Annotated in this window: 53 protein-coding genes, 3 tRNA genes and 1 other RNA gene (1 of these 57 only partly in view); 20 read left to right on the top strand and 37 right to left on the bottom strand. The window is 72.6% G+C overall.

Translation table 11 applies throughout. The annotated features are described in order from the left end of the window. Both K0V08_RS03950 and K0V08_RS03945 read right to left on the bottom strand, forming a co-directional pair. Window positions 1–762, bottom strand: partial view of a bifunctional [glutamine synthetase] adenylyltransferase/[glutamine synthetase]-adenylyl-L-tyrosine phosphorylase gene (locus K0V08_RS03950; RefSeq protein WP_079533150.1) — the start only. Its footprint begins 2,259 nt before the window's first position; 762 of the gene's 3,021 nt are visible here — the first part of the coding sequence; its start codon is at window positions 760–762; the stop codon falls past the left edge of the window. Window positions 763–820: 58 nt separating this feature from the next. Next, window positions 821–2,158, bottom strand: a complete 1,338-nt coding sequence (locus tag K0V08_RS03945) for a glutamine synthetase family protein (protein WP_012038322.1) — start codon at window positions 2,156–2,158, stop codon at window positions 821–823. Window positions 2,159–2,243: 85 nt separating this feature from the next. On the opposite strand from K0V08_RS03945, the gene panB reads away from it, so the two are divergent. After that, entirely contained in the window at window positions 2,244–3,113 is an 870-nt protein-coding gene (gene panB, locus K0V08_RS03940) for a 3-methyl-2-oxobutanoate hydroxymethyltransferase (protein ID WP_012038321.1), read from the top strand. Between the two features lie 9 nt (window positions 3,114–3,122). Here the strand turns inward: panB and K0V08_RS03935 are convergent, their stop codons facing one another. Then, window positions 3,123–3,305: a hypothetical protein gene (locus K0V08_RS03935; protein ID WP_012038320.1), complete on the bottom strand. Its 183-nt coding sequence runs from the start codon at window positions 3,303–3,305 to the stop codon at window positions 3,123–3,125. A gap of 74 nt (window positions 3,306–3,379) precedes the next feature. Between K0V08_RS03935 and ppgK the strand changes: the two genes are divergently transcribed. Continuing rightward, a complete protein-coding gene (gene ppgK / locus K0V08_RS03930; protein ID WP_012038319.1) occupies window positions 3,380–4,201 on the top strand; it encodes a polyphosphate--glucose phosphotransferase in 822 nt (273 codons plus the stop codon). Window positions 4,202–4,269: 68 nt separating this feature from the next. Here ppgK and rnpB read toward each other — a convergent pair. The 7 genes from rnpB to K0V08_RS03895 form a co-directional block, all read right to left on the bottom strand. After that, window positions 4,270–4,651, bottom strand: an RNA gene (rnpB, locus tag K0V08_RS03925) — RNase P RNA component class A. Window positions 4,652–4,695: 44 nt separating this feature from the next. Continuing rightward, on the bottom strand, window positions 4,696–5,430 hold the full coding sequence (locus tag K0V08_RS03920; protein WP_079533147.1) for a zinc ribbon domain-containing protein: 735 nt from the start codon (window positions 5,428–5,430) through the stop codon (window positions 4,696–4,698). A gap of 91 nt (window positions 5,431–5,521) precedes the next feature. After that, entirely contained in the window at window positions 5,522–6,349 is an 828-nt protein-coding gene (locus tag K0V08_RS03915) for a Nif3-like dinuclear metal center hexameric protein (RefSeq protein ID WP_079533145.1), read from the bottom strand. Between the two features lie 52 nt (window positions 6,350–6,401). Further along, entirely contained in the window at window positions 6,402–6,593 is a 192-nt protein-coding gene (locus K0V08_RS03910; protein ID WP_079533142.1) for a hypothetical protein, read from the bottom strand. Window positions 6,594–6,678: 85 nt separating this feature from the next. Then, window positions 6,679–7,290 carry a CbiQ family ECF transporter T component gene (locus tag K0V08_RS03905; RefSeq protein WP_012038315.1) on the bottom strand — a complete coding sequence of 204 codons (612 nt, stop codon included), beginning with the start codon at window positions 7,288–7,290 and terminating at the stop codon, window positions 6,679–6,681. Beyond that, the gene (locus tag K0V08_RS03900) at window positions 7,287–7,991 is read right to left on the bottom strand and encodes an energy-coupling factor ABC transporter ATP-binding protein (protein ID WP_079533139.1); all 705 of its coding nucleotides are present in this window, start codon (window positions 7,989–7,991) and stop codon (window positions 7,287–7,289) included. The genes K0V08_RS03905 and K0V08_RS03900 overlap by 4 nt, the downstream gene beginning before the upstream one ends. After that, window positions 7,988–8,629, bottom strand: coding sequence for a biotin transporter BioY (locus tag K0V08_RS03895; RefSeq protein WP_079533137.1), 642 nt, complete (start codon window positions 8,627–8,629; stop codon window positions 7,988–7,990). The genes K0V08_RS03900 and K0V08_RS03895 overlap by 4 nt, the downstream gene beginning before the upstream one ends. A 76-nt stretch (window positions 8,630–8,705) precedes the next feature. On the opposite strand from K0V08_RS03895, the gene K0V08_RS03890 reads away from it, so the two are divergent. Next, on the top strand, window positions 8,706–9,299 hold the full coding sequence (locus K0V08_RS03890) for a TetR/AcrR family transcriptional regulator C-terminal domain-containing protein (protein WP_050976304.1): 594 nt from the start codon (window positions 8,706–8,708) through the stop codon (window positions 9,297–9,299). A gap of 41 nt (window positions 9,300–9,340) precedes the next feature. On the opposite strand, the gene K0V08_RS03885 is transcribed toward K0V08_RS03890, so the two are convergent. Beyond that, window positions 9,341–9,413 (bottom strand) — tRNA-Val (locus K0V08_RS03885). Window positions 9,414–9,505: 92 nt separating this feature from the next. Here K0V08_RS03885 and K0V08_RS03880 point away from each other — a divergent pair. Continuing rightward, window positions 9,506–10,195 (top strand): DUF1345 domain-containing protein, encoded by a 690-nt coding sequence (locus tag K0V08_RS03880; protein WP_012038311.1) that lies wholly within the window; start codon window positions 9,506–9,508, stop codon window positions 10,193–10,195. 28 nt (window positions 10,196–10,223) lie between these two features. On the opposite strand, the gene K0V08_RS03875 is transcribed toward K0V08_RS03880, so the two are convergent. After that, on the bottom strand, window positions 10,224–10,697 hold the full coding sequence (locus K0V08_RS03875; protein ID WP_012038310.1) for a peroxiredoxin: 474 nt from the start codon (window positions 10,695–10,697) through the stop codon (window positions 10,224–10,226). Window positions 10,698–10,937: 240 nt separating this feature from the next. Between K0V08_RS03875 and aceE the strand changes: the two genes are divergently transcribed. From aceE to K0V08_RS03845, 6 genes are all read left to right on the top strand, one after another. Beyond that, the gene (gene aceE / locus K0V08_RS03870; protein WP_012038309.1) at window positions 10,938–13,664 is read left to right on the top strand and encodes a pyruvate dehydrogenase (acetyl-transferring), homodimeric type; all 2,727 of its coding nucleotides are present in this window, start codon (window positions 10,938–10,940) and stop codon (window positions 13,662–13,664) included. Between the two features lie 16 nt (window positions 13,665–13,680). Then, window positions 13,681–14,955 (top strand): PucR family transcriptional regulator, encoded by a 1,275-nt coding sequence (locus K0V08_RS03865; RefSeq protein ID WP_079533134.1) that lies wholly within the window; start codon window positions 13,681–13,683, stop codon window positions 14,953–14,955. 94 nt (window positions 14,956–15,049) lie between these two features. Further along, window positions 15,050–15,970: an ACP S-malonyltransferase gene (locus K0V08_RS03860; RefSeq protein ID WP_079533132.1), complete on the top strand. Its 921-nt coding sequence runs from the start codon at window positions 15,050–15,052 to the stop codon at window positions 15,968–15,970. 30 nt (window positions 15,971–16,000) lie between these two features. After that, complete coding sequence (locus tag K0V08_RS03855) at window positions 16,001–17,014, top strand: beta-ketoacyl-ACP synthase III (RefSeq protein ID WP_079533129.1); 1,014 nt, start codon at window positions 16,001–16,003, stop codon at window positions 17,012–17,014. A 53-nt stretch (window positions 17,015–17,067) separates the two neighbouring features. Further along, window positions 17,068–17,316, top strand: coding sequence for an acyl carrier protein (locus K0V08_RS03850; RefSeq protein WP_012038305.1), 249 nt, complete (start codon window positions 17,068–17,070; stop codon window positions 17,314–17,316). 79 nt (window positions 17,317–17,395) lie between these two features. Next, the gene (locus K0V08_RS03845) at window positions 17,396–18,637 is read left to right on the top strand and encodes a beta-ketoacyl-[acyl-carrier-protein] synthase family protein (protein ID WP_012038304.1); all 1,242 of its coding nucleotides are present in this window, start codon (window positions 17,396–17,398) and stop codon (window positions 18,635–18,637) included. 93 nt (window positions 18,638–18,730) lie between these two features. Here the strand turns inward: K0V08_RS03845 and K0V08_RS03840 are convergent, their stop codons facing one another. Next, window positions 18,731–19,249 (bottom strand): DUF3145 domain-containing protein, encoded by a 519-nt coding sequence (locus K0V08_RS03840; RefSeq protein ID WP_012038303.1) that lies wholly within the window; start codon window positions 19,247–19,249, stop codon window positions 18,731–18,733. A gap of 263 nt (window positions 19,250–19,512) precedes the next feature. Here K0V08_RS03840 and K0V08_RS03835 point away from each other — a divergent pair, with 263 nt between their 5' ends. After that, window positions 19,513–20,115 (top strand): PadR family transcriptional regulator, encoded by a 603-nt coding sequence (locus K0V08_RS03835; RefSeq protein WP_012038302.1) that lies wholly within the window; start codon window positions 19,513–19,515, stop codon window positions 20,113–20,115. 1 nt (window position 20,116) lies between these two features. Here the strand turns inward: K0V08_RS03835 and K0V08_RS03830 are convergent, their stop codons facing one another. Next, entirely contained in the window at window positions 20,117–20,968 is an 852-nt protein-coding gene (locus K0V08_RS03830) for a DUF1684 domain-containing protein (RefSeq protein ID WP_079533126.1), read from the bottom strand. Between the two features lie 96 nt (window positions 20,969–21,064). On the opposite strand from K0V08_RS03830, the gene K0V08_RS03825 reads away from it, so the two are divergent. Further along, window positions 21,065–21,250 (top strand): hypothetical protein, encoded by a 186-nt coding sequence (locus K0V08_RS03825; RefSeq protein ID WP_043560791.1) that lies wholly within the window; start codon window positions 21,065–21,067, stop codon window positions 21,248–21,250. Between the two features lie 65 nt (window positions 21,251–21,315). Here K0V08_RS03825 and K0V08_RS03820 read toward each other — a convergent pair whose 3' ends face one another. Further along, the gene (locus K0V08_RS03820; protein ID WP_079533123.1) at window positions 21,316–22,986 is read right to left on the bottom strand and encodes a bifunctional 3'-5' exonuclease/DNA polymerase; all 1,671 of its coding nucleotides are present in this window, start codon (window positions 22,984–22,986) and stop codon (window positions 21,316–21,318) included. 258 nt (window positions 22,987–23,244) lie between these two features. On the opposite strand from K0V08_RS03820, the gene K0V08_RS03815 reads away from it, so the two are divergent. The 3 genes from K0V08_RS03815 (at window position 23,245) to K0V08_RS03805 (ending at window position 25,564) form a co-directional block, all read left to right on the top strand. Then, window positions 23,245–23,448, top strand: coding sequence for a cold-shock protein (locus tag K0V08_RS03815; RefSeq protein ID WP_012038298.1), 204 nt, complete (start codon window positions 23,245–23,247; stop codon window positions 23,446–23,448). Between the two features lie 117 nt (window positions 23,449–23,565). After that, on the top strand, window positions 23,566–23,853 hold the full coding sequence (locus tag K0V08_RS03810; protein ID WP_079533120.1) for a hypothetical protein: 288 nt from the start codon (window positions 23,566–23,568) through the stop codon (window positions 23,851–23,853). Window positions 23,854–23,998: 145 nt separating this feature from the next. After that, complete coding sequence (locus K0V08_RS03805; protein ID WP_079533117.1) at window positions 23,999–25,564, top strand: sugar transferase; 1,566 nt, start codon at window positions 23,999–24,001, stop codon at window positions 25,562–25,564. 15 nt (window positions 25,565–25,579) lie between these two features. On the opposite strand, the gene K0V08_RS03800 is transcribed toward K0V08_RS03805, so the two are convergent. The 8 genes from K0V08_RS03800 to K0V08_RS03765 form a co-directional block, all read right to left on the bottom strand. Beyond that, on the bottom strand, window positions 25,580–27,004 hold the full coding sequence (locus K0V08_RS03800) for an oligosaccharide flippase family protein (RefSeq protein WP_012038295.1): 1,425 nt from the start codon (window positions 27,002–27,004) through the stop codon (window positions 25,580–25,582). A 34-nt stretch (window positions 27,005–27,038) separates the two neighbouring features. Further along, window positions 27,039–27,542, bottom strand: a complete 504-nt coding sequence (locus tag K0V08_RS03795) for a serine O-acetyltransferase (protein WP_012038294.1) — start codon at window positions 27,540–27,542, stop codon at window positions 27,039–27,041. Further along, window positions 27,539–28,255 (bottom strand): glycosyltransferase, encoded by a 717-nt coding sequence (locus tag K0V08_RS03790; RefSeq protein WP_231689053.1) that lies wholly within the window; start codon window positions 28,253–28,255, stop codon window positions 27,539–27,541. The genes K0V08_RS03795 and K0V08_RS03790 overlap by 4 nt, the downstream gene beginning before the upstream one ends. Further along, window positions 28,188–29,471: a putative colanic acid polymerase WcaD gene (locus tag K0V08_RS03785; RefSeq protein ID WP_079533115.1), complete on the bottom strand. Its 1,284-nt coding sequence runs from the start codon at window positions 29,469–29,471 to the stop codon at window positions 28,188–28,190. The genes K0V08_RS03790 and K0V08_RS03785 overlap by 68 nt, the downstream gene beginning before the upstream one ends. After that, window positions 29,468–30,700, bottom strand: a complete 1,233-nt coding sequence (locus tag K0V08_RS03780) for a glycosyltransferase (RefSeq protein ID WP_012038291.1) — start codon at window positions 30,698–30,700, stop codon at window positions 29,468–29,470. Before K0V08_RS03780 ends, K0V08_RS03785 begins: the two co-directional genes overlap by 4 nt. Next, on the bottom strand, window positions 30,697–31,632 hold the full coding sequence (locus K0V08_RS03775) for a polysaccharide pyruvyl transferase family protein (protein WP_079533113.1): 936 nt from the start codon (window positions 31,630–31,632) through the stop codon (window positions 30,697–30,699). Before K0V08_RS03775 ends, K0V08_RS03780 begins: the two co-directional genes overlap by 4 nt. A gap of 104 nt (window positions 31,633–31,736) precedes the next feature. Beyond that, window positions 31,737–32,321: an LbetaH domain-containing protein gene (locus K0V08_RS03770; protein ID WP_079533110.1), complete on the bottom strand. Its 585-nt coding sequence runs from the start codon at window positions 32,319–32,321 to the stop codon at window positions 31,737–31,739. Then, window positions 32,318–33,604 (bottom strand): glycosyltransferase family 4 protein, encoded by a 1,287-nt coding sequence (locus K0V08_RS03765; RefSeq protein ID WP_012038288.1) that lies wholly within the window; start codon window positions 33,602–33,604, stop codon window positions 32,318–32,320. The genes K0V08_RS03770 and K0V08_RS03765 overlap by 4 nt, the downstream gene beginning before the upstream one ends. A gap of 170 nt (window positions 33,605–33,774) precedes the next feature. Here K0V08_RS03765 and gmd point away from each other — a divergent pair, with 170 nt between their 5' ends. Both gmd and K0V08_RS03755 read left to right on the top strand, forming a co-directional pair. Next, window positions 33,775–34,827, top strand: a complete 1,053-nt coding sequence (gmd, locus tag K0V08_RS03760; protein ID WP_012038287.1) for a GDP-mannose 4,6-dehydratase — start codon at window positions 33,775–33,777, stop codon at window positions 34,825–34,827. Further along, window positions 34,824–35,828 carry a GDP-L-fucose synthase family protein gene (locus tag K0V08_RS03755; protein ID WP_079533106.1) on the top strand — a complete coding sequence of 335 codons (1,005 nt, stop codon included), beginning with the start codon at window positions 34,824–34,826 and terminating at the stop codon, window positions 35,826–35,828. The genes gmd and K0V08_RS03755 overlap by 4 nt, the downstream gene beginning before the upstream one ends. A 99-nt stretch (window positions 35,829–35,927) precedes the next feature. On the opposite strand, the gene K0V08_RS03750 is transcribed toward K0V08_RS03755, so the two are convergent. From K0V08_RS03750 to K0V08_RS03735, 4 genes are all read right to left on the bottom strand, one after another. Then, on the bottom strand, window positions 35,928–38,120 hold the full coding sequence (locus tag K0V08_RS03750; RefSeq protein WP_079533104.1) for an acyltransferase family protein: 2,193 nt from the start codon (window positions 38,118–38,120) through the stop codon (window positions 35,928–35,930). A 249-nt stretch (window positions 38,121–38,369) separates the two neighbouring features. Further along, window positions 38,370–38,443: transfer RNA gene (locus K0V08_RS03745), tRNA-Ile, on the bottom strand. 11 nt (window positions 38,444–38,454) lie between these two features. Continuing rightward, window positions 38,455–39,714, bottom strand: coding sequence for a glycosyltransferase (locus tag K0V08_RS03740; RefSeq protein WP_079533101.1), 1,260 nt, complete (start codon window positions 39,712–39,714; stop codon window positions 38,455–38,457). 180 nt (window positions 39,715–39,894) lie between these two features. Beyond that, on the bottom strand, window positions 39,895–40,806 hold the full coding sequence (locus K0V08_RS03735; protein WP_012038283.1) for a DMT family transporter: 912 nt from the start codon (window positions 40,804–40,806) through the stop codon (window positions 39,895–39,897). Window positions 40,807–40,845: 39 nt separating this feature from the next. Here K0V08_RS03735 and def point away from each other — a divergent pair, with 39 nt between their 5' ends. The 3 genes from def to K0V08_RS03720 all read left to right on the top strand — a co-directional run bounded on the left by def (window position 40,846) and on the right by K0V08_RS03720 (window position 42,011). Further along, window positions 40,846–41,412: a peptide deformylase gene (gene def, locus K0V08_RS03730; RefSeq protein ID WP_012038282.1), complete on the top strand. Its 567-nt coding sequence runs from the start codon at window positions 40,846–40,848 to the stop codon at window positions 41,410–41,412. Window positions 41,413–41,489: 77 nt separating this feature from the next. Further along, window positions 41,490–41,562: transfer RNA gene (locus tag K0V08_RS03725), tRNA-Asn, on the top strand. An 80-nt stretch (window positions 41,563–41,642) separates the two neighbouring features. Next, a complete protein-coding gene (locus K0V08_RS03720; protein ID WP_012038281.1) occupies window positions 41,643–42,011 on the top strand; it encodes a hypothetical protein in 369 nt (122 codons plus the stop codon). 19 nt (window positions 42,012–42,030) lie between these two features. Here K0V08_RS03720 and K0V08_RS03715 read toward each other — a convergent pair whose 3' ends face one another. The 10 genes from K0V08_RS03715 to dusB all read right to left on the bottom strand — a co-directional run bounded on the left by K0V08_RS03715 (window position 42,031) and on the right by dusB (window position 55,511). Continuing rightward, complete coding sequence (locus K0V08_RS03715; protein WP_050976303.1) at window positions 42,031–43,059, bottom strand: lactonase family protein; 1,029 nt, start codon at window positions 43,057–43,059, stop codon at window positions 42,031–42,033. A 66-nt stretch (window positions 43,060–43,125) separates the two neighbouring features. Further along, complete coding sequence (locus K0V08_RS03710; RefSeq protein WP_012038279.1) at window positions 43,126–44,031, bottom strand: D-isomer specific 2-hydroxyacid dehydrogenase family protein; 906 nt, start codon at window positions 44,029–44,031, stop codon at window positions 43,126–43,128. 110 nt (window positions 44,032–44,141) lie between these two features. Then, on the bottom strand, window positions 44,142–45,089 hold the full coding sequence (locus tag K0V08_RS03705) for an ABC transporter ATP-binding protein (protein WP_079533099.1): 948 nt from the start codon (window positions 45,087–45,089) through the stop codon (window positions 44,142–44,144). Between the two features lie 113 nt (window positions 45,090–45,202). Beyond that, window positions 45,203–46,915 carry a dipeptide ABC transporter ATP-binding protein gene (locus K0V08_RS03700; RefSeq protein ID WP_079533096.1) on the bottom strand — a complete coding sequence of 571 codons (1,713 nt, stop codon included), beginning with the start codon at window positions 46,913–46,915 and terminating at the stop codon, window positions 45,203–45,205. Then, window positions 46,912–47,934 carry an ABC transporter permease gene (locus K0V08_RS03695; protein ID WP_079533093.1) on the bottom strand — a complete coding sequence of 341 codons (1,023 nt, stop codon included), beginning with the start codon at window positions 47,932–47,934 and terminating at the stop codon, window positions 46,912–46,914. The genes K0V08_RS03700 and K0V08_RS03695 overlap by 4 nt, the downstream gene beginning before the upstream one ends. A gap of 1 nt (window position 47,935) precedes the next feature. Next, entirely contained in the window at window positions 47,936–49,030 is a 1,095-nt protein-coding gene (locus K0V08_RS03690; RefSeq protein ID WP_012038275.1) for an ABC transporter permease, read from the bottom strand. 144 nt (window positions 49,031–49,174) lie between these two features. Further along, window positions 49,175–50,830 (bottom strand): ABC transporter substrate-binding protein, encoded by a 1,656-nt coding sequence (locus tag K0V08_RS03685; protein ID WP_012038274.1) that lies wholly within the window; start codon window positions 50,828–50,830, stop codon window positions 49,175–49,177. 200 nt (window positions 50,831–51,030) lie between these two features. Next, window positions 51,031–52,920 (bottom strand): DNA primase, encoded by a 1,890-nt coding sequence (gene dnaG, locus K0V08_RS03680; RefSeq protein ID WP_079533090.1) that lies wholly within the window; start codon window positions 52,918–52,920, stop codon window positions 51,031–51,033. A gap of 94 nt (window positions 52,921–53,014) precedes the next feature. Continuing rightward, window positions 53,015–54,274 carry a deoxyguanosinetriphosphate triphosphohydrolase gene (locus K0V08_RS03675; protein WP_086503478.1) on the bottom strand — a complete coding sequence of 420 codons (1,260 nt, stop codon included), beginning with the start codon at window positions 54,272–54,274 and terminating at the stop codon, window positions 53,015–53,017. A gap of 4 nt (window positions 54,275–54,278) precedes the next feature. Next, on the bottom strand, window positions 54,279–55,511 hold the full coding sequence (gene dusB / locus K0V08_RS03670; protein ID WP_079533084.1) for a tRNA dihydrouridine synthase DusB: 1,233 nt from the start codon (window positions 55,509–55,511) through the stop codon (window positions 54,279–54,281). Between the last annotated feature and the right edge of the window lie 41 nt (window positions 55,512–55,552).

The raw sequence follows: 55,552 nt of genomic DNA, 5'->3' as shown, positions 1-55,552 counted from the left end.
GGCCGGCTCGATGACCGGTTGTCCGTCCGCGTCGGTCGCGGCCTCGGCGACGAAGATCACGTCGACGTCGCTGACGTAGTTGAGCTCGCGGGCACCTGCCTTGCCCATGCCGATGATCGCGAGGCGCGTCGCGGCGATCTCCTCGGGTCGCGCGCGGCCGAAGCTGCCGGGCGCGGACAGCTCCGCCCGGGCGACGGCGAGCGACGCCTCGAGGGCCGCGCCGGCGAGGTCGGCCAGGGCGGCGGTCACGGGTCGCACGGCCGCGAGCGGATCCGGGTGCACGAGGTCCCACGCGGCGACGCGTGCCACGAGCGCGCGATAGCGGATCCGCAGGGCCGTCCGAGCGGGCGTGCCGGTGATCCCCGCCACGCCGTCGATCGCCTGCACCGCCTCCAGCATCCGGGTGCGGACGTCGGCCGGCGCGGGCATCCCCTCGAGCGGACGGGCGAAGGCCTCGAGCTCGTCCGTGTGGCGAGTGAGGAACTCGGCGAGGCCGCGCGACGAACCGAGCACCCGCGCCAGCCGGTGACGGGCGTCGGGGTCGGCGAGGACTGCGCGGGTGCGCTCGGGGTCCTCGCGCAGCAGTCGGACGAGGGCGTCGAGCGCCCCGTCCGGGTCCGCGCTGGAGTGCAGCGCCTCCACGAGGTCGGCCTCGGCCCAGCCGGACAGCTCCACGGCCTCCTCGAGGGCCTCGCCTACCTCGCTGAGACGCGCGAAGCCCGCGCGCGCGAGGGCGCCGAGCAGCGTCTGCCCACGTCTCATCTCTCGCTCCGGCCTCGTCGTCGGATGTCGGTCGTGATTCTCCCGCCGGGCTCCCGGATCAGAGCATCTCGAGGTTGGAGCGCAGCTCGTACGGCGTCACCTGGGCCCGGTAGTCGCGCCATTCCTGCCGCTTGTTGAGCAGCACGTAGTTGAACACCTGCTCCCCCAGCGTCTCGGCGACGAGCTCGGAGCGCTCCATGAGCTGGATCGCGTGGTCCAGGCTCGACGGCAGCGGCGCGTACCCGAGGGCACGGCGCTCGGCGTCGCTCAGGGTCCACACGTTGTCCTCGGCCTCAGCCGGCAGCTCGTAGCCCTCCTCGATGCCCTTGAGGCCCGCGGCCAGCATGAGCGAGAACGAGAGGTACGGGTTCGCCGCGGAGTCGATGGCGCGGTACTCGACGCGCGAGCTGTTCCCCTTGTTGGGCTTGTACAGCGGCACCCGCACGAGCGCGGAGCGGTTGTTGTGCCCCCACGTCACGAAGCTCGGCGCCTCGCCGCCGCCCCAGAGCCGCTTGTACGAGTTCACGAACTGGTTCGTGACGGCCGTGATCTCGGGCGCGTGCTTGAGGAGACCCGCGATGAACTGCCGGCCGATGGTGGAGAGCTGGTACTCGGCGCCGGACGCGTAGAACGCGTTGACGTCGCCCTCGAAGAGCGACATGTGCGTGTGCATCCCGCTGCCGGGGTGCGCGGCGAGGGGCTTCGGCATGAACGTCGCGTAGACGCCCTGCTCGATGGCCACCTCCTTGATGACCGTGCGGAACGTCATGATGTTGTCCGCCGTGGTGAGCGCGTCCGCGTAGCGGAGGTCGATCTCGTTCTGGCCTGGGCCCGCCTCGTGGTGGCTGAACTCGACCGAGATGCCGAGGTCCTCGAGCATGCGCACCGAGCGGCGGCGGAAGTCGTGCGCCGTGCCGCCGGGGACGTTGTCGAAGTAGCCGGCCGCGTCCACCGGCTCGGGGCCGTCGACGCCGAACTCGCTCGACTTGAGGAGGTAGAACTCGATCTCGGGGTGCGTGTAGAAGGTGAAGCCGCGGTCCGCCGCCTTCTCGAGCGTGCGCTTGAGGACGTTGCGGGGATCCGCGATGGCGGGCTGCCCGTCGGGCGTCGAGATGTCGCAGAACATGCGCGCGGTGGGGTCGATCTCCCCGCGCCAGGGGAGGATCTGGAAGGTCGTCGGATCCGGGTGGGCCAGCATGTCGGCCTCGTACGAGCGGGTGAGGCCCTCGATGGCCGAGCCGTCGAACCCCAGGCCCTCCGCGAACGCTCCCTCGACCTCCGCCGGGGCGATCGCCACCGACTTCAGGGTGCCGGTCACGTCGGTGAACCACAGGCGCACGAACTTGATCCCGCGCTCCTCGATCGTCCGCAGGACGAAGTCACGCTGCTTGTCCATCCACCACCCTCTCGTCGGAGTCCAACCTACCGGCTGACCAGGGGTCGGGCCGAGCGCGCGCGGGGCCGGCCGTAGACTCCGAGGCATGCAGAGCCCCGACGCTGCCGTCTCCCCGCCCGATCCCGCCCGCATCCCGAGCGAGCCCGACGCGGGTCCCCGGCGGGTGCGCATCCGGCACTTCGCCCGGGCGAAGGAGCAGGGCCTCAAGATCACCGGGCTCACCAGCTACGACATGCTCACGGCGGGTGTGTTCGACGAGGCCGGCATCGACTTCCTGCTCGTCGGCGATTCCGCAGGCAACACCGTGCTCGGGTACGACACGACCGTCCCCGTCACGGTGGACGAGCTCATCCCGTTGGCGCGCGCGGTCGCCGCCTCGGCCGCTCGCGCGCTCGTGGTCGCCGACCTGCCGTTCGGCTCCTACGAGTCCGGCCCCGACCAGGCGCTCGCCACGTCGGTGCGGTTCATGAAGGAGGCGCGCGCCCATGCCGTGAAGCTCGAGGGCGGTGTGCGCAGCGCGGAGCAGATCCGGCGGGTCGTGAGCTCCGGAATCCCCGTGATGGGCCACATCGGGTTCACGCCGCAGAGCGAGCACGGCCTCGGCGGCCACATCATCCAGGGTCGCGGGGATGCCGCGGAGGCGCTCCTCGCCGACGCACGCGCCGTCCAGGACGCCGGCGCGTTCGCCGTGGTGCTCGAGATGGTGCCCCAGGGGATCGCGCGGCGCGTCAGCGAGGAGCTGCGCATCCCCACCATCGGCATCGGCGCCGGGAACGGCACGGACGGGCAGATCCTGGTCTGGACCGACTTCGCGGGCCTCACGAGCGGCCGCGTGCCGCGCTTCGTGCGGCGATACGCGGACATGCGCGCTGTGCTCCTGGACGCGGCGACGCGCTATCGCGACGACGTCGTCAGCGGGACGTTCCCCGCCGAGGCGGAGAGCTACTCCGACTGAACCGCGGGATCAGTCGTCGTCGCGGTCCTCCGCCGCCCACTGCTCGGCGCGCTCGCGCAGCCGCTGCGGTGCCCTGGCCGCCTCCTCCGCCGAGGCGAACGGGCCGATCCGATGCGCTGCCGGGGACAGCATCCCCTTCTCCACCTCGCCCGTGCGGTCGTCGTACCAGTACTGCTCGTCGCTGTCGCTCATGCTGCCGATGCTAGGCCCGTCCGCACCGCGCGCGACGGCCGGACGGGGTCGGGCGAGCCGGTAGGGTCGCTTCCATGAGCGAGGACGCGACGACCGCAATCGGCATCGACATCGGCGGGACCGGCATCAAGGGCGCCATCGTGGACGTCGCGACCGGCGAGCTGAAGAGCGAGCGCGTGAAGCTGCCGACGCCGCAGGGCGGCGAGCCCGAGGACATCGTGGCCACCGTGAAGCAGATCATCGACGCGCTCGGCGAGGTCCCCGCGGGCACGCCGCTCGGCGTGTGCTTCCCCGCCGCGATCGTGCACGGCACGACCATGTCGGCGGCCAACGTGTCCCCGTCCTGGATCGGCCTCGAGGCCGAGAAGCTGTTCGAGGAGCGCCTGGGCCTCGAGATCACGTTCGTCAACGACGCGGACGCCGCCGGCTACGCCGAGGCCCGCTACGGCGCGGCCAAGGACGTGCGCGGTCTCGTCATCATGACCACGCTCGGCACGGGGATCGGCACGGCCCTTATCCACGACGGCGTCCTCATCCCGAACGCCGAGCTCGGCCACATGGACGTCGCGGGCCGCCGTGACTTCGAGCGCCGCGCCTCGTACGCCGCCAAGGAGCGCGCGCACCTCAACTGGAAGCGCTGGGCCGCCCGGCTGCAGGTGTACTACGGCCAGCTCGAGAAGCTGATGTGGCCGGAGCTGTTCATCGTCGGCGGCGGCGTGTCCAAGAACCACAAGCACTTCCTGCCGCTGCTGCGCCTGCGCACCCCGATCGTGCCGGCGGAGCTGCGGAACAACGCGGGCATCATGGGCGCCGCGGCCCTCGCCGCGCACGCGGTCGGCGCGAGCACGCACGCGCCCGCGGCCGACCTCGTCGACAAGACGAAGCCCGAGGACTGAGCGCCCGAGCGCCGCACGACGAAGCGGCCGGATCCCGAGGGGATCCGGCCGCTTCGTCGTGCGGGGTGCGGATGGGCCGGCTGATACGCCGGGTTCTGTCCCGGTGCCTCGCGGCACCATGGACGGCCATCTATCTCGGAGCTGCGTCACCGCAGCCCTCCAGCGGTCTACCCGGGGACTGGACGAGCAGCCTGTGCGTCCCCTGTTCGACCTTGCTCCGGGCGAGGTTTGCATAGCCGACCCGATCACTCGGGCCGCTGGTGGTCTCTTACACCGCCGTTTCACCCTCACCCGCCGCTCGCGCGACGGGCGGTCTGCTCTCTGTTGCACTGTCTCGCGGGTCGCCCCGGGTGGGTGTTACCCACCGCCCTGCTCTGCGGAGCCCGGACGTTCCTCGACGCGGTCTCCCCCTCTCGGGATCCTCCGCGGCGCGACCGTCTTGCCGACCCATCCGCGGGGTCGAGTCTAGGGCAGGCGCCCTGCCGGTCCTCCCGCTAGAGCCCGGACTCGTCCGTGCGCACCAGGATGGCGTTGCTCTCGGGGTCGATGACGACGTCGTCGGGCGCGCGCTTGCGGAGCGCGTCGAGGTCGCTCTGGTGCAGCGCGATGTTGCTGCCGAGGGAGATCCCGCGGTGCAGCATCGCCGCGCCCACGCCGTAGCGGGCGCGCTGCTTCTCGTAGAGCGCGAGCAGGTCCTCGGGGAACCGCGGCGCGAGCGCGTCGCGGTCCTTCCTGGCCTGCTCGGCCTGGACCCGCAGCTCCACCGCCGCGGCGTCGCGCTCGGCCTCGACCGCGGCCAGCCGCTCGGCGAGGGCGTCGCGCTCGACGACCACCTCGGCCTGCGCCGACTGGGCCTCCCCGAGCTTCTGCATCACCTCGAGCTCGACCTCCTCGAGGGTGTCGCGGCGACGCAGCAGCGACTCGAGCTCGCGCTCCAGCGCCTGGACGTCCTTCGAGCTGCCGCCCGCCTCGATGCGGGTGCGGTCGCGGTCCATCCGCGCCTGCACGACCGCCACGTCGGACTCGATGCGCGAGAGCTCCGTCTGGGCGTCCTCCACCACGCCCGTCCGCTCGCCGAGCCGGCGACGCACGAGCTCCATCTCCCGCTGCAGCGCGTCGATCTCTTTCAGCTGCGGGAGCTGCGCCAGCTGCCGCGTGAGGTGCGTGAGCCGGGTGTCGATCTCCTGCAGGTCGAGGAGCTCCTTCTGGATGCTCGGATCGGCTTTCATGCTCTCCCTCTCGTGGTGCGGCTCCGCCTGCGGGAGGCGGGCACGCGGTGCGTGTCGTGGATGCGCGGGCCTGACCGCGCGCGGCGGCCGGTCACTGCGTGACGGCGAAGTCCCAGGGGTCGGTGCGGATGTCGCTGACGGTGACCTCGACGTCCGGGAGCGCCGATCGCAGCGTGTCCGCGGCCTGGTCGAGCCACAGCCACTCGCTCGCCCAGTGGGAGGTGTCGATGAGGTACGGCGTGCCGCCGCGGAGGGCGGCCGACTCCCGCGCCTCGCTCGCCGGGTGGTGGCGCAGGTCCGAGGTGATGTAGACGTCGGCGTCGAGCACGTCGGGGGCGCCGAGCAGCGAGTCCCCCGCTCCGCCGCAGAGGGCCAGGCGGGTGACGGGCGCGTCGTAGGGTCCGGCGACCCGGATCCCCGTCGCCGTGGGCGGGAGGATGCGGGCGAGCTCCCCCGCGAGACGGCCGAGCGTCGTCGGCGCGGGCAGGTCGCCGACGCGCCCGATGCCGCGCACGCCGCCCGGGGCGGGGTCGATCGGACGGATGGTCTCCGGCACCAGGCCGAGGAGCGCCGCGAGCCGTCCCGAGGTGCCGTCCTCGACGACGTCTGCGGTGGTGTGCGCGGCGTGCAGGGCGCACCCGGACCGGATGAGGTCGGCGAGGAGCGCGCCCTTGTAGCCGGTCTCGGCGATCGTGGTCACGCCCCGGAGGAGCAGGGGGTGGTGGACGAGCAGCAGGTCGGCGTCGGCGGCGACCGCCTCGTCCACCGTCGCGCGCACGGCGTCGACGGCGAGGTGGATGCGGCGGACCCGTCCGCGCGGATCCCCGGAGACGAGCCCCGAGGCGTCCCAGTCCGATGCGCCTGCGGGCGGCCACGCGTCCTCGACGACACGGACGACGTCGGCGAGGGTGGGGATCACCTGGCCATCGTAACGAAGGGGCGACCGCGGCCCGTCACCGGGCGTCCGCGCATCAGGCTCGGCGCGCGCGGCGGCGGGTCCGTCCGTCGTCGCGCGACGCGTCGGGCGCGACGCCGGGCGACGGGACGAGCGGCTCGAGCGGCCAGAGGCTGCGCTGGGCTGATCCGCGGTGGGCGCTGGACCCGTGCGTCGCGGCGTCGACGACCGACCAGGCGGCGGCGTCGTCGGCCGTGTCGGAGCTCATGGGTGGATGCTAGCGCGACACGCGCGTGGCGACCCGGCCCGCGCGGCCCGTGGACATCGCGATCGGGGCGTCGCCGCCTCGGCCGTCACCTGACTCCGCGCGCGGTGAGCGCATCGCCGAGCTGATCCGCGTGCTTGAGCGCGAGGACGAGGAAGGGCACGACGAAGGTCCGGAGGCCGGGCCGCGCGCCGCGCGCCCGCTGCGCCTCGCGGACGTCGGCGGCCAGGCGCCCGAGGACCGGGACCGTGCCGGCGGTCACGGTCAGGAGCAGCGAGATCCGCTCCGTGTCGACGCCGAACCTCCGGAGCGGGCGCAGGCCGCGTTCGATGCCGTCGAGGAGCGCGGTCATCGAGGTCGTGAGGACGAGCAGGCCGGCGATGGCGATCGCCGCCGTGACGCGGGCCGTGTTCGCCACCGCGGGCTCCGGCCCGAGCAGTACCAGCTGGCTGACGAGCGTGAACAGCATCACCCAGCGCACGGACCGGACCTGGCCGGCGAGCCGGCGGAGGCCCATGAGGCCGTCGCCCAGCTGCGCGGCGGCGTAGGCGAGGACCGCCACGGCGACCGCGGTGCCCGCGGCCCACCAGGTGGACGGCAGGAGCGAGACCCCGAGCACGACGACCATGAGCGCGATCAGCTCGGGCCCTGCCGGCATGCGCTCGAGGCGCCCGGGCCGTCGTGGCTCGGCGGGCGTCACCCGAGCATCGCCTCGTACTCGGCGATGACGTCCGCGGGCCCGCCCGTGCGCACGAGCCGGCCGCCGGCGAACAGGACGGCGGCCTCGCACCGGGCGGCCGCGGCGAGGTCGTGGGTGACGAGCACGAGTCGATGGCCGTCCTCGAAGAGGTGGTCCGCGACCCGGCGGGCGTTCCTGGCGTCGAGGTACGCCGTCGGCTCGTCGGCGATGACGAGCTCCGGACGCCGGACGAATGCCCCCGCGAGCGCGAGCAGCTGCTTCTGGCCGCCGGAGAGCTCGTGCGACGAGCGGTCGGCGAGGTGCTGGATGCCGAATCGGCGCAGGCACTCGGAGACGCGGGCGTCCGACTCCGCGCGGGACAGGCGCTCCGGTCGCAGGGAGAACGCGACGTCCTCGGCGACGGTCGGCATGACGATCTGCGCGTCCGGGTTGCTGAAGACCAGGGCGACGCGGCGCCTCAGCTCGCGGGATCCGCGGTCCGGGTCGACGCCCAGCACCCGCAGCTCCCCTGTCGTGCGCCCGACGAGCCCCCCGACCAGTCGCGCGAAGGTGCTCTTGCCCGAGCCGTTCTCGCCGATCACGGCGACCGTCCGCGCATCCATCTCGAGCGTGACGTCGCGGAGGGCGTCGACGTCGCCGAGGCGCACGCCGACGTCGACGAGACGCAGGGCCGCGGTGTCCACGCCCTCCGGCGGGGTCACGGGGCCGTCGACCCGGCGACGTCCCGCGGCGCCGTGGTCCAGCCCGACGCGCGGCGGAACGCGCGCGGGTAGCCGCGCACCAGCGTCATCACGATGGCCGTGGCGATGGCCGCCTTGAGCAGGTCGCCGGGGAGGAACACGAGGCTGGTGTACGCGGTCTGGGCCAGCGGCAGGCGCGTCACGAGGCTCTGCACGGGGATCCCGACCGCGTAGACGACGGCGATCCCGCCGACCAGCATGGCCACGGCGGTGCGCACCGCGGTGGGCCGCCGGCCGCCGAGGTGGACGATGCACCCGACCGCTGCGGCCCCGAGGACCCAGCCCGCGAGGTAGCCGGCGGAGGGTCCGAGGAAGACGCCGAGGCCGCCGGTCCCGCCGGAGAGGAGCGGCAGCCCCACGGCGACGAGCGCGAGCAGGACGGCCAGGGCGAGGGCACCGAGGCGGGCCCCGAGCACGGCGCCAGCGAGCATCACGCCGAGCGTCTGCGCGGTGATGGGGACGCCCCCGAGCACGCTGATGCTCCCCGGGAGGCCGAGCACAGCGACGACCGCGGCGAGCACGGCGACCCGCGCGAGGTCGGTGGCGTCCAGGCGCGCGCGACGGTCGGCCCCGAGGGGCAGGGAGCGGGACGGGGTCATGGGCTTCCTCCTGCGTGCTGCGACGGTCATGGACCTGAACGATGTTCACCTGAACGGCGTTCACTATAGTGGGGACATGGTGCGGGCGCATGCGGCGGGGCGGCACAGCCGCGACGACGTCGCCCGGACGGCCCTCCGGATCCTCGACGAGCACGGCCTCCCGGACTTCACCATGCGCCGGCTCGGCGCCGCCCTCGACGTGCAGCCGAGCGCCCTCTACTGGCACTTCCCGGACAAGCAGAGCCTCCTCGCCGAGCTGGCCGACCGCATCGTCGCCGAGGCCGAGGCCGAGACCGAGAACGCGGCTGATCGGCGCACCGACTGGCAGGAGGGTGTCCGGCACGCCGCTGAGGTCCTCCGCGCGGCGCTCCTCGCCCATCGCGACGGCGCCGAGGTCGTGGCGAGCACCACCGCGATGGGGCTCGGCGCGACGGCGGCGCGCCGCTCGCTGTCCGCGGCCGTCGCCGCGGGCGGGTTCGGGGAGGCCGACTGCGCACGCGCGGCATCGGCGCTGCTGCACTTCGTGCTCGGCCACGTGGCGCACGAGCAGCAGCGCATGCAGCTCGACCGGCTCGGCCTGCTGCCCGGCCACGCCCGCGACGAGGATCCCGCCGGCGACTTCGCCTTCGGCATCGACCTGCTGGTACGGGGCCTCGGGACCCGCGTCTGATCATCCGACGCGGGATCCTCGGCGGCGCTCCGTGCGCATCGTGGGCCCTGCCGGGCTCGAACCGACGACATCCACGGTGTAAGCGTGGCGCTCTACCAACTGAGCTAAAGGCCCTCAACGCCCGGTCGTCGAGCGCCCCGCCATGCTAGCCGACCGCCTCGGCGCGCCCCGGCCGTGCCACGGGCGCGAGCCGTAGCCTCTCCCCCGTGCCCATCCACCCCTCCCGCAGGACGGTCGCGGAGCCGCGCTGGCCCGCCGCCGTCGGGCTCGTCGTCGCCGTCGTCCTCTACGCGATCGCGCCGACCGCGGTCCCGACCGGCGTCCGCGTCGCGGTGGTGGCGATCGCCGTCGCCCTGCTCGTGCCGCTGGTCGCGCTCAACCCGCGGCGGTTCACCCGGGAGACGCCGTGGTCCCGCGGTCTCGGCGTCGGCCTCGGCGTCCTGCTCGTGGTCGCCAACCAGGTCAGCCTCGTCGTCCTGGTCGTCGCGCTGGTCGACGCCTCGGAGGCGGGACCGGAGCTGCTGCTCACGGCCCTGCAGGTGTGGGGGACCAACGTGCTCGCGTTCGCGCTCGTCTACTGGGAGCTCGATCGCGGCGGCCCGGTGGCGCGGCGGACCCATGCGCGCGCCGCGCTCGCGCCCGCCGACTTCCGCTTCCCCCAGGACGAGGACTCCGGCGCCGTCTCCGAGGTCGCCCGCCGGTCGTCGGAGCACGCCGACTGGGTCCCGGGATTCGTCGACTACGCGTACTTCTCGCTGACGAACTCGATGGCGTACAGCCCCACGGACGTCATGCCGCTGTCCCATCGCGCCAAGGCGCTCATGGCGCTCGAGGCGTTCGCCGGCTTCGTGATCCTCGCGCTGGTCATCGCCCGCGCGGTGAACATCCTGAGCTGACGACCGGCGCCGGCCCGACCGGGCCGATTCAGGCCGGGACGAGCGCCAGGTCGCGGATCGCGGTGCGGTACGCCTCGAGCTCGCGCGCCTCGCCCGGCGCCGTGATGAAGCTGCCGCGGATGATGCCGCGCGTGTCGATGAGGAAGGTCGCCCGGTTCGCGAAGCCCTTCTCCTCGAGGAACACGCCGTACTCCTTGGCCACCTGGCCGTGGGGCCAGAAGTCGGCGAGGAGCTGGAAGTCGATGCCCTGCTGCTGTGCCCACGCGCGCAGCGTGTGCTTGCTGTCGACGCTGATGCCGATGAGCTCCACGCGGCTGTCGGCGAAGAGGCCCAGGTTCTCCTCGAGCTGGCACATCTCGCCGGTGCACGTGCCGGAGAAGGCGAGGGGGAAGAAGACGAGGGCGACCGCGCGGTGTCCGCGGTACTCGCTCAACCGGACGCGCTCGCCGAACTGGTTGGCGAGCTCGAAGTCGGGAGCCTGTGTGTCGTTGGCCAGGGCCATGGGGTGCGGATCCTTCCGTGCCGGCAGATGTCCCCTGTCTGGCACGAGGATCCACACTACGCCCGGGATCCGCGAAGTCCAGCGCCACGCGGTCACTGCGGGCCGGCGGGGCGCGCCGTCCGCCGTCCGTGACCGTCGGCCGTCATGGGTAGGCTGGCCCTCGGCGTACGCGCGGTCTCGCACCCTTCGAGCCCCGTGGCACCGAAGACGATGTCTGCACACCACAGGAAGAGGTCGAGGGTGACTGTCAACGACCAGGATCCGTACTCGGTGAACCACACCGACCAGGATCCGGAAGAGACCGCCGAATGGAACGAGTCGCTCGACGGGCTCGTGGAGACGCAGGGCCGGGGTCGCGCGCGCGACGTCATGCTCAGCCTCCTGAAGCGCTCCAAGGAGCTGCACCTGGGTGTGCCGATGGTCCCCACCACGGACTACATCAACACCATCGCGCCGGAGAACGAGCCCGACTTCCCCGGTGACGAGGACCTCGAGCGCCGCTACCGCGCGTGGATCCGCTGGAATGCGGCCGTCACCGTGCACCGGGCCCAGCGCCCCGGCATCGCGGTGGGCGGGCACATCGCCACCTACGCGTCCTCGGCCGCGCTCTACGAGGTCGGCTACAACCACTTCTTCCGCGGCCAGGACCACCCCGGCGGCGGCGACCAGGTCTTCGTGCAGGGCCACGCATCGCCCGGCACCTACGCCCGCGCCTTCCTCGAGGGTCGCCTGAGCGAGCACCAGCTCGACGGCTTCCGCCAGGAGAAGAGCCACGCGGGCGGCGGGCTCTCCTCCTACCCGCACCCGCGTCTCATGCCGGAGTTCTGGCAGTTCCCCACGGTCTCGATGGGCCTCGGCCCCATCAACGCGATCTACCAGGCGCAGGCGAACAAGTACCTCACCAACCGCGGCATCAAGGACGCATCGGACCAGCAGGTCTGGGCGTTCCTCGGCGACGGCGAGATGGACGAGGTGGAGAGCCGCGGCCAGCTCCAGGTGGCGGCGAACGAGAAGCTCGACAACCTGAACTTCGTCATCAACTGCAACCTGCAGCGCCTCGACGGCCCCGTCCGCGGCAACGGCAAGATCATCCAGGAGCTGGAGAGCTTCTTCCGCGGCGCGGGCTGGAACGTCATCAAGGTGGTCTGGGGCCGCGAGTGGGACGACCTGCTCGCCCGCGACACCGAGGGCGCGCTCCTCGACCTCATGAACCGCACGCCCGACGGCGACTACCAGACCTACAAGGCCGAGAGCGGTGCCTACATCCGCGAGAACTTCTTCGGGCGCGACGAGCGCACCGCGAAGCTCGTCGAGGGCTACACCGACGACCAGATCTGGAACCTCAAGCGCGGCGGCCACGACTACCGCAAGGTGTACGCGGCCTTCAAGGCGGCCAGCGAGCACACGGGCCAGCCCACGGTGATCCTCGCCAAGACCGTCAAGGGCTACGGTCTGGGCCCGAGCTTCGAGGGTCGCAACGCGACCCACCAGATGAAGAAGCTCACGCTCGACAACCTCAAGCAGTTCCGCGACGAGATGCGCGTGCCGATCACGGACGCCCAGCTCGAGGCGGACCCCTACCTGCCGCCGTACTACCACCCCGGCCAGGACGACGAGGCCATCCAGTACATGCAGGAGCGCCGCCGCGCGCTCGGCGGGTACTCGCCCGAGCGCCGCACCCAGCACACGGCCATCACGCTCCCGGACGACTCCGCGTACCGCATCTCGAAGAAGGGCTCGGGCACGCAGGAGATCGCCACCACCATGGCGTTCGTCCGGCTCCTGAAGGACCTCATCCGCTCGAAGGACTTCGGCAACCGCGTCGTCCCGATCATTCCGGACGAGGCCCGCACGTTCGGCATCGACGCCTTCTTCCCGACGGCGAAGATCTACAACCCGAACGGCCAGCACTACACGTCGGTCGACCGCGAGCTGCTCCTCTCCTACAAGGAGAGCCCGCAGGGCCAGATCGTGCACGTGGGCATCAACGAGGCGGGTGCCCTGGCGGCGTTCACGAACCTCGGCACCACGTACTCGACGCAGGGCGAGCCGCTCATCCCGATCTACGTCTTCTACTCGATGTTCGGGTTCCAGCGCACGGGCGACGCGATCTGGGCGGCGGGCGACCAGATGGCGCGCGGCTTCCTCATCGGCGCCACCGCAGGACGCACCACGCTCACGGGCGAGGGGCTCCAGCACGCCGACGGCCACTCGCTCGTCCTGTCGCAGACGAACCCGGCGATCGTGTCCTACGACCCGGCGTACGCGTACGAGATCGGCCACATCGTGCGGTCCGGCCTCGAGCGCATGTACGGCGGCGAGCACGAGGACCCGAACGTCATGTACTACCTCACGGTGTACAACGAGCCGATCATCCACCCGAGCGAGCCCGAGGGCGTCGACGTGGACGGCATCGTCCGCGGCGTCTACAAGCTCAAGGACGGCTGGATCGACGGGCCGAAGGCGCAGCTCATGGCGTCCGGCGTGGCCGTCCCGTGGGCCCTCGAGGCGCAGCAGCTGCTGGCCGACGACTGGGGCGTGTCCGCCGACGTGTGGTCCGTCACCTCGTGGGGCGAGCTCCGCCGCGACGGCCTCGCCGCGGAGGAGCACAACATGCTCCACCCGCACTCCGAGACCCGGGTCCCGTACCTGGAGGAGAAGCTGCGTCACGCCGAGGGCCCGTTCGTCGCGGTCACCGACTTCTCGCACGCGGTCCCCGACCAGATCCGGCAGTTCGTCCCCGGCGACTACTCGACGCTCGGCGCCGACGGCTTCGGCTTCTCGGACACGCGTCCGGCAGCCCGCCGGTTCTTCGCCATCGACGGGCCGTCGATGGTCGTGAAGACGCTGCAGCGCCTGGCCAAGCAGGGCAAGGTCGACCAGGACGCGCCGAAGTGGGCGATCGACAAGTACCGCCTGCTCGACGTGAACGCCGGCACGACCGGATCGGCGGGCGGCGAGGCGTGAGCTGCGCCGACCTGACGTGACACCGAGCGACCGGCACGACACCGACGTGGAGACCGGGGAGACGAAGGCGGAGACGCTTGCGTGGCTCCGGTCCCTGTCGGGTGAGCTCGCGAGCGCGACGCTCAAGCGGCTGGAGGACACGCTGCCCTGGTACGGCGACATGCCGCCGGGGCGGCGGTCCGCCGTGGGGCTCGTCGCGCAGGCCGGCATCACGTCGTTCATCCACTGGTACGACGATCCGGACTCGACGCCCTGGATCGCCGCGGACGTCTTCGGTGCCGCGCCGCGCGAGCTCCTCCGCTCCGTCAGCCTCCAGCAGACGCTGCAGCTCATCCGCGTGACCGTGGAGGTCGTCGAGGACCGGGTCCGCGACCGGCACCGCACGGTGCGCGACGCGATCCTGCTGTATTCGCGGGAGATCGCGTTCGCCGCGGCCGACGTCTACGCACGCGCCGCAGAGGCCCGCGGCCTCTGGGACGCCCGGCTCGAGGCGCTCGTCGTCGACAGCATCCTCTCCGGCGAGTACGACGACGAGCTGCCTTCGCGGATCGCCGCGCTCGGCTGGCACGGGCACGGTGAGGTCTCCGTCCTCGTGGGCACGGCTCCCGCGGTGCTCGACGTCGACCAGCTGCGTCGCACCGCGCGGCACCTCGAGGCCGACGTGCTCATCGGCGTCCAGGGCAGCCGGCTCGTCCTCGTCATCGGACGCGCGTCCCCCGCCGTCGTCGACCCGGAGGCCGCCGCGCCGGAGGCTCCCCCGGTCTCCTTCCTCGAGATCGCGACGCAGCTCGAGCCCGGGTTCGGAGCAGGTCACCTCGTGCTCGGCCACGAGGTCCCCAGCCTCGTCGAGGCGTCGCGGAGCGCACGGGCGGCCCTGGCGGGCTTCGCCGTCGCGCGGTCGTGGCGGAACGCCCCGCGTCCGACGCTCGCCGACGACCTGCTCCCGGAGCGCGCCCTGGCCGGCGACCCGCTCGCGCGCTCGACCCTCATCAACCGGATCTACAAGCCGCTGCAGGCGCACTCCACCGAGCTGCTCGCGACGCTCTGGTGCTACCTCGACACTGGCCGCTCCCTCGAGGCGACCGCGCGCGAGCTGTTCGTGCACCCCAACACGGTCCGCTACCGCCTGAAGCGCGTGTCGGACGTGATCGGGTGGGATGCCACGGGGGCGCGCGAGGCGCTCATCCTGCAGGCCGCGCTCATCATCGGCAGCATCGCCGAGGCGGGCACGACGGTCCCCAAGCAGCAGGGGTCGGGTCGCGCCCGCCCCAAGCGCCAGGCGGCGCGGTGACGCCCGCGGCGTGTGGCATCGACACAATGTCGTCCCGGATCCTCTGTGGGATGTCGACTCCGATGCATCCCGCGGTGGACGGGAGGATGGACGCATGATCATCGTCGTCTGCCCGGGCCAGGGCTCCCAGAAGCCCGGCTTCCTCTCCTCGTGGCTCGAGCGCCCCGAGCACGCGCGGCGGCTGGGTGAGCTGGGCGACGCGGCGGGCCTCGACCTCGTGACCCACGGCACGACGTCCGACGCCGACACCATCCGCGACACCGCCGTCGCGCAGCCGCTTATCGTGGCGGCGGGCATCGTGGCCCTGCATGCGCTCCTCGCCGACGGCCGCGACGCATACGTCGCCGGCATCGCGGGACATTCTGTCGGTGAGATCACCGCTGCCGCGGGCGCCGGCATCCTGACGGATGACGAGGCCATGCGCGTCGTGCGCACCCGCGGCGACGCGATGGCGGAGGCCGCCGCGATCACCCGCACGGGGATGAGCGCCGTCGTCGGCGGGGACCAGGACGCCGTCCTCGCGCGGCTCGCCGAGCTCGACCTCGAGCCGGCCAACTTCAACGGCGGCGGCCAGATCGTCGTCGCCGGAGCGCCCGACGCCCTCGCCGCCCTGCAGGCCGAGCCCCTCCGCGGGACGCGCGTCATTCCGCTCCAGGTCGCGGGCGCATTCCACACCCACCACATGTCCCCCGCGGTCGACGCCCTGCGCACCGCGGTCGCGCCGCTCGAACCGCGCGACCCGCGCTTCCCCGTCTGGACGAACCGGGACGGGAGCCGCGTCGAGTCCGGCGCCGCGTACCTCGACCTCATCGTCGGCCAGGTCGCGAGCCCCGTGCGCTGGGACCTGTGCATGGACGCCTTCGCCGCCGCGGGCGTCACCGGCCTCATCGAGGTCGCCCCCGCCGGTGCGCTGACCGGCCTGGCCAAGCGCGGCCTCAAGGGCCTGCCCACGCTGGCGCTCTCCACACCCGACGACCTCCCGGCGGCGATCGACATGCTCGACGCGCACGCCTGATCCCGCCTCACCGACACCGAACAGGCACCCATGACCGACCAGCCCCGCCCCACCATCCGGACCGCGCCCGTGGTCGAGCGCTTCACCCGCATCTGGGGCCTCGGCGCCGCCCGCGGCGAGCTCGACGTACCCAACGACGACCTCGTCGGCCCGATCGACTCCTCGGACGAGTGGATCCGCCAGCGGACCGGCATCATCACGCGGAAGCGTGCGGGCGCCGACGTCGATGCGGTCGACCTCGCGACCACGGCGTCCCTCGAGGCCATCGCGAAGGCCGGCATCCGTCCGGAGCAGATCGGCATCGTCCTCGTCAGCACCGTGAGCAACACCGTGCAGACGCCGTCGATGGCGGCGCTCCTCGCCGACCGCATAGGCGCGAACCCCGCGCCGGCCTACGACGTCTCGGCCGCGTGCGCCGGGTACACGTACGGCATCGCGCAGGCGGACTCCTTCATCCGGTCGGGCCTCGCGGAGTACGTCCTCGTGGTCGGCGCGGAGAAGCTGTCCGACATCGTCGATCCGACCGACCGCTCCATCTCGTTCCTGCTCGGCGACGGCGCAGGCGCCGCGATCGTCGGCCCGAGCGACACCCCCGGCATCTCGCCGACCGTGTGGGGCTCGGACGGCTCCAACTGGGACGCGGTAGGCATGACCGGCACCCTGAAGAGCATGCGAGACGGATCCGCGTGGCCCACGCTCCGCCAGGACGGACAGAAGGTCTTCCGCTGGGCGGTCTGGGAGATGGTGAAGGTCGCCAAGGAGGCGCTCGACCGCGCGGGCGTCGCCCCTGAGCAGCTCGCCGCCTTCATCCCCCACCAGGCCAACATGCGCATCGTCGACGAGTTCGCGAAGCAGCTCGGCCTCCCCGAGTCCGTCGCCATCGCGCGCGACATCGCCACCACGGGCAACACCTCCGCCGCATCGATCCCGCTCGCCACCCATCGCCTGCTCGAGGAGGACCCGTCGCTGTCCGGCGGCCTCGCTCTGCAGATCGGCTTCGGCGCAGGACTCGTCTTCGGCGCGCAGGTCGTCGTCCTCCCCTGAGCCCCACCGCCCCATAAGCTGTTCCGGTCATCACGAACCACGAGGAGATACACATGGCACTGTCCACCGAAGAAGTCCTGGCCGGCCTGGCCGAGCTCGTCAACGACGAGACCGGGATCGCCACCGACACCGTCGAGATGGACAAGTCGTTCACCGACGACCTGGACATCGACTCGATCTCGATGATGACGATCGTCGTCAACGCCGAGGAGAAGTTCGACGTCAAGATCCCCGACGAGGAAGTCAAGAACCTCAAGACCGTCGGCGACGCGGTCACGTTCATCACCAACGCGCAGTCCTGACCGCGCGGAGCATGGCCGGTCCCGACCACGGGGCCGGCCATCTCCCTCCCCCGTTCCCGACGTCGAGGAGACGCCACGCATGACCACCCCCAAGAAGATCGTCGTCACCGGCATCGGCGCGACGTCTCCGCTCGGCGGCACCGCCGAGGAGACCTGGCAGGCGCTCCTCCGCGGCGAGTCGGGCATCAGCACGCTGGAGCAGGACTGGGTCGCCAAGTGGGAGATCCCCGTCACCTTCGCCGGACAGGCCAAGGTGCCGTCCTCCGAGGTCATGCAGCGGATCGAGACCAAGCGCCTCGACCCGTCGAGCCAGTTCGCGCTCACGGCCGCCCGTGAGGCGTGGGCCGACGCCGGATCCCCCGAGGTCGACCCGCTGCGCTTCGCCGTGGACTGGGCGACCGGCATCGGCGGCGTGTGGACGCTCCTCGACGCCTGGGACACCCTCCGCGAGAAGGGCCCCCGCCGGGTCCTCCCCATGACGGTGCCCATGCTCATGCCCAACGGACCCGCGGCCGCGGTCGGCATGGACCTCGGCGCGCGCGCCGGCATCCAGACCGTCGTGTCGGCCTGCGCCTCCAGCACCGAGTCGATCGCCAGCGCGTACGAGCACCTCCAGGCCGGCCGCGCCGACATCATCGTCGCCGGCGGTTCCGAGGCCTCCATCCACCCGCTCCCCATCGCGTCGTTCGCCGCGATGCAGGCGCTGTCGAAGCGGAACGACGACCCGCAGCGCGCGTCGCGTCCCTACGACATCGCGCGCGACGGCTTCGTGCTCGGCGAGGGCGGAGCCGCCCTCGTCCTCGAGACCGAGGAGCACGCGAAGGCCCGCGGCGCTCGCATCTACGCCGAGCTCGTGGGCGGCGCGGTCACGAGCGACGCGTTCCACATCACGGCGCCGGACCCCGAGGGGACGGCCGCCGCGCGGGCCATGATCCAGAGCATCGAGGGCGCTGGATACTCGCGCTCCGACGTCTCGCACATCAACGTCCACGCGACGAGCACGCCCGTCGGCGACATCGCCGAGTACAAGGCCCTCGAGCGCGTGTTCGGCGACGCCGTCCACGGGATCCCGGTGAGCGCCACGAAGGCGTCGACCGGGCATCTCCTCGGCGGCGCGGGCGCCATCGAGGCCGTCTTCACCGTGAAGGCTCTGGCGGAGCGCACCGCTCCCCCGACGATCAACCTCACGGAGCAGGACCCCGACATCCCGCTCGACGTGGTGACGTCGCCCCGGTCGTTGGGCGACGGCGACCTGCTCGCCATCAGCAACTCGTTCGGCTTCGGCGGGCACAACGCGGTCATCGCGTTCCGCAGCGTCTAGCCGGACCCACGACGAGAGGCCCCGACCGGATGGTCGGGGCCTCTCGTCGTCAGGCGGGCGGGGAGGAGCCGCGCGCCGGATGCTGCTCTCGGGTCAGCCGACCTTGTGCAGCCAGACCACCGGGCTGAAGTCGCTCGCGTGGCGGAAGGCCTCCAGCTCGTCGTCCCAGGCCTGCCCCATGGCGAGGCGGAGCTCGCGGTGCAGCTCCAGCGTGTTGGATCCCGCGACGTCGAGTGCGTAGCGGATGCGGTCCTCCGGGATGACCGTGTTGCCGGCCGTGTCGGTCTGCGCGAAGAACACGCCGAGGTCGGGCGTGTGCATCCACCGACCGCCGTCACGGCCGGGACCGGCGTCCTCGGTGACCTCGTAGCGGAGGTGCTCCCAGCCGCGGAGCCCGCTGGCGATGGCCGCGCCGGACCCTTCCGGGCCCTCCCAGTAGTACTCCGCGCGCATGGCGCCCTTCAGCACGGGCTGCGGGTCCCAGGTGAAGTTCACGGCGTGACCCAGAGCACGACCGGCGGCCCATTCGACATGGGGGCAGAGCGCGCGAGGGGAGGAATGCACGTAGAGCACTCCTCGAGCCGGTCTTGAGTTGGCGACGGGTGCTTCCATGGGTCTCCTCCATCCGATCAGATGCGTCTTCCCCAACGATCTGCGTGCGATGGACGAGCTCCACACCTGCCGGTGCGGCCGGCGCGAGCGCCGACGTGTCCCATCATGGCGGGTGATCCTGGGCGCGGGCAACATGCGGGTCGCGACGCGCCGCAGCGGGTCGCGCCGCAAGCTCCCGCGGCTGCGGCGGGTCCCGCCGGCATGCATGCCGGGAATGCCTAGGATCCTGGTGTCGGCCCGTCGGGCCGGGAGACGGGGCGGTCATGTCGGTGCGGCACGCGCTCCTCGCGGTCCTCACCGAGGGCACCTGCTACGGGTACCAGCTGCGGACGGAGTTCTCGCGACGGACGGGTACGTCCGTCCCCCTCAACGTCGGCCAGATCTACAACACCCTCGACCGGCTTGAGCGCGACGGCCTGGTCGTCAAGGGCGCCACGGACGAGGAGGGCCACGTGCCGTACACGATCACCGGGGCCGGGCACGCGGAGGTCGAGGCGTGGCTGGCGTCCGCCGTCGGCCCCGTCGGGGTTCGGGACGAGCTGCTGGTGAAGGTCACGCTCGCGCTGTCGCTCCCCTCGGGCGACGCGCTCGAGGTCGTGCGGACCCAGCGGGAGGGCTCGCTGACCGAAGCGGCGGCGCTCGCGCGGATCCGCTCGGAGCTCGAGACGGACGGCGGCGAGGTCGCGATCGCGCACCTGCTCGCGGTGGAGGCGCAGGAGGCGCAGGTGGCCGCCCGGCTGGCGTTCCTCGACGCGGCCGAGCGCCGCATCGATGACGCGCGCGCGACGGGTGCGCGACCCGCTGGACTGGCCGCGGCGCCCCGCCGAGGACGTCCCGCGCGCCAGCCGGGCCGAGCCGCGCACTGACCTAGTGCAGCAGCCCGCCGTCCTTGGCGAGGACGTTCTTCTCCCCCGCCTCGATGGGGACGGCGAAGCGGTTCTGCTTCGGGGGCATCGGGCAGTTGAAGTTGTAGCTGAAGGCGCACGGGGGCAGGTAGGCGCGGTTGAAGTCGAGCGTGATCGTCCCGTCGGGCGACGGCGCGACCATGAGGAAGCGGCCCACGCCGTACGTGGACTCGCCGCTGGTGGCGTCCGAGAAGACCAGCAGGAGCGCGCGGCCCTCGCGGAAGGCGGCCAGCGAGTAGTCGACGCCGTCCTTGGTGAACGTGATCTCGCCGGGCACGACCTTGTCCTTGGTGGTGCCGTCGTCCTTGAGGTGCTCGAACCCCATCGCGCGGCCGCCCTCGATGGGCGTGAAGTCGGCCGTGACGACCCACTCCTCGGAGTAGGGGAAGGCGTCGATGCCGCCGAAGTCGCGGATCGCGTCGGACTGCGCGTCCCAGACGCGGAGCGCGTACGTCCCCTCCTCGCTCGCGATGACGAACGCCGACACGGTGTCGCTGGCGACGACGGAGGACGGCTTCGGGTCGTCACGGCCGCGCACGATCGCCTCGCCGTCGACGAGGACGCCGTCGACGTGCAGGCCGTCGGACGCGCTCGCCCGCACCCGGAGGCCCGAGACGCCGGGCTCGAGCGGCGACCAGGTGCCGGGGATCCCGTAGACGGGCTGCGGTGCGGCGTCATGGGAGATCCACTGCGTGTTGACGAGGGCCAGGTTGCCCTGGGGCAGGACCACCATCTGCTCGCGTCGCGAGCGGTAGACGGCGAGCACCTCCGCCGGGTCGGTGGGAGCGGGGGCGGCGGTGGCGGGATCGGTCATGGACCCATCCTCGCGGCCAGCGGGGCGCCGGCCAAGTCGGGAGCGCGTCCGGCGGGCGGGGTTCCCCGTGGCGCACCGCGAGCGTACGGTCGGGGCATGAGCGCAGATCACGAGAGCACCTCGACCGACGACGACGGCACGACGACGCACACCGAGGAGCACGTCGAGACCTCCACCTCGGTCACGACCGAGAGCGGCTCGGACGGATCCACCCCCGACGGGTCGGGCAGCAACACGGGCGAGGGCGACGACCACACGGGCGACGTCGCCTCCGGCGGCTGATCCTCCCCACCCGCGACCGATGCCCGGCCCCCGAGGGGCCGGGCATCGTCACGTCCGGGCTCGGCTCACTTCGCCTGCGCGTAGTCGTCGACCACCGCGATCGTGACGGGGAAGTCTACGGGCGCGTCGCCGAACAGCAGGCGGCCGGCCTCCGCGGCGGCGTCGGCCACGGCCACGCGGACCTCGTCCACGCGGTCGTCGGGCGCGTGCACCATGACCTCGTCGTGGAGGAAGAAGACGAGGTGCGGTCGGGATCCGGGCCGCTCCATCGCGGCGAGGCGGCGCCGCAGCCCGGCGAGCCAGCAGAGCGCCCACTCGGCGGCGCTGCCCTGGACGACGAAGTTGCGGGTGAACCGGCCCTGGTCGCGGGCGGACGTGCGCGCACGAGCCGCATCCGCGCTGGACGCCTCTCCCGCGCGGCCGATCTGCTGCACGTCGACCCACGCGTCGCCGGGCGGCGGCGAGGACCTGCCGAGCCGCGTGCTCACGACGGCCCCGCTCTCCCCCGCCCGGGCCGCGCGCTCCACGTAGCCGGTGGCGCGCGGGTACGCCCGGACGAGCCGCGGCATCAGGCGCCCGCTCTCGCCGGAGGTGGCGCCGTACATGGCGCCCAGCATCGCGACCTTGGCGTGCGCGCGGGTGTCCACGACGCCGGCGTCGACGAGGCCCTGGTAGAGGTCCGTGCCGCGACCCGCGTCGGCCATGGCGCGGTCCTCCGCCAGCGCGGCGAGCACGCGCGGCTCGAGCTGGGCGGCGTCGGCCACCACGAGCCGCCAGCCGCGATCCGCGCGGACGGCGGACCGGATCTGCCGCGGCAGCTGCAGCGCCCCGCCGCCGCTTGCCGCCCAGCGCCCCGTGACCACGCCACCCGGCACGTACTCGGGGTGGAAGCGGCCGTCGCGGATCCACGTCTCCATCCAGGTCCACCCGTTCGCCGTGAGCAGGCGGGAGAGCCTCTTGTGCTCCAGCAGCGGCGCGATGACGGGGTGGTCGATCTCCTGCAGCTCCCACTGCCGGGTGCTCGCGGCGTCGATGCCGGCACGGCGCAGGGCGCGGAGCACGTCGGGCGGGCTGTCGACGTTGAGGTCAGGCGCCCGGAGGATCTCCCGGACGCGCGCCGCGAGCCGCAGGAGCGCGGGAGGCGCTCCGCCGTGCGCGGGCCGTCCGCCGAGCAGGTCGACCAGGAGCGCGTCGTGGACGGACGTGTCCCAGGGCAGCCCGTCGGCGGACATCTCCGCGGCGACGAGGGCGCCCGCGGACTCCGCCGCGAGCAGGAGCCGCAGGCGGCCGGGCTCGGCGCTGGCCGCGACCGCCTCGAGCTGGAGACGGAGCTCGGCGACCAGCTCGTCCGGCGAGCGGCCGTCGGACGTGTCGAGGTCGTCGAAGAGCGTGGCGGACGCGGACGGCTCCCGCTCGGACGGGGCAGCCCGGTCCCAGGGGCCGGCGGGCAGGCGCGCGAGCTCGCTGCCGGCGGTCTGCGTCGAGAGCCGGAGGATCGCGTGGCAGAGCCGGAGGTCGTGGCAGCGCGCGACGCGCACGCCCGCGGCGATGAGGGTCCGGGCCCACGCCGCCGTGTCGTCCCAGACCCAGCGCGGGGAGGTCGCCGCCCGCTCGCGGGCGGCGGCCACCGCGGGCCATTCGGCGGAGGGGACGTCGCGGGTCCCCGTGACGGTCCCGGTCGCGTCGAGGTCGACCAGCCGCACGCCGGACGGCGTCCGCGCGACCAGGATGTGCATGAACCCATCATCCCGCGCACGCCCGACGTCGGACCGCCGGCCATGCTCCCCGCCGCTCCCCCACACGGCGTCACGGAGGGAAACACCCGACGGGAATGTGCGCGCATCCCCCGCTGGCGCGGTTTCACCCGCTAGGGTTGGTCACAAGTCGTCAGGTCCTCACGATCCGCCCGGTCCGCCGGAGGGGTCACGAGGGGCAGGCGACCCGCGGTCCCGGGTCCCGGGATCGATGCATCTCTTTTTGAAGGAAATTTCGTCATGGCAACAGGCACCGTCAAGTGGTTCAACGCTGAAAAGGGCTTCGGCTTCATCGCTCCCGACAACGGAACCGCGGATGTGTTCGCTCACTACTCCGCGATCGCGACGGGCGGCTACAAGTCGCTCGACGAGAACCAGAAGGTCGAGTTCGAGGTCGCCCAGGGCCCCAAGGGTCCCCAGGCTGAGAACATCCGCCCGCTCTAATGCCACCCGCTCGCCTCTGGTGAGCGCAGCACGCTGAGCTTCCGAGAACGGCTCCGACCACGTGGTCGGGGCCGTTCTCCATTTAACGTGGCGTCCGCGCGTGCGTCACCATGGACCGTGCCCTCCTACCGCATCACCATGACCGTCGGCGCGCTGCGACCCGGCGCCGATCCCGCCGCCGTCCTCCCGGCGGCCGCCGACGAGGCCGCCCGCATCGCCACCCTCGAGGCGAACGACATCCAGGTCGTGCGCGGCGAGCCCCGGCTCACGGTCCGCTTCACCGCCGACGACGACGAGGCGGCCGAGCGCATCGCGGGCGCGGTCAGCGCTCGTGCGGCGGGGCTGATCGAGGTCCCCCGGGCGAGCATCACGCGTCGCGACGGAGGCGCCTGGACCCGGATCTGATCCACCCAGCCCCCGTCTGTCCCCCGGCGGTCCCTCGCGGCGGCCCGTCACGGACCCGCCGCCGAGCATCGACGGCAACGCCTGTAGTCTCGATCCCAAGAGCCGACGGTGCCTCAGGGGGACGCACCATCGGCTTGGGGGGACGATGATCGAACAGAAGACCACGCACGACACGGCAGCACGGGAGACCGGCGCCCGTCGGCGCATCACGGACAGGTCCGCGAAGGGCCTGCGCGCCGACGCCGGCCCGGTCACCGAGGCGGACGGCCTCAGGGCCCACGACTGGCGGCGGACCTACGCGGTCGGGCTCGTCGTCACGGATCTCCTCGTCCTCATCTGGGTGGTCTTCGGCGTCCAGATCGCGTGGTTCGGGTTCGAGACCTCCGACGTCGCCTTCAACGGCGACTACGAGGGCGTCGCCGTGAGCTACTCGCTCATCTCGCTCGTCATCATCGCGAGCTGGATGGTGGCGCTCGGCCTGTACGGCACCCGCGGCTATCGCGTGCTGGGCACGGGGCCGCAGGAGTACCGGCTGATCCTCGACGCCACCGTGCGGCTGTTCGGGCTGCTCGCCATCGTGGCCTTCCTGGGTCGCATCGACTTCGCCCGCGGCTACATCATCATCGCGCTGCCGCTGGGGCTCGTCACGCTCGTGCTGAGCCGGTGGATGTGGCGGCAGTGGCTGAACGTCCAGCGCGCCAAGGGACGCTACTCGTCCCGCGTGCTGCTCATCGGATCCGAGGCGTCCACGGGCTTCCTCGCCCGCGAGCTCGCGCGCCAGCCCTACGCCGGCTACCACGTGGTCGGTGCGTGCATCCCCTCGGGCGTCATCGCGGCGACGCTGCCGGGCACCGGGATCCCCGTGCTCGGCAAGCTCGCCGACCTGCAGGCGGCCATGCGCGCGGTCGACGCCGACACCATCGTCATCGCCAGCAACGACGAGCTGTCGCCGGAGCGGATCCGCGAGCTCAGCTGGTCGCTGGAGCCCGGTCGCCAGCACCTCGTGGTCGCGCCGAGCCTCACCGACATCGGCGGTCCCCGCATCCACACCCGGCCCGTCGCGGGCCTCCCGCTCATCCACGTGGAGACGCCGCGCTACGAGGGCACCAAGCTCTTCGCCAAGCGGGCGTTCGACATCGTCGCGAGCACGCTGATCCTCGTGCTCGCCTCCCCGCTGTTCCTCGCGATCGCCATCACCATCCGGCTGAGCACGCCGGGGCCGGTCCTCTTCCGCCAGGAGCGCGTGGGCATCAACGGGCGCCCCTTCCAGATGCTCAAGTTCCGCACGATGGTGACGGATGCGGAGGCGCGTCTGCTGGAGCTCGAGAAGCAGTCGCGCGACGCGGGCAACTCCGTGCTCTTCAAGATGAAGGACGACCCGCGGGTCACGCCCATCGGCCGGTTCCTCCGCCGGTACAGCCTCGACGAGCTGATGCAGCTCGTGAACGTCCTCAACGGGAGCATGTCGCTCGTGGGGCCGCGCCCGCCGCTGGCCCGAGAGGTGGAGGCGTACGAGACCAAGGTGCACCGGCGCTTCCTCGTGAAGCCGGGCATCACGGGGCTCTGGCAGGTGAGCGGCCGGTCCAACCTCTCGTGGGAGGACAGCGTCCGTCTCGACCTCTACTACGTGGAGAACTGGTCGATCGTGGGCGATCTCGTCATCCTGTGGAAGACGGCGAAGGCCGTGCTGGCGCGCGAGGGGGCGTACTGAGCGGAGGCGCCGCGATCAGGCCGCCCGGCGTCGTCGTCGCATGATGACGGCGAACGCGAGCACCGCGATCATCCCGCCCATGCCGAGATCGAGGACGGTCTCGACGAGGCTGGAGTCGACGAACTCCCCGACCACGATGCAGACGAGGGCGGTGAGGCCGCCCAGCCCGATCGCCATGGGCAGCAGGCGCGCGAGGAACAGCCGCCGGGGCACCGATCCGAGCATGCACCACGCGGTGATGGTGATGGCCGGCGAGACGACGAACGAGTTGATCACGAGCACGCCGGCGAGGCCGCCGGTGAGCGCGCCGACGACCACGCCCGCGAGCACGGTGTAGTTGAGGACCGCGTCCACCGTGAGGGCCCGCGAGTGGTGACCGGCCACGAGGGCCCAGCGTGCCGGGATGGCGACGATCATGGACGCCGCCAGTCCCCAGGACAGCGGCATGAGCGCGCCCGCCGTGCGCCACTCGTCGCCCAGGAGCACCTGCACGAGGTGCGGGCCGCTGAGGGAGATCGCGAGCGCGAACGGCACGCCGACGGCGATGACGACCGCCGCGAGGCGCCGGAGCTGGTCGTCGGCGCGACCGGCCAACCGCGCCACCGCGAGGTCGCGGATGGCCATGGGATTGAGCGCCTGCTGCGCCTGCTGGAGGGGCCCGATGAGGAACGAGTACGCGCGCGAGTACTGCGCCAGGGCGACCGGGCCGAGCAGGATGCTGACGAGCAGGTTGTCGCCGTTGCGGGCCGCGAACCCGGCGAGCTGGCTCTGGTACGTGCCGTGCATCGACGTGTAGAGCTCACGCGCGGCCGGGCGGACGGGGACGCGCGAGGGCAGGTCGGCACGTCCGCGCCGGATCCACGCGGCCTCGAACGCCAGCCAGCGCACCGCCGCGATGACGAGCTGGCTGCTCGCCGCCGCCCACAGGCTGTCCGTGAGGAGGAGGGCGCCGATCGCGACGACGTTGCCGACGAGCACGCTCGAGAGGTCGACCAGCGAGACGTAGCGGAGCTGCCGGGCCGCGATGAGGAAGGCGCGGGGCGTCATGGACGCCATCGTGATGGGCAGCGCGGCGCAGAGGACCACCCACATCGCGTCGGCGTCGAGGGATGTTCCGACCACCAGCGCGACGGCGGCCGTGAGCGCCGCGGCGACCGCGGCGACGACCACGGCCATGCGGCGCCAGGTGCGCGCGGACTCCAGGTAGCCGGGCGTGTGCGTGAGCACGGCCTGCGGGACGCAGATGTCGAACAGGACAGCCACGCACGCCGTGACCGTGAGGGCGAGGAAGTAGACGCCGTAGTCGGAGGGGCCCAGGAGCCGGGCGGCGAGGGTCGCGGCGACGAGGCCGACGGCGGCGATGATCGCCTGCGCGGCGAGCGGCCACACCGACGAGTCGCGGCTCCGGGCGCCCCGGGCCGCGCGGTCGTCGGCGCTCATCGCGCGCTCGGCCGGGCGGCGGCGCGGGGTCGGGTCACAGCACGCGTCCCGGCACGCCGACGACGGTGGCGCCTGCGGGGACGTCGCGCAGCACCAGGGTCATGGCGCCGATGGTGCTGCCGTCGCCCACGTGGATGGGACCGAGGATCTGGGCGAACGCGCCCACCTGCACGTCGTCGCCGATGACCGGCACGTCGTCGCCCTTCTTCGCGCCGATGGTGACCCCGTGCCGCATCGTGAAGCGGGCGCCGATGCGCGCCTGCGGGTGGACGATGACCGTGCCGAAGTGGTGGATCATGATGCCCGGCCCGATCTCGACCGACCGCGGGATGTCGATGCCCGTCACGAGTCGCACCACGCTGTAGAGCCCGACGTGCAGCACGTGGGCGGGGAGGCGCACGGCCCGCGAGCACGTGCGGGTCCAGCGTCCGTACCGGTAGACGGACACGGCCCAGAAGGACGGCTGCAGGAGCCACGCGCCGCGGCCGTAGCGCGCGCGGTCGGCGGCCCAGCGCCCGCGTTCGTCGGGGGCGCTCACGACGTCTGCACCGTGCGTCGGATGCGGCTCGCCGTGTGCAGCGCCCGGCTCGCCCAGCGGACCGGCACGGGCGTGCGCAGCGTCTCCGCCTGCACCCGCGCCGCCTCGACGGCGATCTCCTTGGCGCGCACCTGCGACATGCCGCCGGCCGCGAACACCGCGAGGGGCACGTGCACGACGACCGGGCGGACGCCCGATCGGAGCAGCCGGGCCGTGAGCTCGTAGTCGCCGACGACGCGGAAGCGGAGGTCGTATCGGGCGCCGCGGATGCGGGAGCCGGGATACAGGATCGCCTGATGGGAGGTGGGCAGCCCGTGGTGGATGTAGATGGGCGGCCGTGCCTTCCGCAGGATCTCGCCGCGCCCGGTGTCGAGCAGGTAGTCGCCGAGGAGCAGCTCGTCGTCGCCCGCGGCGCGCAGGATGCCGGACAGCAGCTCCCAGGACTCGACGTGCGACCGGTCGCCGCCGTTGAGGAACCAGACGAAGCTGCCCGTCGAGCGGGAGATGCCCTCGTTCATCGCGTCGTAGATGCCGTCGTCGGGCCCGCTCGAGAGGTCGACAGGGACGCCCGACGAGCTCACGACGTCGTCGAGCCCTTCCCCCGTGCCGCCGTCGACGACGATGACCTCGATCGCGTCGCCCGCGTCATGGACGAGCTGGCGCACCGACCCGAGCGTGCTGCCGAGCCCCGGCAGGTCCCGGAAGGTGACCACGACGACGGACAGGAGCGGAGGGGGTACCGGCATGGGGAGCGACCAGGCTTTCGTTGCAGGCGACGAGCGTCGCGATGAGGAGGGCGGTCATGACGGCGTACTCGGGCAGCATGATCCCGCCCGAGAAGAATAGGGTCCCGAAGAGCCACAGCGGCGCGACCGCCCCCCAGGTGGAGCGGCCGCCGCGCAGCATCGCCCGCAGCGCCATGACGGCGAGGGCCGCGATGAGCACCAGGCCGATCCAGCCGAAGTAGAACACCAGCACGTAGAGGCCGTTGTCGAGCGAGGTGCCGAGCTCCGCGCCGTTGTACAGGTCGTAGCCCAGCAGGATGTTCGACACCGAGCCGAGCGCGTGGCCGATGGGCGTGTGCAGCAGCGTGTCCCCGAGGACCTGCAGCGGGGCCACGAGCCGGTAGTTCGTGCTGGACCCGGAGGTGCTGAAGCTCTCCAGGCGCGATTGCAGGTAGGTGCCGCTGGCGACGCCCACGACCGCGAGCCCGCTGAGGACGACGATGCTCGCGCCGGGCCGGGATCGGAGCGCGACGACGACGCCGATGATGAGCAGCAGCAGCAGCCCCGTCGCGGAGCGCGACATGAGGACGCCGAGGATGCCGACGGCGATGGTGCCGCGGAAGTGGCGGCCGGTGAGCAGCGAGATGAGCGTGAGGGTGCCGATCACGAACGCGTCGTAGGACGGTTCCAGGAAGAAGCCCTGCGCGCGCGGGACGGGGTTGAACTGGAGGTAGGGCTGGTACTCGTAGAGGTACTGGAAGCGCCCGAACACGTTGAAGAACGCCTCGCTGCCGAGCGTCCCCGCGGCCACCTGGAGGACCGACAGGCCGACGACCAGCAGCAGGGTGACGGAGATCGCGGTGGAGAAGGCCCTCGAGCCGATGAACCCCGGGTCGAGCCCCGCGGATCCGGCCACGATCACGATGACCGCGAGGATGAACAGGGCGAGCGTGCGGAGGAACGACAGCGGATCGCTGCCCTCCATGCCGGTCACGAGCGCCGCCGACGCGGTGAGCGCCACGACCGCGCAGAGCGCGAGGATGAGGCGGCTCGCGTACCCGCCGCGCGACAGCAGGAGGATCAGGGGCACGCCCACCACCAGCCCGAGCGTCACGGGGTAGCCGGCGGCCTGGACGATCATGAAGTGCTGGCCGATGATGGCGACGCCCATCAGCCACGCCTCGCGCCGGTAGCTGCGGGTCACGCGGACACCAGCTCCTCGTAGACGGCGCGGTACTCGTCGGCCATGCGCCGCGGGTCGAAGCGGCGGACGTCGCGCGTCTCGCGATCCGCCCGGCCGCCCGCGCGCTCGTCCGCGAGGAGCGCCGCCGCGAGCTCGGATCCCGTGCCCACCACCGTGACGTCGGGGTGGTCGCCGAACTCGCGGATCGCCGGCGAGTCGACGGCGAAGACCCGCATGCCCGCCGTCAGCGCCTCGGAGACGGTGAGCGGGAAGTAGTCGACCCGCGAGGTGAAGACGAGGCGGTCGTGGCGGCGCATCACGCGGGCCAGCTCGACGCGGTCGCCGGTGGCGGGCAGGCGCGCGGCGCCGGGCGCGTCCTCGGGTGCGTCGTCTCCCATGATGGTGAGCCCTTCGGTCGTGTCCGCGGCGATGGCACGGAGCGCGTCCCAGTCGACCTTCGCCGGATCACGGAGGTCGCGGCAGATGAACAGCGCCCCCGAGCGCGGCGCGTCCGATGCTACCCGTGCCGCCGTCGCCTCCGACCAGAACGCGCGGTCGACGGAGTTCGTGATCGTGCGCACGTCGTCGAAGCCCGCCGTGGCGGCCTCGGCCGCGAGCCAGTGCGCGCAGGCCACCACGGCGGACGGCACGGCCCGGCGGAGGGCGGCGATGTCGTCGCGCCTGCGGGTGAAGACGCGCGCGGCGTTGTCGACGCGGGCGGGCGGGTACGCCGCCAGGTCCGGGCAGCGCGGGCAGCCGTCCTCCCAGAGCCGGCACGTGCCGGGCTGGGCGCAGCGGCCGGTCATGATCCACTGGTCGTGCAGCGTCCACACCACGGGCGTGCCGGCGGCGGCGATCTCGCGGAACAGCCACCTCGGCGGCAGCCAGTAGCTGTGGACGATGTGCAGGTGCACGACGTCGGCGGCCGCGATGGCCGCGCGCAGCTCCTCGCGGCGGCCGGCCGCCGGACGCACGACCTCGGTGCCGACGACGAGGTGCGCCGCCATGTTGAGGGCCGCGCGCGGGCGGGACGTGACGCGGAGCGACGAGCGGGCGTCCGCTCCGCCGGAGTCGCGACCGCCGGGGCCGTAGCCGTAGGCGAACGAGCCGTCCACGCCCAGCTCGGCCAGCTCGTGCATCAGCGTCCGCGCGACGCCGGCCGCGCCGCCCTCGCCGAGCCGCACGCTGAGGTGCAGGACGCGGAGGGCAGGGGCCGCGGAGCCCGGCTGCGTGGCGGGGGCGCCGCTCATCCGGCCACCGGGAGCTGCGCCTTCCAGGCGGTGATCTGGTCATACGGGAGCCGCACGTCCAGCGGCGCGCGGCGCTCGACCGTCGCGCGGATCGCGTCCCTCTCACCGCGGGCGTGCACGGGGAGGCCGGTGTCGCGGCTGATCTCCAGCGCCCGGTTGTCGACGGCGACGATGACGCCCCACGCCCCCGTCTCGAGCGCGCGGACGCCGCCGTGGAGGCGCGTGCCGATGTAGTCGGAGTCGCCGGCGGCCAGCAGCGCGTCGTACGCGGCGAGCGTCGGCTCCGCGGTCGTGAAGTCGCCCTGCAGGGTGCGCGCGTAGGCGGCGTCGCGGATCGACTGCGGCCAGATGACGACGCGCTCGTAGTGCTCGGCGGCGAGGGCGATGAGCCACTCGTCCTCGGCGACGTCGCGGTTGTAGTCGGTGAGCGTCAGGATCGCCTGCGCGGGACGCGGGCTCTCGACGCCGTTGTGCCGGTCGAGGCCCCACATGGTCGGGCACGCGGTGTTCACGACGTGGAAGCCCATCCGCTCGAGGCGCACCTTGGTGTACTCGTCGCGGACGGAGTGCACGAGGTCGGGGGCGAGGACCTCCTTGAGCATGCGCGTCGTGTAGCGGTTCGGCTCGTCCTGGTACTGCCACCAGCCGACGCCGAGCAGGACGACCTTGTGCTTGAGGCTGCGCGCCACGATCGGGTCGAGCTTCCACTGGCGGTACCAGGGCATGTTCGAGGAGAGGAGGTTCGTGCCGCCCACGATCGCCAGCTCGGCGTCGGCGGCGGTCCGGCGCTGGCTGCGCGTCAGGCGCGTCTGCGTGGGCAGGCTGCCGGAGATCGGCACCACGCCGTCGAGCGCCCGGAGGACGTTCTCGCGGATGATCTGGTCGCCGATGTTGGCCGACGAGATGGAGGGATCGAGCAGGAGTCCGTTCATGGTGGAGCCTTCGTTCGGGGCGGCGCCGACGGCAGGTGCGGTCGACGGCGGAGCGGGGAGCGCACGGGGCGCGGGGCGCGCCGGGGGCGCGGAGGACGAGCGCGTCAGCGGCGTCCGGCGAAGCGCGAGCCGACGACGGCGCAGTCCGGGCCGGAGACGATCGCGTCGGCGGGCACGTCGCCCGCGACGACGGTCATCGGCCGGGCCAGCGCCGAGCGGCCCACGTGCGCGCCGCCGAGGACCAGGCAGCGCGACGTGATCCACGCGCCCGGCTCGATGACGATCGGGCGCGTGATCAGGGCCATGTCGCGCCGGTGCGCGTGGCTGCCCGTGGTGAGCATCGTCTCCTGGGAGAGGACGACGTCGTGGCCGACGGTGATGAGGTCCTGGTTGTGGAACCAGACGCCCTCGCCGATCCACGAGCGGTCGCCGATGCGCAGCTTCCACGGGAACCTCACCCGCGTGCGCGGCCGGAAGACCACGCCGTCGCCGATCTCGGCGCCGAACGCCCGGAGCGCGCGGACGCGCAGCGACGAGCTGATCTGCCACGGGTTCGTGACGAGGAGCAGCTCGACCACGGCCCAGAGGTAGACCGTGCGCTTCGGACGGTCCCAGGCCTGGTGCTCGCCGGGCGCCTGGGAGAGGTCGATCACCGGGACGGCGGTCGAGGGATCCTGCGCCGCCGTCACGCGCGCACCCCGGCGCCCATGGTGGCCAGCGACTGCGCGAACCGCACGTACCTGGCATGGGCGCTCACGGGCGAGTACCGGTTCTGGTACATCCGCTGCGCGGCGGTCGTGAGGACCGCGGCGCCCTCGGTGTCGCAGCGCAGGTCCTGCGCCGCCTGGAGGAGCCGTTCCGGGTCGCCCGGCGGGATGATGGCCGCCGCCCCGTGCTCGCGCACGACGCTCTCGGTGATGCCGCCGTCCTCGACCGCGGCGATGATCGGACGCCGGCTGCTCGTGTACGACGTGAGCTTCGACGGCATGCTCATCTCGCGCACTCCCGGCTTCTCGTTCAGCAGGAGCGCGTCGGCCGCGGCCAGGGCGTACGGGTAGTCGTCGCCGTCGAGCGGCGGGACGAAGCGGAGCGACCGGATCCCGGCACCCTGCGCCTCGAGGGCGGCCCGCTGGTTGCCGTCGCCCACGAGCACGAACTCGATGCCGAGGTCGCGCTCGTCCGAGAGGCGCGCGGCCTCGACGACCGACTCCAGCCCCTGCTTCATCCCCATGTTGCCGGTGTGGACCACGGTGAACGCGTCCCGGGTCCAGCCGAGCCGGGTGCGGGCGGCCGCGGTGGAGACGTCCACCGGCGTGATGTGCGTGAAGTTCGGGAGCCCGGAGATGGATGCGTCGGGCAGGCCCTGCTGGATGAGCAGGTCGCCGAAGCGCGGCGTGATGACGCCGATGCGGTCGGCCCGGCGGAGGAGCGCGTACTCCCCTGACGCGATGAGGCGCGACGCGCGGCCCCCTGTGGTGCCCGACTCCCCCGCGGCGTTGCCCGTGAGGTCCTGGACCAGCACGCCGAACGGCCGACGGCCGCGACCCAGCGCTCCGGCGGCGAGGCCGGCGAGCGACGGCGTGACCGCGATGACGACCTCGCTCGTGTCCCTCCGTACCTCTCGGAGCGCCCCGCGCAGGAAGCTGGCCTCGAGCTTGGCCCGGCCCGCGAGGTCCGGCGTCTCCGGGATGGTGTGGCGGACGCGGGTGATGCGGACGCCGTCGCGCATCTCCTCCCATCGCCTGCCCTCGGCGTACCGCTCGTCCTGCAGCTTCCACTGCGGGTAGTGCGGTATCCCGGTGACCACGTGCACCGACGCCCCCGCGTCGGTGAGCGCCTCGGCCATCGCGGTCGTGTACGGCGCGATGCCCGTGGTCTCCGGCCAGTAGTTGATGCCGACCAGGCAGACCGTGAGGCCCCCCAGGTCCGCCGTCTGCGTGCGCGCAGCGTCGGTCGTGCTCAAATCCCCCATGTCCCCATTCTGGTGCCTGGAGGTTTCGATGTCGTTAACGGACCGCGCGGCGCCGTACCCCGATTGCCGCCGAGCGCCGCCGTCACGTTAGATTCGATCGGACGGACGGCCGCGCCGGGCGACTGCCCCGCCGCCGTCGCGTCGCATCGCATGAGAATCTGGGGGGATCCATGGCCAAGAAGGCTTTCATCACCGGCATCACCGGGCAGGACGGCTCGTACCTGGCGGAGCTGCTGCTCGCCAAGGGCTACGAGGTCCACGGCCTCATCCGCCGCTCGTCGACGTTCAACACGTCCCGCATCGACCACCTGTACCAGGACCCGCACGAGGACGGCGCGAAGCTCTTCCTCCACTACGGCGACCTGAGCGACGGATCGCGCCTCACGACGCTGATGATGCAGATCCAGCCCGACGAGGTCTACAACCTCGCTGCCCAGTCGCACGTGCGGGTCTCGTTCGACGAGCCGGAGCACACCGCCGACACGACGGGCACCGGCACCATCCGGCTGCTCGAGGCCGTGCGGCTGTCGGGCATCGAGACCCGCTTCTACCAGGCCTCCTCGAGCGAGCTGTACGGGGCCACTCCCCCGCCGCAGAGCGAGACCACGCCGTTCTACCCGCGCTCGCCGTACGGGGCCGCGAAGCTCTACAGCTTCTGGATCACGAAGAACTACCGCGAGGCGTACGACATGTTCGCCGTCAACGGGATCCTGTTCAACCACGAGTCGCCCCGCCGCGGCGAGACGTTCGTGACGCGCAAGATCACGCGGGCGGTCGCCGCCATCAAGGCCGGAACGCAGGACCACGTCTACCTCGGCAACCTCGACAGCATCCGCGACTGGGGCTACGCCGCCGAGTACGTCGAGGGCATGTGGCGCATGCTGCAGGCCGACGAGCCCGACGACTTCGTGCTCGCGACCGGCGGCAACTTCACCGTGCGCGACTTCCTCGAGACCGCGTTCTCGCACGCCGGCCTCGACTGGTCCGAGCACGTGCGGTTCGACCCGCGCTACCTCCGCCCCACCGAGGTCGACGCCCTGGTGGGCGACGCCACGAAGGCCCACGAGAAGCTGGGCTGGAAGGCCACGGTCGACACCACGATGCTCGCCCGGATCATGGTGGACGCCGACATCGCCGCCCTCGAGGCCGAGGGGCGCCCGTGGATCGACTCCGTGAAGCTCGCGAGCTGGGGCACGGCCGAGCCGACCGCGGCCGACGCGTGAGCGCCTCCGCCGCGTCCTCCGCCGACGAGCGGGACGCCGTCGCGTTCACGCCCGCGCCGCTCGACCGCTCGGCCCGGGTCTACGTGGCCGGCCACCGCGGGCTCGTCGGGTCGGCGATCGTCCGCCGGCTCGAGGCCGAGGGCTTCACCGACGTGATCGGCCGCACCTCAGCCGAGCTCGACCTCAAGGACCGCGACGCGGTCTTCGCGTTCTTCGCCGAGGCGAAGCCGGTGCACGTCGTGCTCGCAGCCGCGAAGGTCGGCGGGATCCTCGCGAACAGCACGTACCCGGTCGACTTCCTCAGCGACAACCTCCGGATCCAGGTCAACGTGCTCGACGCCGCGCTCGCGCACGGCGTCGACCGCCTGCTGTTCCTCGGCTCCTCGTGCATCTACCCGAAGCTCGCGCCGCAGCCGATCACCGAGGACAGCCTCCTCACCGGCCACCTCGAGCCGACCAACGACGCGTACGCGATCGCGAAGATCGCGGGCATCATGCAGATCCAGGCCGTGCGCCGCCAGTACGGGCTGCCGTGGATCTCGGCCATGCCGACGAACCTCTACGGGCCGGGCGACAACTTCTCGCCCCAGGGGTCGCACGTGCTGCCCGCGCTCATCCGCCGCTACGACGAGGCGCGCGCGTCCGGCGCGGAGTCGGTGACGAACTGGGGCACCGGCACGCCGCGCCGCGAGTTCCTGCACGTCGACGACATGGCCGCCGCGTGCCTCCACCTGCTGGAGCACTACGACGGGCCCGAGCAGGTCAACGTGGGCACGGGCAGCGACGTCACGATCCGCGAGATCGCGGAGACCATCGCGCGCGTGGTCGGCTACGAGGGACGTACGGAGTGGGACACCTCGAAGCCGGACGGCACGCCGCAGAAGCTGCTCGACGTGTCCAAGCTCGCGGACGCCGGGTGGACCTCCTCCATCGGGCTCGACGATGGCCTGCGCTCCACGGTCGAGTGGTACCGGGAGCACATCACGACGCTCCGGGAGTAGCCGCTCCCGTTCGGACCGACGGCCGTCGCGCACCCGCGCGGCGGCCGTCGTCGTCGTGCGCCCGGGCGAGGACGGATGCGCCCGACCCGTGCCCGTGGATCAGGCCGGGACGCCCGCCAGCGCCTCGTCGAGCATCTGCCGGAACGCCGGCGTGATGACGGCCGCGTACTGCGGCGTGGTGTGGACGCTGTCGCGCTTGGTGGGCGTGCTGCCGACGAAGGACGGGCAGCTCCCCTCCCAGCAGAACAGCGACGAGGTGTCGACGTAGGCGATGCCCATCGCGGCGGCCGAGTCCTCCTGCGCGCGGTCCCCCACCTTCCAGGCGCCCGGTATCGAGGCCTGGCAGTCGGCGGGCGTCGAGACCTTCGTCGCGCACGTCTCGAGCGGCTGGCCGGTCGGCGGGGACGAGACCAGGACGACCTTGCCGACGCTGTCGCGGACCTGGCCGACCGTGCTCTGGACGCCCGCGGACCACTCGGCCACCGCGTCGTCGCCCGTGGCCTTCGAGGCGAGCTTGAGGATCTGCCCGTAGCTGTTGCTGACGAACAGGATCTCCGGCTTCTCCTCCTGGATCGCGGCGATCGCCTGCTCCCGGAAGTCCAGGCATCCGCCCTCGGTGGACGCGTCGGGGAAGTCCCACTGGACGTCCATGACGGCGCAGCCGGCGAAGGTGAGCCCGCGGATGTGGTGCGTCGCCTCGAACATGGCGCGCACCGTGGGCAGCAGGGTGATGCCGGTCGAGTCGCCGAGGACCATGATCGTGGGCTTCCGGCTGTCGCCGAAGGAGCAGGAGCGCGGGTTCGCCACGTCGGTGCGGCCGCAGCCCTGGCCGTCCTCGACGGGGACGGCGGACCTCTCGAGCCCGTCGATCGCGGGGTCGAGCGCGGGCCAGCTGGTCGCGCCGAGGGCGTCGCGGATCTGGCCCTGCAGCGCGCCGAGGTCGCCGTCGGCGAGCACGGCGTCGACCGCGGGGTCCTCCTCGCCGGACGCGGCCGGGCCCGGGGCGATGCGCGACGCCTCTTGGATCTCCTGCTGCCGGACGACGGCGAGGCTGATGAAGGTGACCGTGAGCAGCGCGGCCGTGCCGAGGGCCGCGACCTTCGTGCCCGTCGACGCGCCGAACCCGGGACGGCGGCGCGCGCGCTTCTTCTTCCGGCGCGCCGCGGCGCCGGGCTCGAGCCAGTGCGAGCGGCGGATGGGGTCCTCGAGGCCGTGGTACGAGAGCACCGAGAGGCCGAGGGTGAGCACGAGCACGATGATGGGGTAGCCGAGCCCCGCGGTGTCGGAGACGGCCGCGAGGATCACGATGACCGGGAAGTGCCACAGGTAGAGCGAGTACGAGATGTCGCCGAGGTAGCGCGAGACCGGGTTCGTGAGCGGCCAGAGGAAGCGCTGGGCGCCGCCAGTGCCGCCGGCGATGATGAGCGCGGCGCCGACGACGGGGATCGCGGATCCGGGCGCGGGGATCGGCGAGTCGCTGCTCAGCGCGAAGAGCCCGTAGGCGATGACGGCGATGCCGGCGTACGCCATGACGGGACGCGCGGCGTCCGGGATGCGGCGCAGCAGCGGCGTGGCGACGGCGAGCAGCGCCCCGATGCCGAGCTCCCAGGCGCGGGAGAGCGTGGAGAAGTACGCGACGGCGGCGTTCCCCGCGGTGTCCGCCATGGCCCAGGCGAACGAGCCGACCGTGATGACGACGAGGATCGCGGTGAGGATCCCGCGGTAGCGGCCCGGCCCGCGGAGCCTCAGCGAGAGCGCGAGGCCGAGCGTGAGGAGGATCGGCCAGACGACGTAGAACTGCTCCTCCACGCCGAGCGACCAGTAGTGCTGCACGGGCGAGACGGCGCTGTCGGCGGCCCAGTAGTCGGTGTCGGTCGCGGCGAAGCGCCAGTTGGCGACGAAGAAGAACGCGGCGACGCTGTCCCACGCGATCGCCGAGGCGCGGCCGGAGAGGAACACCATCCAGCTCGCGAGCACGGTGACGAGGAGCACGGCGGTCGAGGCCGGGAGGATGCGCTTGACGCGCTTGCGGTAGAACTCGGCGAAGGAGATCCGGCCGCGCTTGTCGTGCTGGCGCAGCAGGAGCGACGTGATGATGAAGCCCGAGATCACGAAGAAGACGTCGACGCCGAGGAAGCCGCCGGACGGCCACGCGAGCAGGTGATCGAGGATGACCGCGACCACGGCGAGGGCGCGGAGGCCCTGGATGTCGCCGCGGAACGACCGCGTGCTCGAACCCTCCGGCGCGACCGTCGTGGATCGGCTCGTGCGGGTGGGTCGCGTGCTCGTCATCGTGTCCTCGCGGGTGGCGGCGGGCCCGACGCGCGCTGGCGCGCCTCGTCGGCGGGTGGCCGGTGGCGGTCGTCGGGCACCCTCCGGGCCCCCGCGACCGGGGTGATTTCGGTACCCATGGTAATAGAGCGGACATCGCCGTGGCGGTCGGTGCGGCATCGTGCTAGGGCGGCGCGGACCCCAGTCCGAGGGGGTCACGTGAGCGGGCGCGGGCCGCGGGGCGGTCGATCGCGTGCGTGGGCGCGGGAGTAGGGCGGATGGGACTTGAACCCATGACCGACGGATTATGAGTCCGCTGCTCTGACCAGCTGAGCTACCGCCCCGAGCGGCGTGCCTAGACGGCGGTGTGGCCGTCCGTGCGTCCGCGTGCCTCGTCCGTGACCGGCGCGGCCACGGACTCGCCACGATACAGGCTCTCGAACGTCGAGATCGTACGCTCGATGTCGTGCGTGGCCACCACCGCGAGGCTCTCGCGCTTCATGCGCTGGAGCTCCTCCTCGGGCAGCTCGAGCACGCGACGCAGCTTCGCGGCGAGGTCGTCGACGTCGCCCGGGCGGAAGAGGTAGCCGTTCTCGCCGTCGTGGACGAGGTGCGGGAGGGCCATGGCGTCGGCCGCCACGACCGGCAGCGCGGACGCCATCGCCTCCATCGTCACGATGGACTGCAGCTCGGCGATGCTCGGCATCGCCAGCACGGTCGCGCGCGTGTAGGCGCGGCGCAGCTCCTCGTCGGAGACGTAGCCGGTGAAGGTGGTGCGATCGGCGATGCCGAGGTCGGCGGCGAGCTTCTCGAGCGCCGTCTTCTGGTCTCCCCCGCCGACGATCTCGAGCTCCGCGTCGAGCGCCTGCGGCAGGATCGCGAACGCGCGCAGGAGCACGTCGATCTGCTTCTCCCCCGTCACGCGACCGACGAACACGATGCGGTTGCGGGTGCGCGGCGCGAAGTCGGGCGTGTAGTTCGCCGCGTCGATGCCGCACGAGATGGCGATGACGCCGGAGAGGCCCGTGTAGCGCTCGAGGAACTGGGCGGCGCGACGCGTGGGCGTGGTGACGGCCTCGGCGCGCCCGAAGGTGCGGCGCGCGGCCTTCCACGCCATGGAGATGGCCTTGTCCTGCCACGCCACCGGCAGCAGCGTGTGCTGGAGCATGTTCTCCGGCATGAAGTGGTTGGTGCCGATGATGCGGATCCCGCGCTTCTCGGCCTCGATGCTGAGGCCTCGGCCGGTCACGATGTGCGACTGGAAGTGCACGACGTCGGGCTGGACGGCGTCGAGGATCCGCGCGCTGTTCTGGTTGATGTTCCACGGGAGGGCGAACCGCAGCCAGTCGTGCGGGTACCAGCGCCAGCTGCGGAGGCGGTGCGCGGTCATCTCCTGGCCGTCGTGGACCTCGGTCCACGTGCCGTGCTTGCGGCTGGCCGCCGGCGCGACGATGTGCACCTCGTGGCCGCGGCGGACGAGCCCTCCCGCAAGGCGCTCGGCGAAGCGCGCGGCGCCGTTCACGTCCGGCGGGAACGTGTCCGCGCCGATGAGGATGCGCAGCGGTCGACCGGGGGTCGCCGGCTCGCGCGAGGTCTGCCCTGAGATGTTCGGCAAGAAGTGTCTCTCCAGTGGTGTCGGCGTCCGGCGCGCGTCACGTGGATCGGGGCGGCGCGGGCCGGGTGTCGCAGAGCAACGTATCGCACGGTCCCCGGGACGGCCCGACGGCGCACCGGCGTCAGGGCAGCCGCCTCCGGTCGTCGGGCGCCCCCGTCGGCGGCCCGGAGAGCGCGTGGATCAGGACGCGTGCGGGTGGTGCTTCGCGAGCTGGAACACGCCGATGACCGCCACGGCGCCCGCGACGAGGAAGGCCACGCCCGCGTAGAGCGGCGCGTCCGCGGCCTCGCCGAGGACGGTCACGCCGATGCACACGGCGACGAGCGGGTCCACCACCGTGAGCCCCGCGATCACGAGGTCGGGCGGTCCCGACGAGTACGCGGTCTGCACGAAGTACGCGCCGAGCAGGGTCGCCGCGACGAGGGCCACGATGCAGACGCCGGTGAGCACGTCGAAGTCGCCCGTCGTGAGGCGGTTGATGACGACCTTGGCGAGCGTCGCCACGAAGCCGTAGAGCACGCCCGCGCTGATGATGTAGAAGATCGCGCGCACGTGCCTGCGGAAGTAGAGGAAGAGGCCGCCGAGGAGCGCGAGCACGACCGCGAGGATCACCAGGATCGTGATGAGCTCGGGCGTGCGGATGGGCGTCTCCTTCGCGAAGACGGCCGCGAAGACCACGAACAGGCCGACGCCGCCGATGCAGAGCGCGACCGCCCGCTTGGCCTTGAGGTCGAGCCGCTTCCCCGTGGCCCGGGAGTTCAGGATCGCCGTGACGACGAGCGCCACCGCGCCGAGCGGCTGCACCACGATGAGCGGCGCGAGGCGCAGGCTCGCGAGCTGGAACACGATGGCGAGGCCGAGCATCACGGTGCCGGCGACCCACGAGGGGCGGCCGAGCAGGGCCCCGAGCTGGCGGAGGCTGAGGCCCGCGGTGCTCTTCTTCCCGCGCGCCTCCATCTTGGCGACGCCCTGCGACTGCAGCTGCGCGCCCAGGGACAGGAACACGGCGCCGACGAGCGCGATCGGGATGCCGAGCGCCTGGTACGGGGTCAACGAGGCGGCCTGGAGAACGGGGCTGGCGTCGAAGGGCACGCCCCGACCCTACCCGGCGGCCCGCCTATCATCGGCAGCATGGCCGTCCTCCCCATCCGGATCACCGGAGACCCCGTCCTGCACGCCCCGGCCCGCGAGGTGGAGGCGTTCGACGACGACCTGCGCACCCTGGTGGCCGACATGTTCGACACCATGGACGAGGCGCCGGGCGTCGGCCTCGCGGCGCCCCAGGTGGGCGTGCCGCTGCGCGTGTTCGTCTACTCCTACGAGACCGACGAGGGCGAGCCGCTGCGGGGCGTCGCCGTGAACCCGGACCTCTTCATCACGCCCGTCGCCGTGCGCGAGGCCGACGAGGACACCGAGGAGGAGGGCTGCCTGTCTTTCCCGGGCGAGCGCTTCCCGCTGGTGCGCGCCGACCGGGCGATCCTCCGCGCGGTCGACCTGGACGGCCGGCCGTTCGAGATCCAGGCGGCCGGGTGGTTCGCGCGCATCCTGCAGCACGAGTTCGACCACCTCGACGGCCTGCTCTACACCGACCGGCTCGCGCACGTGCACCGGAAGCCGGTGGCCAAGGTGATCCGCAAGAGCGGCTGGGGCGTGCCGGGGAGCTCCTGGCTGCCGGGGCGCGACCACCTCGAGGACTGAGGGACGCGCCCGGGTCGCCGCCCGGTGATCGGAGGCGCCCGAATTCTTTGCTACGCTTTCCAGGTTGCTCCACGTGATCCTCGATAGCTCAATTGGCAGAGCAGCCGGCTGTTAACCGGCAGGTTGTTGGTTCGAGTCCAACTCGGGGAGCGAAGGCCTCGCGGCTCCACCCGCGGGGCCTTTTCCTTTGCGCGCCCTCCCCTCGCCTCCGCGCCCGGTAGCGTCGCGTCATGGGGATGTTCGAGATCGTGGTCGCGCGTCCGAACGACGCTGACCGGCTCTGGCCGCTGCTCGACGAGGATCTCCGCTCCCGTGGCGACGCCGCGGCCGACGACCCGGTGGCCGCCGCGATCCTCCTCCGCCCGGACGACGGGCCCGCCGACACGCTGCCCGTGCTCGAGGCCAGGCGCGAGCGCATCGTGCGTCTCGTGTCGGATCCCGCGGCCCCCGTGCTCATCGCCTACTCGGGGATCCGCGCGGTCGGCTTCGCCCTGATGGACCGCAACGGGGTCGGCGGCCGCGCGTTCACCTCCGCCGGCTGGCGCGGCCTCGGGGTGGAGGAGGAGATCCGGGCGGCCGCTCCCCTGCTGCTGCGCTGAGCGTCGCAGGGGCCGCGGGTCAGGCCAGGGGCAGCAGGTAGGTCGGGCTCGGGACGGCGATCACGGCGGGTGCCGCGGTGGGGAGCCCCGTCGCCGGATCGAGCCGGAAGGAGGCGACCGTGCCGGATCCCTGGTTCGCGACGTGCAGCCGGTCGTCGACGATCGCGTGGTGGCGCGGCGTCTCGCCACCGCAGTCGAACGCGGCGACGGGGGCGAGCGCGCCGTCGTCGGCGATGCCGACCACCGCGATCCGGTCGGAGCCGCGGAGGCCGACGTAGGCGAGCCGCTCGTCCGCGGACACCTGCACCTCTGCGGCGGAGTCGCGCGCATCGGGCACGGCCGCGCATGCCGTGGACGCCGCCACGCGCCAGGATCCGCCTGCGCCCTCGAGCGCGTGCAGGGTGCCGTCGAGCTCGCCGACGAGGAGCACGCGGCCGGACGACAGGAGGGCCATGTGCCGGGGCCCCGTGCCCGCGGGGAGGGCGACAGCGCCGATCCGGTCGAGGCGTCCGCCGCGGAGGGCATGGACGTGCACGGTGTCGGTGCCGAGGTCGGCGCTGAGGACGATGCCGCCGCCGATGTGGAGCGTGGCGTGCGCGTGCGGGCCGTCCTGCTGCGGGCGGGGGCCGGATCCCTCGGCCGTCAGGAGCTGCGTCGCCTCGCCGATGGACCCGTCGGCCGCGAGCGGGTGGACCGCGACGGTGCCGTCGCCGTAGTGCGAGGTGAGGAGCAGGTCGCCCACGACGTGCAGGTGGCAGGGGCCGGATCCGCCGCTCGGCTGCCCGCCCGCCCACTGCAGCGAGCCGCCCGGTCCGCGGCGGAACGCCTCCACGCGGTCGGCCGCCTCGCCCACCGCGTAGACCATGTCGCCGTGCGCGAGGAGGAAGGAGGGCGACGGCGTCTCCACCGCGGTGCCGACGACCGCGAGGTCGCCCGTGATGGGATCGACCGCGAGGGCCGTGATGCCCACGCCCGATCCGCCGGCGTCGGCCGTGTAGCCGCCCGCCCACATCGAGACCTCGGGCACGGCGGCTTCCTCGGGCGTCATCACGACGACGAGCCTACGGTGCGCACCCGACGCGGCGCGGGCCGGCGGGCAGCGGGCGCGCCGGCGTCAGTAGCCCGAGGACGGCTCGACGATGCCGACGAAGTCGCCCGTCCGGAGGAACGCCTCCGTGTTGAGCCGGATCCGCTCGGCCAGCAGCGGCCGGACCATGTCCGGGGTGTCGGCGGTGTGCGGCGTGACGATGCAGCGCGGCTCGGAGAACAGCGGGTGGCCGTCCGGCAGCGGCTCGGGCGACGTGACGTCGAGGCCCGCGCCGTGGATCGCGCCCGAGCGGAGCGCGTCGAGCAGCGCGTCGGGATCGACGAGCGCGCCGCGGGCGATGTTGACGAGGACGGCCGTGTCCTTCATCGCCCTGAGCTGCGCGGCGCCGATGAGCCCGGCGGTGTCGTCGGTGCTGGCCGCGGCGAGCATGACGACGTCGGCGCCCGCGAGCACCTCGTCGAGCCGGTCGGCCGTGACGGTGCGGTCGGCGCCCTCCACGGGGTCGCCGCTGCGGCGCACGACCGTGACGGTGCAGTCGAACGGGGCCAGCAGCCGGATGTACTCCAGCGCGATGCCGCCCGCGCCGACCACGACGACCTCGGACCGGTAGAGCGAGAGGCCGGCGGAGGATCCCCAGGAGGTCGCCCGTGCGCGCTCCGGGAGCTGGCGCAGGGTGGCGAGGGTAAGCGCGAGGGCGTGCTCGGCGACCGGCTCGGAGTAGGCGCCCTTCGCGCTCGTCCAGACGAGGTCGGGCCGGTCGCACTCCCGGAGCGTGTCGGCGAACGCGTCGACGCCCGCGAACGGCAGCTGCACCCACTGGACCTGCGGGTTGGCGGCGAGCGTGTCGGTGAGCTCGGCGGCGCGGCGGATGGAGAGCCAGACGATGCCGCGCGTGTCCTCAGACAGCTCGGCGACCTCGCCGCCGCCGGCGCGGACGGCCTCGAGGTACGCGTCCTCCGTGCGCGGCAGCATGGCGATCGGGCCAGGCGTCGGCCGCGCGTCGCCCGTGAGGCGGTGCGGCGTGGCCCCGTCGACCGCGCGGTGGACGCGGCGGGGGCCGGGAGCGGATGCGGTGGTGTCGGTCATGCGAGGGGCCTCCGGGGATGCGGGACGCGGGCGGGCGGTTCGGGGGAACGCAGGACGACGTCGGGGTCGGGGTCGCCTCCGTCGGGCGCGGGCGCGGGCTCGGCGGCCGTGCGCGACTCCGCGAGCCCCTGCACGTACGGGTGCGTGGGATCCGCGAGCACGTCGTCGATGGCGCCGTAGCCGACGACCGTCCCGCGGTCCAGCACCGCGAGGCGGTCGGTGAGGCGCTCGATGACGGCGAGGTCGTGGCTGACCACGAGCGCGGAGAAGCCGCCGCGGGACTGGAGGTCGCGCAGCAGGTCGAGCACGGCGACGCGGCTCATCACGTCGACGCCCGACGTGGGCTCGTCGGCGATGAGGAGGCGCGGGCCGAGCACGAGCGCGCGGGCGAGGGCGACGCGCTGGCGCTGGCCGCTGGACAGCTCGTGCGGGTACCTGTCCTGCGTGCCCGGCGGCAGGTCGAGCGCCGTGAGCAGGGTGACGACGCGGCGCGCGGCGACCTGGCTGTCGAAGCGGCGGTCGCGGGAGAAGATCGGCTCCGCGATCGCCTCGCTCGCCGTGAGCTGGGGGTGGAGCGTGGTGCCGGCGTCCTGCGGCACGTAGCCGATGCCGTACGTGGTGCGCGTGCGCGCGCGGCGGCCCATGCGGCGGAGGCCCTGGCCGAGCACGGAGGCGTCGCCGCCCGTGATCCGCGGCACTCCCGCCCCCTCGTCGCCCGACGGGACGAGGCCCGCCAGCACGCGCGCGAGGGACGACTTGCCGGATCCGCTCGCGCCGACCACGCCCAGCACCTCGCCCGGCATGATCCGCAGGGTGATCCCGTCGACGGCCGGCGGCGTCCCTGCTCCGCGGCGGGCGGGGTACGCCAGCCGCAGGTCGCGGACGTCGAGCACGGGCTCGGCGGGTCCGCCGTCCGCGTCGGCGTCTCGGGGGGTGTGCGTCATGCGCTGCTCCGTCCTCGGCGTGGTCGTGCGGCAGGCCGGCATGACCGGCCGCACGACGGATGCGGGTTCCGACCCATCATGCCCGGGGTCGGCCGGGCCCCGCTCGGAGCCGCCTAGCCGGCGGTCCGCTCGGCGGCCCGGAGCGCGTGCAGCCGCGCGCGACGCGCGGCCTGCTCGGCAGGGTCCGGCACGGGCAGCGACGCCAGCAGCCGCTGCGTGTACGGGTGCTGCGGGTCCCCCAGCACCTCGGCGCCCGTCCCCTCCTCCACCAGCTCGCCGCGGTACAGCACGGCGATGCGGTCGGCGAGCAGGTCGACGACGGCGAGGTCGTGGCTGATGAACAGCGCCGCGAACCCGAGCTCGCGCTGCAGCTCGGCGAAGAGCTCCAGCACGCGCGCCTGCACCGACACGTCGAGCGCGCTCGTCGGCTCGTCGGCCACGAGCAGCGACGGCTCGAGCGCGAGGCCGCGGGCGAGGCTCGCGCGCTGCCGCTGGCCGCCCGAGAGCTCGTGCGGGTACCTGTCGCCGAAGGCCTTGGGCAGCTGCACGGCCTCGAGCAGCTCGTCGACCCGGCCGCGGGCGGCCTGCGGCGACTTCGCGCGACCGTGGACGATGAGCGGCTCGGCCACGCACTCGGCGATGGTGAGGCGCGGGTTGAAGCTGGTCGCCGGATCCTGGAACACGAACCCGATGTCGGCGCGGAGCTTCCGGAAGTCGCGCTCGCGCACGCCGAGCATCTCGGTGCCGAGGACCTTCAGCGACCCGCCGGTCACGTTGGTGAGCCCCGCGATGGCACGGCCGATGGTGGTCTTGCCCGAACCCGACTCCCCCACCAGCCCGAGGACCTCGCCGGCCTCGATGCGCAGGTCGACGCCCTTGACGGCGCGGAACGCGGGCGACCCGAGGCGACCCGGGTACTCGATCTCGAGCCCCTGGGCGACGACGACGGGCGCCGCCTCGGTGTCCGCCGCCGCGCGAGCCCGGGTGCGCACCGCGGCGCGCTCCACGGTCGCGGCGACGCCCTCGCCGAGCTTCGGGACGGAGGCGAGCAGGTTCCGCGTGTACTCCTCCTTCGGCGACGCGAAGAGCGTGGCCACGTCGGCCTGTTCCACGAGCCGCGAGCGGTACATGACCGCCACTCGGTCGGCGAGGTCGGCGACGACGCCCATGTTGTGCGTGATGAGGATGACGGCCGCGCCGAACTCGTCGCGGCAGCGGCGCAGCAGGTCGAGGATCTCGGCCTGCACGGTCACGTCGAGCGCCGTGGTCGGCTCGTCGGCGACGATGAGCCCGGGATCCAGCACGAGCGCCATGGCGATGACGACGCGCTGCTTCTGCCCGCCCGAGAACTGGTGCGGGTAGTGGTCGACGCGGGTCTCGGGGTCGGGGATGCCCACGCGGCGGAGGATGTCGATCGCCTTCGCGCGGCCCTCCTTCTTCGAGACGCGGCCGTGGGCACGGAGGCCCTCGACGATCTGCCATCCCACCGTGTGCACGGGGTTCAGCGCCGTGGACGGCTCCTGGAACACCATCGCGACGTCGCGGCCGCGCGCCCGGCGCAGCTCGTCGGCGGAGATGGAGAGCACGTCGACCGCGCCCGCCCCCGTCCGGTCGCTGAGGAGCACGGCGCCGTCGGTGACGGCCGTGTCGGGCAGGAGGCCGAGGATCGTGCGGGCGGTGACGGACTTGCCCGACCCCGACTCCCCCACGATGGCGAGGATCTCGCCGGGCGACACCGTGAGGGACACCCCGTCGACCGCACGGACGTCGCCGCCGTCGGTCGCGAAGGTCACCCCGAGGTCGCGGATCGAGACGACGTCGCTCATGCGGACACCTTCTTCTTCAGGGCGCGCTTGCGGGCGCGCAGCTCGGGGTCGGAGATGTCCCTCGTCTTCGCGCGCTTGCGGGCACGCAGCTTCGGGTCGGAGATGTCGTTGACGCTCTCCCCCACGAGCGTGAGCCCGAGGACGAGCATGACGATGGCGACGCCGGGGAAGACGCCCGTCCACCAGACGCCGCTCGCGGTGTCCGCGAGCGCGCGGTTGAGGTCGTAGCCCCACTCGGCTGCCGACGTCGGCGAGATGCCGAAGCCGAGGAAGCCGAGGCCCGCGAGCGTGAGGATGGCCTCGGACGCGTTGAGCGTGAGGATCAGCGGCAGCGTGCGGGTGGAGTTCCGCAGCACGTGCACGTACATGATCCGCGGCGTCGACGTGCCGATGACCTTGGCGCTCTCGACGAACGCCTCCGCCTTCAGCCGCACGACCTCCGCGCGGATGACCCGGAAGTACTGCGGGATGTAGACGACCGTGATGCTCACGGCGGCGGCCAGGATGCCGCCCCACAGGCTCGACTGCCCGCCGGTCAGCACGATGCTCACGACGATGGCCAGCAGCAGCGTCGGGAACGGGTAGATGGCGTCGGCGATGACCACGAGGATCCGGTCGAGCCATCCGCCGAGGTAGCCCGAGACGACGCCGAGCAGCACGCCGGCGAACAGCGACAGGACCACGGCGATCACGACGACGGACAGCGCGGTCTGCGTGCCCCAGACGACGCGGGAGAACACGTCGTAGCCGCCGACGGTGGTTCCCCAGATGTGCGTCGCGTCGGGGGCGGCCTGGCGCGTGAACGAGCCGGCGCCGTCCCGGTCCTGGTCGAAGCCGAAGGGCGCGATGAGCGGAGCGAACGCCGCGAGCAGGATGAAGATCCCCGTGATGACCATGCCGGCGACGAGCATGCCGCGCTGGAGGCCGACGCTCTGCCGCACGTGCGAGACGAGCGGGAGGCGCTGGAGCAGGGAGCGGCGCGCCGGGGCGGGCGCGGGGGCGGTGGTGGTGTCGGTCATGTCAGTACCTCACTCGCGGGTCGATGAGCGCCGCGACGACGTCGACGATGAAGTTGGTCACGGCGACGATCACGGCCAGGAGCGCCACGATGCCCTGCACGGCCACGAAGTCGCGCGCCGCCAGGTACTGCGCCAGCTGGAAGCCGAGGCCGCGCCACTCGAACGTGGTCTCCGTGAGCACCGCGCCGCCGAGCATGACGGCGATCTGCAGGCCCACCACCGTGATGATCGGGATGAGCGCGGGCTTCAGCGCGTGCCGGGTCGTGAGCCGGAACTCGCCGACGCCGCGCGAGCGCGCCGCGTCGACGTACTCGGTGCCGAGCGTGGAGATCACGTTGGTGCGCACGAGCCGCAGGAAGATGCCCGCGGTGAGGAGGCCGAGCGCGAGCGCCGGGAGCACCGCGTGCTCGAGCACGTCGCTGACGGCCGTGGGGCTGCCGAGGCGGAGCGCGTCGATGAGGTAGATGCCGGTCGGGTTGTCCAGCCTGCCGAGCGCGAGCTCGACGCGCGTGTCGGCGCGACCGGACAGCGGGAGGATCCCGAGCCAGACGGAGAAGACGAGCTTGAGCAGGAGGCCCGCGAAGAACACGGGCGTGGCGTAGGCGAGGATCGCGAGGATCCGCAGCACGGCGTCGGGCGTGCGGTCCTTGAAGTAGGCGGCGACGAGGCCGAGCGGGATGCCGATGACGAAGGCGACGATGAGCGAGTAGATGACCAGCTCGAGCGTTGCCGAGCCGTACTGCAGCAGCACCTCGCTGATGAGCCGGTTGTCGGTGAGCGAGCGGCCGAAGTTCCCCGTGGCGATCTGGCCGAGGTACTCGAGGTACTGCACGATGATCGGCCGGTCGAAGCCGGCGGTCGCCAGGCGCTCCTGGAGCTGCTCCGGGGTGAGGCGGTCGCCCACGGCGGCGGAGATCGGGTCGCCCACGATGCGCATGAGGAAGAAGACCAGCGTCACGAGGATGAACACGGTCGGGATGATGAGCACGGCGCGGATGAGGATGTACTGGCCGAGCCCGATCCCCTGCTTCCGGGCCTTGGGCTGCTGCGCCCCGGGGGGCGCGGACGCGGGCACGGCGTCCGGGATGACGGTCACGGCGGGTGGGCCTTTCGGGTCGACGTACGGGTGGTGCGCCTGGTCGGGTGCCACGACGGGTGGCATGGGGATGGGGCGTCCCGCCGCAGCGGGACGCCCCATCCGTGGAGGTCGTCAGTCTAGGAGACGCCCTCCGCAGGGCTGCTAGCCCTTGGTGATCGGCGCGTAGCGGAACTTGAAGGAGGCGTCGAGCGTCACGCCCTTCACGTCCTTGCCGGCCACCGCGACCTGCGAGCCCTGGAGCAGGGGCAGGGTCGGCAGGTCGGCGGCGACGTCGTCCTGGATCTGGCCGATGATCTCGGCGCGCTTCGTGGAGTCGGCCTCCGACAGCTGCTGCGTGATGAGGTCCGTCACGGTGGGGTTGTCGTAGTGGTTCTTCACGAAGGACTGCGGGGAGAAGAACGGCGTCAGGTAGTTGTCCGCGTCCGAGTAGTCGGGGAACCAGCCGAGCTGGTACGCCGGGTACTCGTCGTTGACGCGGGCCTTGCTGTACTGGTCCCAGATCGTGGACTGCAGGTTGACCTGGAACAGGCCGGTCGCCTCGAGCTGCTGCTTGATGAGCGCGTACTCGTCGTCCGAGCCGGCGCCGTAGTGGTCCGGGTTGAACTGGAGCTGCAGCGCGACGGGCGTCTGCACGCCCGCGTCGGAGAGGACCTTCGCGGCCTTGTCCGCGTCCGGCCCGCCGTTCCCGTCGCCGTAGATGCCCTTGAGCGCCTCGTTGGCGCCGGAGAGGCCGTCGGCCACGTAGGAGTAGAGCGGCGTGTAGGTGCCGTTGTAGACCTGGGTCGACAGCTCGTCGCGGTCGACGAGGTCGGCGGCCGCCTGGCGCACGGCGAGGGCCTTGGCCTCGTCCGCCTCGCCGGTGGTCTTGCCGAACGGCTGCGTGTTCAGGTTGAAGGTGATGTAGCGGATCTCGCCGCCGGGTCCCTCGACGACCTGGACGGAGTCGTCCTTCTTGAGGTCCGCGATGTCGGTGGCGCCGAGCGAGCGGCCCGCGACGTCGATCTCGCCGTTCTGGACGGCGAGCTTCATCGTGGTCTCGTCCGCGTAGTAGCGCGCGGTCACGCCGCCGTTGGCGGGCTTCGGCAGGACGCCCTGGTAGTCGGCGTTCGGCGCGTAGGCGACGAGCTGGTTGAGCTGGAAGTCGGTGATGACGTACTGGCCCGCGAAGGCGTTCGCCGCGACGATGGCGGCCGGGTCGGCGAGCGCGTCGGCCGGGAAGACCTCCTCGTCGACGATGGGGCCGGCGGGGCTGGAGAGCACCTGCTCGAAGGTCTGGTCGTTCGCGGTCTTGAGCGTGAAGACGACGGTGGTGTCGTCCGGCGCTGCCACGGACTCGACGTTCGCGAGCAGCGACGACGGGCCGTTGCCGTTGTCGGCGCCGTTCGCCGCGATGGTCGCGATGCGGTCGAACGTGAACTTGACGTCGCTCGCGGTGAGGGCGTGGCCGTTCGCGAACTTCAGGTCGGGCTTCAGCGTCACGGTGAAGTCGTTCGGCGACGTGTACTCGCCGGATACGGCGAGGTCGGGCTCGACGTCGGGGCTGCCGTAGGGGCTGTTGAACAGGAACGGGTAGACCTGGTTCTGCACCGCGAACGAGCCGTTGTCGTAGGAGCCGGCCGGGTCGAGCGAGAGGACCTTGTCGGTCGTGCCGACGACGATGGATCCGCCGCCTGAGGCGCCGTCCTCGGCGAGCGGGTCGCCGGATCCGCCGGAGCAGCCGGCGAGGACGAGGGCCGCGGCGGAGAATCCGGCCGTGGCGAGCAGGACGCGTGAGCGCCGGGGGAATGCGGACGTCATGTTCCGAGTGCCTCTTTCATGAAGGGGATTCGCGCCCGCGCATCGGGAAGACACGGACGCTGTGCTGTGCATGATTTCTAACACACGGGAAACAGCAGCCCGGACCCGGAGGACGCGCGAGGACGCTTCTTCACACGAATGAAACATGGCGAGCGCGCGTGATTCCGGTGCGGATCGCGGTCCGCGCGGCGGGGTCCGCCCTATTCGCGGAGCGCCCGGCGCTCGGCCTCGACCTGCATGAGCTCGCGCTGGATCTCCTGGTAGCGCTCGCGATCGTGCGTCGCGTCCGTGCGCTGCAGCCGCCCGATGAGGTCGGCCTTGCGGCGCAGCAGGTCGCGTCCGACGAGCTCGGCCGTGACGCCCTTCACGTAGACGGCGAGCTTGTCGGCGTCGCCGCGGTTGGGCAGCGGGGCGACGCCGAGCTGCTTGACGAGCGTGGCGAACGACTCCGGCACCTCGAGCGCCACGCGCGAGAGCCAGTCCGCGCCACCGAGGGCGTCCATGCTGCCGATGACGCCGTCGCGGACGACCGCGAGGCTCTCGTTGACGAAGGTGACCTGCGCGGCGCGAATGACGAGGTCGTTCCCGACGAGCTCCGGGTGCTGCAGCATCGCCATGAGGGCGTCGCGCTCGAGGCGGGTCGCGAGGTCCGTCGGCAGGTCCATGAGCGACATGGAGCGGGACGCGTCGCCGCCCTCGTCCTCCGGGCCGTGCCCGCCCTGCGCGTGGCGGCCCTGCGGCGAGCCGCCGGAGCGGTCCGCGCCGTCGGCGGGCATGCTGCGGCCGGCGGTCTGGACGGCGCGGCCCACCTCGGTGAGGTCCATGCCGAGCCAGCCCGCGAGCTCGCGCGCGTAGCCGGGGCGGAGCGACGGGTCGCGGATGTCGGCGACCACGGGCGCGGCGGCGCGGAGCGCGGCGACGCGACCCTCGACGGTGTCGAGGTCGTGGTCGGCGAGGATCTGCTTGATCGCGAACTCGAACATGGGCTTCTTGCCCTGGATCATGCGGCGCACGGCGTCGTCGCCGCGCGTGAGGCGGAGGTCGCAGGGATCCAGCCCCTCGGGGCCGACTGCGACGTAGGTCTGCGCGGCGAACCGGCGCTCCTCGGAGAACGCGCGCATGGCGGCCTTCTGCCCGGCGGCGTCGGGGTCGAACGTGAAGACGACCTCGCCGAGGCCGCTGTCGTCGCCGAGCACGCGGCGGAGGACCTTGATGTGGTCGACGCCGAACGAGGTCCCGCACGTGGCGACCGCGGTGGTCACGCCCGCGAGGTGGCAGGCCATCACGTCGGTGTAGCCCTCGACCACGACCACCTGGCGTCCGCGGCTCACGTCGCGCTTGGCGAGGTCGAGCCCGTAGAGCACGGAGCTCTTGTGATAGACGGGCGTCTCGGGGGTGTTGAGGTACTTCGGGCCCTTGTCGTCCTCGCGCAGGCGGCGCGCGCCGAAGCCGACGGTGGCGCCCGTCAGGTCGCGGATGGGCCACACCAGGCGGCCGCGGAACCGGTCGTACGCGCCGCGGTCGCCCTGGCTGAGGAGGCCGGCGGTCACGAGCTCGGCCTCCGTGTAGCCCTTGGCCGTGAGGTGCGAGGACAGCGCGTCCCAGCTCTGCGGGGCGAAGCCGACGCCGAAGCGCTGCGCGGCGCCCTGGTCGAAGCCGCGCTCCCCGAGGAAGGTGCGGCCGATCTCCGCCTCCTCGGATCCGAGCTGCTCGACGAAGAACTCCGCCGCGGCCTCGTTCGCGCCGAGGAGCCGCGAGCGGTTGCCCTGGTCGGTGGCGGCCTGGCCGTCCTCGTAGTGCAGCTGGTAGCCGATGCGCTGCGCCATGCGCTCCACGGCCTCCGCGAACGTCACATGGTCCATGCGCTGCAGGAACGTGTAGACGTCGCCGCCCTCGCCACAGCCGAAGCAGTGGTAGAAGCCGACCTGCGGCCGCACGTGGAAGCTCGGGGTGCGCTCGTCGTGGAACGGGCAGAGGCCCTTCAGGGATCCGACGCCGGCGGACTTGAGGGTGACGTACTCCCCCACCACGTCGCCCAGGTTGACCCGGGAGCGGACCTCGTCGATGTCGCTCTTGCGGATCAGTGCCATCGGCTCATCCTACGGCCGGCGTCCTCGGCGGGCCCGTGCCCCACGGCCATCAGCCCGGCGAGCATCAGCCCGGCGGGCATCAGCCCCGCGGGCATCAGAAGACGGGCCGCGCGCACAGGCGCTCGTACCAGGCGATGGCCGACTGGTCCGTGAGGCTGGCGACCTGGTCGACGATGACGCGCTTGCGCGCGCCGTCGTCCGCGGCCTCGCGCCAGTCGCCCGCGAATCCGGGGTCGAGCTCGTCGGCGCCGCGCGCGTGCAGCGCGTCCGCGAGGCCCGCGAGCACCTCGCGCTGGCGGGCGTAGATGGGCTGGCGCGTGTTCTTCGACATGACGAACGCGGCGACGATGCCCTTGAGCACGGCGATCTCCGCCTGGATCGCGCGGGGCACGACCACGTGCGCGCCGAAGCGGATGAGGCTGCGGTCGGTGTGGGTGGCTCGCGTGAGCTGAGTGGCCGCGCCGGCGAACCGGCCGATGAGCTGGCTCGTGAGGTCCTTCAGCGCCGCCTGCGCGCCGCGGCCGCCGTCGTACTCGTCCACCCACACGTCGAGGGAGTCGAGCCGGTCGAAGGCCTGGATGAGCTCATCGTGCGAGTGCGCGCCGCCGATCCACGCCACCATCGAGTCGACGAGCTCCTCGTGGTCGACCCGGGCGCCGAGCGCGCGCACGTCGACGTAGCCGCCGACGATGGCGTCCTCGAAGTCGTGCACGGAGTACGCGATGTCGTCGCTGAGGTCCATGACCTCGGCCTCGATGCAGCGCCGGCCCGCGGGCGCGCCCTCGCGCAGCCACTCGAACGCCGCCACGTCGTCGTCGTAGAAGCCGAACTTGCCGCGGCCCGACGGATCCGGCACCGACTGCGAGCTCGGCCACGGGTACTTGCAGCTCGCATCGAGGCTGGCGCGCGTGAGGTTGAGGCCGTACGGGCGACCCTCCGGCCCGATGACCTTGGGCTCGAGCCGCGTGAGCAGGCGCAGCGTCTGCGCGTTTCCCTCGAAGCCGCCGATGTCGGCCGCCCAGTCGTTGAGGGCCCGCTCGCCGTTGTGGCCGAAGGGCGGGTGGCCGATGTCGTGCGCGAGGCACGCGGTGTCGACCACGTCGGGATCAAGGTCGAGGCTGGAGGCCAGCTCGCGCCCCACCTGCGCCACCTCGAGGGAGTGCGTGAGGCGGTTGCGCGCGAAGTCGAGCCCGGCCATGGGGCTCAGCACCTGCGTCTTGGCGGCCAGGCGGCGGAGCGCGCTGGAGTGCAGCAGGCGCGCCCGGTCGCGCGCGAAGTCGCTCCGACGGGACGAGTGCTGCTCGGGGTACCACCGCTCGGCGTCGGTGGCGCTGTACGCGGACCGCTCCTGCATGCTCTCAACCGCCACTGTTGTGGATCTCCCCGTCCGCGATGTCCATCGCATCCTGCGCGTCGATGTCGCGGCTCTCGAGCCACCGGTCCGGCAGCGCCGTACGCTTCATGCTGCCCTGGCGGCCGCGCGCGCCCTCGGCGCCGGCGCCCGGGTAGGGCTGGTCGCGGTCGAGCGTGGCGAGCAGGCCGTCGATCTCCTCGAGCGAGGACGCCGAGGCGAGCGCGGCCCGCAGGTCGCCGCCGACGGGGTACCCCTTGAAGTACCAGGCGACGTGCTTGCGCGCGTCGCGGCAGCCCCGCTCCTCGCTCTCGAAGAACTCGGCGAGGAGCTCGACGTGGCGGCGGAACGTGTCGGCGACCTGGCCCTGGGACGGGTGCGCGCGGGGCGTGTCTGCGGGATCGAGGCCGGCGGCGCGCGCGTGGAACGCGGCGGCCAGGTCGCCGAAGAGCCACGGGCGGCCGAGGCAGCCGCGGCCGACGACGACCCCGTCGGCGCCGGTCTCGTCCATCATCCGGATGGCGTCCTCCGCGGCCCAGATGTCGCCGTTGCCCAGCACGGGCACGCTCTCGATGGCCTGCTTGAGCTTCGCGATGGCGGACCAGTCGGCGTGCCCGCTGTAGTAGTCGGCTGCCGTGCGCGCGTGCAGCGCGATGGAGGCGACGCCCGCGCCCTCGGCGGCGCGACCGGCGTCGAGGTACGTGAGGTGGTCGGCGTCGATGCCCTTGCGCATCTTGACGGTGAGGGGGATGTCGCCCGCCGCCTTCACGGCGCCCTCGACGATGTCGGTGAAGAGCCCGAGCTTCCACGGCAGGGCCGCTCCCCCGCCCTTGCGCGTGACCTTGGCGACCGGGCAGCCGAAGTTCAGGTCGATGTGGTCGGCGCGGTCCTCCGCGACGAGCATGGTGACGGCCTCGCGCACGGTCTTCGGATCCACCCCGTAGAGCTGGATGGAGCGCACCTTCTCCGACGGGTGGTGCGTGATGAGCCGCATGGACTCGGGAGTGCGCTCGACGAGCGCGCGGCTCGTGATCATCTCGCTGACGTAGAGGCCGGCGCCGAACTCGCGGCACAGGCGCCGGAACGCGGTGTTGGTGACGCCCGCCATGGGCGCGAGCACGACGGGCACGTCGAGCGGGATGCCGCCGATGCGGAGGGCGGGCTCGGCGGCGGGCGCGGTCGCGGGAGCGCCGGGCGCGTCGGCCGCGGAGGGGACGGGGACGAGGGTCGGAGAGGACATGACGGCTCGATTCTCCCAGACGGGACGGCGGGCGGCGGACG

This window comes from Clavibacter michiganensis (assembly GCF_021216655.1).
Taxonomy (GTDB): domain Bacteria; phylum Actinomycetota; class Actinomycetes; order Actinomycetales; family Microbacteriaceae; genus Clavibacter; species Clavibacter michiganensis.
This window is presented reverse-complemented; position numbering and strand designations above follow the sequence as displayed.

Excerpts from the sequence above, each read along its gene's own strand:
- K0V08_RS03775 (WP_079533113.1), bottom strand. The coding sequence starts at position 31,632 with ATGAACGGACTCCTGCTCGATCCCTCCATCTCGTCGGCCAACATCGGC.
- K0V08_RS03840 (WP_012038303.1), bottom strand. The coding sequence starts at position 19,249 with ATGGAAGCACCCGTCGCCAACTCAAGACCGGCTCGAGGAGTGCTCTAC.
- K0V08_RS03830 (WP_079533126.1), bottom strand. The coding sequence starts at position 20,968 with ATGACCGATCCCGCCACCGCCGCCCCCGCTCCCACCGACCCGGCGGAG.
- K0V08_RS03820 (WP_079533123.1), bottom strand. The coding sequence starts at position 22,986 with ATGCACATCCTGGTCGCGCGGACGCCGTCCGGCGTGCGGCTGGTCGAC.
- K0V08_RS03685 (WP_012038274.1), bottom strand. The coding sequence starts at position 50,830 with ATGACGTCCGCATTCCCCCGGCGCTCACGCGTCCTGCTCGCCACGGCC.
- ppgK (WP_012038319.1), top strand. The coding sequence starts at position 3,380 with ATGAGCGAGGACGCGACGACCGCAATCGGCATCGACATCGGCGGGACC.
- K0V08_RS03815 (WP_012038298.1), top strand. The coding sequence starts at position 23,245 with ATGGCAACAGGCACCGTCAAGTGGTTCAACGCTGAAAAGGGCTTCGGC.
- K0V08_RS03715 (WP_050976303.1), bottom strand. The coding sequence starts at position 43,059 with ATGACGCCCGAGGAAGCCGCCGTGCCCGAGGTCTCGATGTGGGCGGGC.
- K0V08_RS03895 (WP_079533137.1), bottom strand. The coding sequence starts at position 8,629 with ATGACCCCGTCCCGCTCCCTGCCCCTCGGGGCCGACCGTCGCGCGCGC.
- K0V08_RS03765 (WP_012038288.1), bottom strand. The coding sequence starts at position 33,604 with ATGGGGGATTTGAGCACGACCGACGCTGCGCGCACGCAGACGGCGGAC.
- dusB (WP_079533084.1), bottom strand. The coding sequence starts at position 55,511 with ATGTCCTCTCCGACCCTCGTCCCCGTCCCCTCCGCGGCCGACGCGCCC.
- K0V08_RS03920 (WP_079533147.1), bottom strand. The coding sequence starts at position 5,430 with ATGAAAGCCGATCCGAGCATCCAGAAGGAGCTCCTCGACCTGCAGGAG.
- def (WP_012038282.1), top strand. The coding sequence starts at position 40,846 with ATGGCCGTCCTCCCCATCCGGATCACCGGAGACCCCGTCCTGCACGCC.
- K0V08_RS03695 (WP_079533093.1), bottom strand. The coding sequence starts at position 47,934 with ATGACCGACACCACCACCGCCCCCGCGCCCGCCCCGGCGCGCCGCTCC.
- K0V08_RS03910 (WP_079533142.1), bottom strand. The coding sequence starts at position 6,593 with ATGAGCTCCGACACGGCCGACGACGCCGCCGCCTGGTCGGTCGTCGAC.
- K0V08_RS03835 (WP_012038302.1), top strand. The coding sequence starts at position 19,513 with ATGTCGGTGCGGCACGCGCTCCTCGCGGTCCTCACCGAGGGCACCTGC.
- K0V08_RS03890 (WP_050976304.1), top strand. The coding sequence starts at position 8,706 with ATGGTGCGGGCGCATGCGGCGGGGCGGCACAGCCGCGACGACGTCGCC.
- K0V08_RS03850 (WP_012038305.1), top strand. The coding sequence starts at position 17,068 with ATGGCACTGTCCACCGAAGAAGTCCTGGCCGGCCTGGCCGAGCTCGTC.
- K0V08_RS03855 (WP_079533129.1), top strand. The coding sequence starts at position 16,001 with ATGACCGACCAGCCCCGCCCCACCATCCGGACCGCGCCCGTGGTCGAG.
- K0V08_RS03720 (WP_012038281.1), top strand. The coding sequence starts at position 41,643 with ATGGGGATGTTCGAGATCGTGGTCGCGCGTCCGAACGACGCTGACCGG.
- K0V08_RS03705 (WP_079533099.1), bottom strand. The coding sequence starts at position 45,089 with ATGACGCACACCCCCCGAGACGCCGACGCGGACGGCGGACCCGCCGAG.
- K0V08_RS03845 (WP_012038304.1), top strand. The coding sequence starts at position 17,396 with ATGACCACCCCCAAGAAGATCGTCGTCACCGGCATCGGCGCGACGTCT.
- K0V08_RS03710 (WP_012038279.1), bottom strand. The coding sequence starts at position 44,031 with ATGCTGCCGCGCACGGAGGACGCGTACCTCGAGGCCGTCCGCGCCGGC.
- K0V08_RS03860 (WP_079533132.1), top strand. The coding sequence starts at position 15,050 with ATGATCATCGTCGTCTGCCCGGGCCAGGGCTCCCAGAAGCCCGGCTTC.
- K0V08_RS03780 (WP_012038291.1), bottom strand. The coding sequence starts at position 30,700 with ATGAGCGGCGCCCCCGCCACGCAGCCGGGCTCCGCGGCCCCTGCCCTC.
- K0V08_RS03935 (WP_012038320.1), bottom strand. The coding sequence starts at position 3,305 with ATGAGCGACAGCGACGAGCAGTACTGGTACGACGACCGCACGGGCGAG.
- K0V08_RS03805 (WP_079533117.1), top strand. The coding sequence starts at position 23,999 with ATGATCGAACAGAAGACCACGCACGACACGGCAGCACGGGAGACCGGC.
- gmd (WP_012038287.1), top strand. The coding sequence starts at position 33,775 with ATGGCCAAGAAGGCTTTCATCACCGGCATCACCGGGCAGGACGGCTCG.
- K0V08_RS03825 (WP_043560791.1), top strand. The coding sequence starts at position 21,065 with ATGAGCGCAGATCACGAGAGCACCTCGACCGACGACGACGGCACGACG.
- K0V08_RS03675 (WP_086503478.1), bottom strand. The coding sequence starts at position 54,274 with ATGCAGGAGCGGTCCGCGTACAGCGCCACCGACGCCGAGCGGTGGTAC.
- K0V08_RS03875 (WP_012038310.1), bottom strand. The coding sequence starts at position 10,697 with ATGGCCCTGGCCAACGACACACAGGCTCCCGACTTCGAGCTCGCCAAC.
- K0V08_RS03750 (WP_079533104.1), bottom strand. The coding sequence starts at position 38,120 with ATGACGAGCACGCGACCCACCCGCACGAGCCGATCCACGACGGTCGCG.
- panB (WP_012038321.1), top strand. The coding sequence starts at position 2,244 with ATGCAGAGCCCCGACGCTGCCGTCTCCCCGCCCGATCCCGCCCGCATC.
- K0V08_RS03800 (WP_012038295.1), bottom strand. The coding sequence starts at position 27,004 with ATGAGCGCCGACGACCGCGCGGCCCGGGGCGCCCGGAGCCGCGACTCG.
- dnaG (WP_079533090.1), bottom strand. The coding sequence starts at position 52,920 with ATGGCACTGATCCGCAAGAGCGACATCGACGAGGTCCGCTCCCGGGTC.
- K0V08_RS03945 (WP_012038322.1), bottom strand. The coding sequence starts at position 2,158 with ATGGACAAGCAGCGTGACTTCGTCCTGCGGACGATCGAGGAGCGCGGG.
- K0V08_RS03700 (WP_079533096.1), bottom strand. The coding sequence starts at position 46,915 with ATGAGCGACGTCGTCTCGATCCGCGACCTCGGGGTGACCTTCGCGACC.